Below are 57,671 nucleotides of genomic sequence, written 5' to 3' on the forward strand. Positions count from 1 at the left end.
CGTCGCAACGCCTTGATCGGCATGAAAAAGCAGCTGGGAACACGCAAGGACCAGCTCGCCGACGAGGCACGTGGCCTCGAGGTGCAGGTGAAGGCGACGGACAACGAACTAGCCATTGTGAAGGAAGATGTTTCCAAAACGGACGAGCTCTTCAAAAAAGGGCTTGTCACGCTTCAGCGCCTCAATCTCCTCAAGCGCCAGCTTTCCAATCTCGAAGGCCAGCAGGGCCAGTATATTGCCGCTCGTGCGCAGACGGTGGGCAAGCTGAGCGAGCTGGATCTGCAATTGCTCCAGCTCGATGAAGACCGGAAATCGGAAGTCACGAAAGATCTGACATCGATCGAAGCGACCGTCGCGGAATATGAAGAGCGACTGGCGGCAACGCGCGACCAGCTGGATCGCCTCGACATCCGCTCGCCGATTGCCGGTCGCATCTACCAGCTCTCGGTGCACAATATAAACGGCGTCATTCAACCGGGTGAAGTACTGATGCTGGTGGTGCCGGAGCAGGAAGAGCTTGCCATCGAGGCCAATATAACCCCGCGAGACATCGATCAGATTTACGTCGGGCAGCCGGTAACCATTCGTTTCACGGCATTCAATCAAAGCACGACGCCGGATTTGGGCGCGCAAGTTGCTGTCGTCGCCCCCGATCTGCAGACAGATTCCCGAACTGGCACATCTTATTACGCGCTGCGCATCAAACCCGACAAGGCCGGAATGGGTCATCTGCCCGGCGGGAAATTATATCCCGGCATGCCGGCCGAAGTATTCATACAAACCAGCGAAAGGAGTGTTCTTTCTTATTTTGTGAAGCCGTTCCAGGACAGGCTTAAAAAGACCTTCGTGCAGGAATAAACAATTTCCATTGCATAATTTTGCGAAAGGATTTCCGCAACACGTTAAAGACGCACCTTATTCAAAAAAACAATTTCTTATATTGTATTATCATTTTTTACGGATTAAATATCACCCGCAATATTTATTATAAATTTAATTTCAATTCATCGATTTCTCAAAAATTTATGGGAGTGTAAAATGGCGTTAAAAGTAACTTTTGGTAATGGTGGCGCTGCTTCGGTCTCTTCGCTCACCAACCTGGTCGATCAGGAAGCTTATAAGCTCCTCACCGAATCCACAGCACAGGTCAAAAACGGTTCTTCGCTCGACTCCGGCGTGGTCAATGTCGGCGCGGTATCGGTTCCCGGCACCGGCGCGGGCGGCACGGTCGATGTTGGCTATGACCCCAGCTCGAACGGCTTCAAATTTGACGTGTCGTCGGCATGGAATTCGGTAAAGAACGCTCTCGCCCAGTCCGACACTTCTGAAAACCTTATCTTCAAGGATTTCGTTCAAGTCGACGTTCATCTCGGCGGCACCGGTTCGTCCACCGTGGAAGTTCTCAATGCCAAGCGTGGCAACATCTCGACCGGTGCAGGCAACGACACGGTCACTGTCTCTGTCGTATCGAACGACAAGGCTTGGGTAAACGCCTTCAACATCGACACGGGTGCCGGCAACGACACCATCGTGGTCAAGGCGGGCACGGCGTTCGACGGCGGCGTTGCTGCCGGTACCAACGTCGTGAACGGTGGCGCTGGCGTCACCGACGGCAGCTTCACCTCCGTCAAGATCGATGCCGGTGCAGGTAACGACTCTATCGACCTGAGCGGCGTGAACCTCGCTTCATCGCTCGTCACTGGCGGCAAGGGCATCGACCACATCAAGGCAAGCGGTGGCGCCGATACCTTCGTCTTCAATCTCGGCGACATGGCCAAGAGCTCCGCCACCGACAGCATCGAAGGCTTCAACGCCTCCATGGACAAGCTGAAACTGGTTGGTACCACCATCGACAACTGGGCGGTGAGGATAGACGATAGCGACACCATCCTCACCTACAACGTCACTGGCGAGCACAAGGGCGAAAAGATCGTTGTCGCCGGTGTTCACCTGACCGGTAGCGACTGGTTCACCGCGTAATTCTCTCGAAGAGAATTCATTATTTGCCGCTTAAAATGATCGTGGCCCGGAAACATCCGGGCCACGATTTTTTTCATATGCGACCGCCGACACTCATGGCAGCCGTCGCTATTTTCCAAAGTCAGGCAGGCTTGACCTGATTGCCCATTCTACGCGTTGCGACGATGACCAGCACGCCAGCAAGCGCCAGGCAGAAGGCAAGGAAGAACATCGGCGCAATGGTGCTGCCGGTCTGATCCTTGATCCAGGGCACCACGTTCTGCGCCACGAAGCCACCCAGATTGCCGACGGAATTGATCGCGGCGATGCCCGCAGCCGCACCTGCTCCCTTGAGGAAGCGGCCGGGCAGGCTCCAGAACACCGGCTGGCCGGCAAAAATGCCCGCGGCGGCGATGCAAAGGAAGGCGAACTGCAAGACCGGATCGCTCAGCAATGCCGACATCAACAGGCAAAAGGCGCCGATGAAGGCAGGACCGACGATATAGGGCGTCTTGTTCTTTGCCTTGTCGGCGGCCAGGGGCACAACGAACAGGGCGATGGCCACGATCACCCAGGGGATGATGTTGATGAAGCCATTGGCGGTATTGGAAACGCCGAAGCTCTTCACGATGGTCGGAAGCCAGTAGCTGAGACCATAGGCCGCCAGCGGAAAGCCGACATAGCAGAGCGCCATGAACAGAACGCGCGGATTGACCAGCGCCTTGAAGCCGTCCTCTGCATGCTCTTCCATGCCCTTGTTTTCTTCAGCCAACCGGTTCTTCAACCAGGTTTTCTCATCCTGCGTCAGAAACTTCGCCTTTTCCGGCGTATCATCGAGATAGAAGAAGGTGACGATACCGGCGATAACGGCCGGGATACCCGTGGCGAGGAACACCCATTCCCATCCGGCATAACCCAGGAAACCATCCAGATCGAGCAGCATGCCGCCGAGCGGCGCGCCGATGGCATTGGCAAGCGCGCTGAAGATCATGAAGAGGCCGATCATGCGGCCGCGATAATCGCGCGGGAACCAGAGCGTCATGAGGAACAATACGCCGGGGAAGAAACCCGCTTCGCAAAGCCCGAGCAGGAAGCGCAGGATGTAAAACATCGTGGCGTTCTGCGTATAGGCAAGCGCGATGGTGACGGCGCCCCAGGAAACCAGAATGCGGGCAAACCATTTGCTGGCGCCGAAACGGTTGAGGAACAGGTTGCTCGGCACTTCGAAGATGAAGTAACCGATGAAGAACAGCGAAGCGCCAAGGCCATAAGCATATTCGCTGAGGCTCAGCGCATCCACCATCTGCAGCTTGGCATAGCTGACATTCTGGCGGTCGATATAGGCGATGAGATAGAGAAGGCCAAGAAACGGCATCAGCCGCCAGGTGATCTTCGAGATAAGGGCTTTTTCGGATACCATATGCTTTTCCCTCCCTTCGATTTCTCGTCGAAACGCAAATGATAAGGGAACCCATCTATATGTGCATCGCAAAATACGCAAGTTGCATTGCATCATAACCATTGGAGAACGCCAGCAGGACAGGGCCGTTACGGGCCTTCAGCCGTGATGCAGTGCATATAGAAAATGCCAAGCCGTTGCGTTCCGGGCTATGCGCATTCATATTGCCGTAAAACCGGCGATCTGCTATGAAGGCTGCCATGGGATCTAAATTCGGATGTCTCGCGCAGAATGTTTATGTGCTGCAGGACCACAAGCGTCTGCCGGCACGGTTCTTTGCGCGTGTTTCCGGGGCGCTCACCAGCCGACTTAGGCTCGCCTGACAGCACCGCTGTCCACGCCTTTCTGAACCCTGATTACCCTTTTCCATGACAAGGCATAGAGCCATGAGCGCACCCCGCACCTTATATGACAAGATCTGGGACGACCACGTCGTCAATCGTGACCCAGACGGAACCTGTCTTCTCTACATCGACCGTCACCTCGTCCATGAGGTGACGAGCCCGCAGGCCTTCGAAGGCCTGCGCATGGCCGGTCGCCCTGTGCACTCGCCTGCCCGCACGCTGGCCGTCGTCGACCATAACGTTCCGACCACGGCCGACCGGCTGGAAGGCATCAAGAACGAGGAAAGCCGCATTCAGGTGGAAGCGCTTGCGCAGAACGCCAAGGATTTCGGCGTCGAATATTATTCCGAGCGCGACAAGCGCCAGGGAATCGTTCACATCGTCGGCCCCGAACAGGGCTTCACCCTGCCGGGCATGACGATCGTGTGCGGTGACAGCCACACCTCGACCCACGGCGCCTTTGGCGCACTGGCGCATGGCATCGGCACCTCGGAAGTTGAGCACGTTCTGGCGACCCAGACGCTGATCCAGAAGAAAGCCAAGAACATGCTGGTGCGTGTCGACGGCAAAATTCCTGATGGCGTTACCGCCAAGGATATCATCCTCGCCATTATCGGCGAGATCGGCACGGCTGGCGGCACCGGCCACGTCATCGAATTTGCCGGCGAGGCGATCCGTTCGCTCTCCATGGAAGGCCGCATGACGGTCTGCAACATGACCATTGAGGGCGGCGCCCGTGCGGGTCTTATCGCACCTGACGAAACCACCTTCGATTACATCAAGGACAAGCCGCGCTCGCCGAAGGGCGAAACGCTGGAACAGGCTATCGCCTATTGGAAAACGCTGAAATCCGACGAAGGCGCCCATTACGACAAGGTCGTGGTACTGAACGCGGCCAACCTGCCGCCCATCGTCTCCTGGGGCTCGTCTCCGGAAGACGTGACTTCCGTTGAAGGCATTGTTCCCAATCCCGATGATATCGAGGAAGAAAACAAGCGCGCTTCCAAGTGGCGTGCGCTTGACTACATGGGCCTGAAGCCCGGCACGCGCATCACCGATATCGCCATCGACCGTGTCTTCATCGGCTCCTGCACTAACGGCCGCATCGAGGATTTGCGCGCGGCGGCGAAGATCGTCGACGGCCGTAAAGTCGCTCCCACCGTTTCGGCCATGATCGTGCCCGGCTCCGGTCTCGTGAAGGAACAGGCGGAAAAGGAAGGTCTGGACAAGATTTTCCTCGAAGCCGGTTTCGAATGGCGCGAGCCGGGCTGCTCCATGTGCCTTGCCATGAATGACGACCGCCTGAAACCCGGCGAACGCTGCGCCTCCACCTCGAACCGCAATTTCGAGGGCCGTCAGGGCTATAAGAGCCGCACCCACCTCGTCTCCCCCGCCATGGCGGCGGCGGCGGCGATTGCCGGTCATTTCGTCGACGTACGTGAGTGGCAATGATTGCCGGATGATGGCTTGAACATAGAACCTCGGAGCGATCCGAGGTTTTTGTTTATTCCGAAATGATCTTCACCCGCTGACCCGGCTGAATGGTGGCTGTGGCGCTCATGGCATTGATCATGCGGAACATGTCGAGCTTCCGGTCGGTTCCCATCATCCGCGCCGCCATCGTCGCCACGGTTTCACCGGGCTTCACCGTCACCACCCGTACCCTGAGCGGCTTCAGCGAGGCGATTTCCTGCGGTGTCATCTTGCGGAAGCTGGTGCGCAATGTATTGGCGATGGAATCGAGCTGCGTATTGCCCTTCGGCACGGCGGTCAGGAAACGGAATATCTGCTGGCCGACACGAATGACGGTCACGTCGAAGTCCCATTTATCCGCGCTTGCCCGGGCTGTCGCGGCCTCCAGACCATTGATCTGGGTTTCCTTGACGGTTTCCGGCAACAGGCCGGCAACCCAGCCGCTGGTCAGGTAATTGGCAAGGCTCGTCTGTTTCGGATCGGCGACGCCGTCGAAACGGATCGCCATATCGCCCGGTCCCGTCGCCAGAACGGCTTCGACCTTGTTGTCGATGACGAAACCTTCCGGCACATCGAAACGAATGCCGAGCGTTCCGTGCAGGAATGTCTGGCCGCGGACATAACCTTCCTGCGGGCTATCGCCATAAAGCAGGCCGTCTATGCCATCCAGAAACCAGTCGCGACCACGATCCCCGACCTGACCGTCCTGACCGAAGGCGCGGGCATGACGGCGCGCAAGCTCGATGCGCTGCGGCGTGTTGGGGTGGCTGGAAAGGAAGTCGAGGCTCTGGTCGTTTTCGGGATCAGCCGAAGAGAACCGCGCATAGGCCGCCATGGAATCCAGAAAACGCGGCGAGGCAAAGGGGTCGTAACCGGCCTCGCCCAGCATCCGCACGCCGATCACATCCGCCTGCAATTCCTGCTGGCGCGAAAAGGCCGCAAGCCGCAGCTTGCCGCGCGCAAGCGCCTGCTTGCCGGCAAGATCGCTCGACAGCACTTCGGCAACCACGCGGCTGGCAATCACCTCCGCCTCTTCGCGGCGCTGGCGTTCGATGCCGTGATTGGCGGTGACATGGCCCATCTCATGCGAAAGCACGGCGGCCACTTCCGAAGCATCGTTGGCAAGAGCCAGAAGCCCGCGCGTCACGTAAAGATATCCGCCCGGTAGCGCAAAGGCGTTGATGGCCGGCGAGTTAAGGATAGTGATGCGGTAAGACTGTTGCGGATTCTCCGAAACGGCGGTCAGAGCGCCGGCGATACGGGCGACAAGCCGTTCCGTCTTGGCGTCACGATATTCACCGCCATAACTCGCCACGATGCGCGGATGCTCGCGCGCGCCCATCTGGGCGCGGGGATCATTCTTCTGCACCTCTTCCACGGTCTGCGGATTATCCGACGGGCGCAGGGTGGACTGGTAGGCCGGGCTGAAGAGAGACTGGCACGACGACAGGAACACCGCAGACGCGGTCAGCACGGAACAGGCTGCAGCCATCCTGCCCGAACGGCGAAGGCCTGAACGGGAGAAGAGCCTCCACTGTGCAGTCATGCTATTTCTCATTCTCTATGCCTGCCCCTAACGTTCCTGATCATCCGTTAATTGCAGACCAGAATAACAGATTCGCCCCAACGGGCGATGAATGCCGAAACGGTAAAAACGATCCATCAAGTCCGGATTATTCCTGAAGAACGCAATAATTCCCATCTTTTCTCGGGCAACAACTTGAAACTGGCAAGTGCAAATTAGCGCCATTGAAGTCATCTAAAGCGATTGCCAGCGGCACACGTCGAAAATAAGGCGATCACCCGTTCAGAAAACTGTCCACCGCCTTCACATTTTGTGTGGCGAAGAAATCTGCGGTCGAGCCGACATAGACAACCCGGCCGCGATCAAGAAAAACCACCTGCTGCGCCAGCTTCTTTATGTCTTCGGGATGATGGGTGACAATAATCACCGTGTTTTTTGTTTCTCCATGCAAGTCGAGAAGCAGGGAGGTCATACCCGCCCGCAGTCCCGGATCGAGTGCGGCAAAGGGCTCATCGAGCAGCATGACCGGTTTTTTCCTGACCAGCGCCCGCGCCAGCGCCGCTCTCTGCCTTTCTCCGCCGGAAAGCGTGCCCGGCAAACGTTTGTCGAAACCCGCCAGACCGACACGTGCAAGCGCCATCTCAATCCGTTCCCGGTTTTCCAGCCGCAATTTCAGCCCGGGGCTGACACCGAGAGCGACATTGGTGAAGATATCGAGATGCGCAAACAGATTATTATCCTGAAAGATCGATGAGACCGGTCTTTCCGAAGGATCGAGCGCCGTCATGTCCTGCCCGCCAATCATCACGCGGCCGGAATCCGGCGCCTCGAAACCGGCGACGAGGTTGAGAAGCGTCGACTTGCCCGAACCGGACGCGCCGACGACGGCGGTTATCCGGCTCTGCGGGAATGTGCAATCGAGGTCGAAATCCTGTGTTCCAAGCCGCAGCCTGACCTTGTCCAGTTCAACGGCAAAATCATCGCCTGTCATATGCTCGCCCTTGCTGATTGGGATTGCCGTGCAACACCGCCTGCGGCAAGCAGCAGGCAGATGACACCGAGAAGGAAGGCATACCCGGCGGCATCATTGGTACGATAGCTGCCCATATTGCTGTAAACCAGCCATGGCAGGGTGACGAAACTTTCCGACCCGAACAGGGCAACCGCGCCTAAATCGCCGAGAGACAGAGCCATGGCGAAGGAAAGCGCCATGGCCAGCGGCCTCCACAGAACCGGAAGATCGGCGAACCGCAGCCGCGTCAGGCCCTGAAGCCCGAGACTGGCGGAAAGCCGGCCGGTGCGCAGGAAATGACTGGTGCAGGCCGGCTCCAGAACCCGCATGGCAAGCGGCAAAGCCATCAGCATGTTGATCAGCGCCACGAGGACCGGCGCATAAAAGCTGACATCGCCGAAAACCCGCAATAACAGGAACCATCCGCTTCCCAATACGACTGGCGGCACCAAAAGCACCAGCGAAGACCCTGCCCCCAGCATGGCGGAGAGGAAGTGCAGGGGTTGCCCCGCCTGCCGTCTGGAGCCTATCGCCTGGCGCGCGCCGATGATCGCCATGCAGCAAAGCACGACAAGGGCTGCGGAGAGTGCGGCGATTGCAAGACTGGTCGCCGCCGCGCGCAGGAAAATCGGCGCGGACAGAAGACGCGGCAAATCGGCCCTCAAACCCGAGACAGCGATGGCGACAAGCGGCAGGCCGATCAGCAGAACAGCGAACACGATTGCCGCGCCATCCCAAAGGCGGGCACCCATGCCCTTTCCGTCGAAACGGCGAAGGGAACGACCAAGCGAGGGAATTTCCGCTTCGGGCGACGGCAAAAAGGCAAGAAGGCCGAGCAGGATTGCGGTGAGGCCAATCTGCAAAACCGAAAGCGCAATCGCCCGCTGCGGATCGAAATCGAACCGCAGCGCCTGATAAATCGCCACCTCCAGCGTCGTTGCCGCTGGCCCGCCACCCAACAGAAGAACGAGCGTGAAGCTGGTGGCGCACAGCATGAAGACAAGCCCGGCAATGCCGGGAACGAGACGCGCGACCGCCGGCCATTCGATAAACCGAAAAATCGAAACCGGCCCCATGCCGAGGCTCGCCGCCATGCGCCAATATTCGCCCGGAATGCGCTCCAGCCCTGCCAGCATCAGCCGTACCGAAAGCGGAAGATTGAAAAACACATGGGCAATGAGGATGCCGGACAGGCCGTAAATGCTGAAAGGCTCATCCGCCCCGGCAAAAACGAGGGCCGAATTCAAAACGCCCTGCCTGCCCCAGATGGTGATGATACCGAAGGCGCCGACGATCACCGGCAGACCCATCGGCACCGCCATCAGCCTGACGATCCAGATCCTTCCCGGAAACTCGCGCCGCCGGCAAAGCGCCAGCGCCACCGGCAGGCCGAGAACAATGGAAAGAAGGGTGGAAAGCGTTGCCTGATAAAGCGTGAAACGCAGGATGCGCAGCGTATAGGCATCCATGATGCCGGCAGCGGACACGCCGGCATCAAAGGATAGGAGAGCCGCAACCGCGAGCGCCATGAACAGGAAAACGGCGGCAAAAGCCGCCGTTCCGAAAATGATCGACCGCCGGTAATCGCGACGCAGCATCATGCGCGGGTGTGCCTCTTCCTCAATTCATGCTCATGGCGGCAAACCATTCATCGATCCATGCCTTGCGGTTCTTCGCCACCTCTTCCGGATCCATCAGGAAAGTCTTCTGCGGCACCACGAGTTTCGAAAACGCCTCCGGCAAGGGCTTCGAGGTCGCCGCAACCGGCATCATCCAGTTGTTTTCCGGAATGGCATCCTGAAAACCGGATGTCAGCGTGAAAGCGAGAAATTGCTTTGCCAGCTCCTTGTGCGGCGCGCTTTTAAGGAGACCGGAAACCTCGATCTGGATGTAATGCCCTTCGGAAAAGGCGGCGGCCTGATAACGATCCGTTTTTTCAGCGACCATGTGATAGGCGGGCGAGGTGGTATAGGAGAGCACCATCGGCACCTCACCCTTGGTGAAGAGGCCATAGGATTCCGACCAGCCCGGCGTAACGGTGAGAATGCGCTTCCTGAGCTTTTCCCAGGCCTCCGGGGCCTTGTCGCCGTAAACCGATTTCACCCATAGCAGCAGGCCAAGCCCTGGCGTGGAGGTGCGCGGATCCTGAATGACGATTTTCTGCGAGGGGTCGCCTTCCACGAGGTCTTTCAGGCTCGTCGGCGGGCTTTTCACCGCCTGCGTATCATAAATGACAGCGAAATGACCGTAATCATAGGGAACGAAAACATCGTCCGTATAGCCGCCCGGCACCTTGGCCGCCGATGCATCGATGCCGCTGACATCGAATAGGCCGGTCTGTTTTGCTTCCGCGACAAGATTGGTGTCGAGACCGACGACGACATCCGCCTTGGACCCCGCCCCTTCAAGCTTCAGACGATTGAGCAGCGCCACGCCATCGGCCACGCCGACGAAATTGACCGTGCAATTACAAACCTTCTCGAAGGCCTCCTTCACCTTGGGACCGGGACCCCATTCGGAAACGAAGCTCTCATAGGTGTAGACGGTCAGTTCCTGTCTATCCTGTGCAACGGCAAGACCGGGCAAAAACAGCGAGGCGGCAAAGAGGGAATTCAGGAAAAGACGACGGTGCACGGGTATCTCCTCAAAAAAACGATAGGGAAATAGCCGCCTGCGTTAAAGCCGTCTAATCCCTCCGCCGGTATGAACCGGATCAGGTTCTTCGGGTTGGCAAGCCTCTCAGCCTTTTGCACCCAAGCGCAAAAGACACCCCGTTAGATCAAGATGATGGTGTAGTCCCGCCGTCCCTGATTGGCAAGATGGCCGAGGTCAGCCCTGTTCCGTCATATGCACCAGTTCCCAGACGTGCCCGTCGGGATCCTGAAAGCTGCCGGCATACATGAAGCCATGGTCCTGAACAGGCTTCCAGCCGCTGCCGCCGGAGGCGAGCGCCGTGGCGATCATCCGGTCGATTTCCTCCCTGCTTCCGGCGGAAAGACAGGTCAGAACCTCGGTGGTTCGCGTCGCGTCGGCAATGTCGCCGTTGATGAAATCGCGGAAACGTCCCTCCTGGAGAAGCATCACGAAGATATTCTCTTCCACGATCATGCAGAGCGTGCGGTCATCCGAATATTCCGGGTTGAAGCTGAAACCGAGAGCAGTGAAGAAGTTTCTTGATGTCTCGATATTCTTGACCGGCAGATTGACGAAAATCATGCGCATTTTCACAACTCCTCCAAACGAACGCCGGCATAGAACGGCAATTCTGCTTTTCTGTCAAAGGCCGAAGGAGGGCCGGCCAAACGGGGGCTGATTGCCTTCAGCCCTCCAGTTCCTCGCGCAACATCTCCAGTTCCAGCCATTCTTCTTCCATGGCCTCCAGCTTGTCGCGCAGCTTCGACATTTCCTGCGCCAGCGTGTTGAAGGCCGCCGGGTCCTTTGTGAAAAGCTCCGGATCGGCCATGCGCTGCTCGTGTTTTGCGATTTCGCCTTGCGCCTTTTCCATCTCCTTCGGAAGATTTTCGAGCGCGAATTTCTGCTTGAAGGAAAGCTTGCCCTTGGCCTTTGAAGGATCCTGCGATGCAGAGGCCGAAGGTGCGGCCTTCGCCTTTTCCTGTTTCTCAGCCTTGCGTTTTTCTTCCGCCGCGCCCTTGCGCTGCGCCATCATGTCCGAATAGCCACCGGCATATTCGATCCATCGTCCGTCCGGTTCATCCGGATTGACGGGCGCGATGGTGGAGGTGACGGTGCGGTCGAGAAAATCGCGGTCGTGGCTGACGAGGATAACGGTGCCGGAAAAGCCCGCAACGATTTCCTGCAGCAAATCGAGCGTTTCGATATCGAGATCGTTGGTCGGCTCGTCGAGGATCAGAAGATTGGTCGGCCGCGCCAGAATGCGTGCTAGAATAAGGCGCGCGCGCTCGCCGCCGGAAAGGTTACGGATCGGCGTGCGGGCCTGTTCCGGCTGGAACAGAAAGTCTTTCATATAGCCCGTCACATGCTTCAATTCGCCGTTGACCAGCAGATTTTCACCGCGACCATCGGTCAGATAATGCGCGAGCGTATCGTTGGGATTGAGATCCTCGCGTTTCTGGTCGAGCGTCGCAATCTCCAGATTGGTGCCGAGCTTCACCGAGCCGCTATCGGGCTCCAGCTGCCCGGTGAGCATCTTCAGAAGCGTGGTTTTACCGGCGCCATTCGGGCCGACGAAACCGATGCAATCGCCGCGATGGACGCGCAGCGAAAACGGCGCGACGATCACGCGCTCGCCATAAGCCTTGGTGATGCTGTCTGCCTCGATAACCAGCTTGCCGGATTCCCGCCCTTCCGTGACGGTCGCCTGCACCGTGCCCTGCGGCCCCTTATGGCCGCGATATTCCGCCCGCATGGCCTGAAGCTCGCCGACGCGGCGCATGTTGCGCTTGCGCCTTGCGGTCACGCCATAACGCATCCAGTGCTCTTCACGCTCGATGGCCTTGCCTAGCTTGTGCTGTTCCAGTTCTTCCTCTTCCAGCACCTTGTCGCGCCATTCCTCGAAATGGGCGAAACCGCGATTGAGACGCCGGGACTGGCCACGATCCAGCCAGACGGTCGAGGTCGAGACCTTTTCGAGAAAACGCCTGTCATGCGAAATCAGCACCAGCGCGCTGCGCGTCTGCTGCAGCTCGCTTTCAAGCCATTCGATGGTGGGCAGATCGAGATGGTTGGTCGGTTCGTCCAGCATCAGGATATCGGGTTCCGGCGCCATGACGCGGGCAAGGGCCGCACGTCGCGCTTCACCGCCGGAAAGGCTCGCCGGATGTTCCTGCCCGGTGAGACCGAGATGCTCCAGAAGATAGGTGACGCGATAGGGGTCGTCACCGGGTCCGAGCCCCGCTTCGGCATAGGCCTGAACCGTGTCGTAACCGGCAAAATCCGGGGCCTGCTCCAGATAACGGATGGTGGCGGCCGGATGCCGGAAAACCTCGCCCGATTGCGCCTCGACCAGACCCGCGGCGATCTTCATCAGGGTGGACTTGCCGGAACCGTTGCGCCCGACGAGGCAGATGCGGTCGCCCGGTTCCACCTGGAGATTGGCGCCATCGAGCAGCGGGGTCACGCCGAAGGTCAGCTTGATGTCATCGAGTTTCAAAATTGGGGGTGCCAAGGCGTCAGGCTCCGGTCAGATCATAAGGGCGGGCGAGCACGATGGCTTTTCCGCTTTTCAGCGAGAAATGCACGTGGCCGCCATTCGCGACATTGGAAATAGTGCGGGACGAACCGAAAGCAAGCGCGAAATCCTTCAGCGGATAACGCACATTGCCGATATCGAGCCCCTCAAGGGCGGTAAATCCGGCAACCGAAAACAGCGAGGCGGGCGGCAGATCGATATCCAGCGAACCGGCAAGCAGCGGCCGCGCCTCTTCTTCACCGGAGGTCAGCGTAACGTCGATACCACGTTCGGCGAGCGCCACCGCGTAAAGGAGGTGCTGAAGCGCATGGTCGCTTCTCGCGCCGCCAAGCGCACCGACAAGCACCAGCGAATGCGCGCCACGGGAGAGAGCTTCCGATACCGCGATCTCACCATCCGTCACCGCCTTTGCGGCCGGGTATGGCTGCCGCGCTACATCGGGCCAGGCCTCCAGCAACTCTTTGCTGGCGGAATCGAAATCCCCGACCCACAACTCCGGCGCAAGGCCAAGCGGCCCGGCATGGCGCATGCCGCCGTCGGCCGCAATCACACGGCTATCCGCGACCGCCTCTTTGAGACGATCGGTCACCGTGACATCGCCGCCAAGCAGAATGGTGAAGCGCTCTTTATCCATGCCCTGCCTTATCGCACCTCGGCCAAAAATGGAAAGCGGAAACCCGATGAAATCGGCCTATATTGATTTTCGCCGGCTTCGGGATTATGAAACGCCTCAGTGGTGATTTGCCGACCGGCTTGCAGCCACTTTAAAGAAGTCGCTAAAGGGTCGAGGAAAAAGGCAATTTCCTGGGACCGGTCGCGATTTCGCTGCCGGTTTTTTTGTTTTCGCAACGTTCTTTACGTGATCCGGAAAAGAGAGTTCGACATGCCGATCAAGATTCCCGATACGCTTCCCGCTTTTGAGACCCTCGTTCATGAGGGCGTGCGGGTCATGACCGAAACGGCGGCCATCCGGCAGGATATCCGCCCGCTCCAGATCGGGCTTCTCAACCTCATGCCGAACAAGATCAAGACGGAAATCCAGATGGCGCGCCTTGTCGGCGCATCGCCGCTGCAGGTAGAGCTGTCGCTGGTGCGGATCGGCGGCCATCGCGCCAAGAACACGCCGGAAGAACATCTTCTATCCTTTTACGAGACGTGGGAGGAAGTGCGCCACCGCAAGTTTGACGGTTTCATCATTACCGGCGCGCCCGTGGAAACGCTGGCCTATGAAGACGTGACCTACTGGAACGAAATGCGACAAATTTTCGAATGGACGCAGACCAACGTTCATTCGACGCTGAATGTCTGCTGGGGCGCGATGGCCGCCATCTATCATTTCCATGGCGTGCCGAAACACGAGTTGAAGGAAAAGGCTTTCGGGGTCTATCGTCACCGCAATCTCTGCCCCTCATCGATCTATCTGAACGGCTTTTCGGATGATTTCCAGGTTCCGGTCTCGCGCTGGACGGAAGTACGCCGCGCCGATATCGAAAAACATCCGAAACTCGAAATCCTGATGGAATCCGAGGAAATGGGCGTTTGTCTGGTGCATGAGAAAGAGGGCAACCGGCTCTATATGTTCAACCATGTCGAATATGATTCGACATCGCTTTCGGACGAATATTTCCGTGACGCGAATGCCGGCGTGCCCATCAAGCTGCCGCATGATTATTTTCCGCACAACGACCCGGAGCTCGCCCCGCTCAACCGCTGGCGCAGCCATGCCCATCTGTTTTTCGGAAACTGGATCAACGAGATATACCAGACGACACCCTATGATCTCGAAGCCATCGGGCAACTGGCCGCGTAAAGCGCGTCGCGTTTTATCGAACAGCATGCGACGCGCTTTCGTTTTTGTTTTAAGCATGTCTTTGTCCCAAAACCGCGGCGCACTTTTGGGAGACATGCTTTGAATTGCGGGATTGCGAATTGCCGGAAAATGACGCAACGTCCGCCCGGCAATTCGCAACATCAGGGAGAATGACGAGATGAGCGACGCGGCGGCGCGGGAGAATTTCGGTTTCACGGCGACCGGCGAAAAAGTCGAACGCGTCACCATCTCGAAAGGCGGGCTGACGGCCAAGGTCATCACCTGGGGCGCCGTCATTCAGGATCTGCGCCTTGAAGGCCACCAGCCGCCGCTCGTCCTCGGCTTCGACAAGTTCGAGGACTACAAATATTCCTCCTATTTCGGCGCCACGCCCGGCCGCAACGCCAACCGCATCGGCGACGGGCGGTTCTCGATCGACGGGCACGACTACCAGCTGGAGCTCAATGAAAAGGGCGTAACCCACCTGCATGGCGGCAGCGACGGCATGGGCAAGCGCAACTGGATGCTGATGGAACATGGCGAAAGCCACGCGGTTCTGCAGATCATCGATCCCGATGGCCGCGCCGGTTATCCCGGCAATTGCACGGTCACGGCCACCTATACGATTCTCGACGACGGCGTGCTTTCGGTGGTCTATGAAACGGTGACCGACAAGCCGACCATCGCCAATGTCTGCCAGCATTCCTATTTCAATCTCGATGGCGCAGACACCGCGCTTGGGCATGAGATCAGCATCGCGGCTGATTTTTACCTGCCCACCAATGACAAGCAGATACCGACGGGCGAAATCCGCTCCGTCGAAGGCACCGTCTTCGACCTGCGCCACCCGACGCCGATGCGGCGCAAGGAGAATGGCAAGCAGGTTCTCTACGACCATAATTTCTGCCTGTCGCCCGAGCGCCGCGCAAAACGCAAGGTCGCCCGCGCCTATTCGCCGGCATCCGATATCGCCCTTGAGGTTCACACCACCGAACCCGGTGTGCAGTTTTATTCGGCCTTCAAACTGGACGTTCCGGTTCCCGGCCTCGATGGCCGTCACTACGGCCCCTTTGCCGGTTTCTGCCTGGAAACGCAGATTTGGCCGGACGCCGTCAACCACCCGGATTTTCCGCACGCCATCCTGCGGCCGGGTGAAACCCTGCGTCAGGAAACCGACTATATTTTCAAGAAAGGCTGACGCGGCGCGCCGGGGTCAATCCAGCACGCAGCCGACATAGCCGCCGGAGGCACGCGCGCGCCGTTCGATAAGGCCGGCAAGCCGTTGCAGCCCGCGTCCCGGCTTGCTGGCGACGCGGTCTATGGGATTAGGCAGCGAAACCGCCAGCAGCGCCGCCTGACGGGAGCTCAGTTTTGCGGCCGGCACCTTGAAATGGTGCTGGGCGGCAGCCTCGATTCCATAAATGCCCGGTCCCCATTCAGCAACGTTGAGATAAATCTCCATCATCCGTTTTTTCGACCAGACGAAATCAGCCGCGATCGCCAGCGGCAGTTCCAATCCCTTGCGCAGGAAAGAACGGCCATTCCATAAAAACAGGTTCTTGGCCGTCTGCATCGGAATGGTGCTTGCGCCGCGGGTGGAAGCCCCATCGAGCGCATTGCTGACCACGGACTGCATCTGGTTCCAGTCCACGCCGCCATGGAAACAGAATTGCCCATCCTCGGACATCATCACGGATTGCACGAGGCGCGGCGAAATATCCTCAAGCGGCACCCAGCGCCGGTCATATCCCTGCAGGGTCACCAGATCGGCGAGCATCAGCGTCGAGACCGGCCGGATAAACGGCAGCGCATAAACCGGAATCAGCAGATAGGGCAGGATCAGCAAAGCCAGCAAGGTCATGACGATACGCTTTGCCAACGTGCGAAAATCCACCTTCGGACTGCTCCGGTCTTCCGCCAGCACGGCGTAATCTGCGTCGCTTTCAGGCGTACTGCTCAATATTCGTCAAAGCCCCGCACCAATTGAAGCCTTTCATAGTCCATTGCCGCCTTCAAGGCGAGTCCGCTCAAATAGTTGCACCTCTGGAATCACGAAAAGGTTTGCCTGCATTCGCGCGGCATGCCAAAGAGCGCGGCATGGACGCTGCGATGACAAATTTCGAAACGAAGCTGCGCGAAAACGCGGCAAAAACCGAAGCCCTGCTTGGTCGCCTGCTTTCCGGCGAAGCCCGCGCGGATGAGATTACGCGCCCGCAAAACCTGCTCGACGCCATGCGCCATGGCGTGCTGAACGGCGGTAAACGCCTGCGGCCCTTCCTCGTCATCGAAAGTGCCGCCCTTGCGGGCGGGAATGCCGAAGCCGCCCTTTATGTCGGCGCGGCACTGGAATGCCTCCATTGTTATTCGCTTGTTCATGACGATCTGCCGGCCATGGACGATGACGACCTGCGCCGCGGCCAGCCGACCGTGCATCGCAAATTCGATGAGGCGACCGCTATTCTCGCCGGCGACAGCCTGCTGACGCTTGCCTTCGATATAATCGCCTCGGACGAAAATCCGCTTGCGGCCGAGCGCAAGGCCGCGCTCGTACTCTCGCTTGCCCGCGCGGCGGGCATCGGCGGCATGGCCGGCGGCCAGGCGCTCGATCTCGCTGCGGAAAAGAAAGCACCCGATGAAGCCGGCGTCATTACATTGCAGGCTATGAAAACCGGTGCACTGCTGCGTTTTGCCTGCGAAGCAGGCGCAATCATCGCCGGCAGCGATATTTCCGAGAGGCAAAGGCTGCGTCTCTTCGGCGAAAAGATCGGCCTCGCCTTCCAGCTTGCCGACGACCTTCTGGATTTGACGGCCGATGCCGCCACCATGGGCAAGGCAACCGGCAAGGACGCCGCGCGCGGCAAGGGAACGCTTGTGGCGCTACGCGGCGAGGACTGGGCGCGCAGCCAGCTGCGGGAGCAAGTGGCGGAAGCCAGCGAACTGCTGGCCCCTTATGGCGAAAAGGCCGCGATTCTCATCGCGGCCGCCAGATTCATCGCTGAACGAAAAAGCTGAGCGGCTTCCACTCAGCTTTTCATCATCCAATCAGCCCTTGAGCGGCGAGATCAGCACTTCGACGCGACGGTTCTGGGCGCGGCCATCCGGCGTTGCATTCGAAGCGATCGGCTGCGACGGGCCGAAGCCAAGCGTCGAAATACGGCGCTGATCGACGCCGCGCGCGCCGAGATAATTGGCGACCGATGCGGCACGACGCTCCGAAAGACCCTGATTGTAACCGGCGCTGCCGGTGGAATCGGTATGGCCGTTGATGTCGATGAGCGTGCGGTTGAACTTGTTCAGCACGATGGCGACGGAATCGAGCGTCTGATAGAATGGCGGGATGACCTGATCCTGGTCCGTCGCGAAGGTGATGTTCGACGGCATGTTGAGAACGATGCTGTCGCCACGGCGGGTAACCGAAACGCCGGTTCCCTGAAGCTGGGCGCGAAGCTCGGCTTCCTGGCCATCCATGTAATTGCCGATAGCGCCGCCGGCGAGCGCGCCGATGCCCGCACCGATAAGCGCGGCATTACGGCGACCGGTCGGCGAACCGCCGACAGCCAGACCACCCAGAGCACCGACCACGGCGCCGATGCCGGCGCCGCCGGCCGTGTTCGACATCTTCTGCTCACCCGTATAGGGATCGGTGGTGGTGCAGGCGGAAAGAAAGGTCCCGCAAAGGGCGACGATCGCGATTTTTTTGATCATGTGTTTTGATGCTCCGAGAGGTTCAGGAGGTATGACAGTGGAATTCCGGCCTTTTCACGGTACTCTTTACTCCGCCGCATCTTTCCGGCCAAAACGCTTTTCGATGTAATCGATCACAAGCGCTTCAAAATCGGCGGCGATATTGGGACCACGCAGGGTCAGCGCTTTTTCACCGTCGATAAAGACGGGCGCTGCCGGGCTTTCGCCGGTTCCGGGCAGGGAGATGCCGATATCGGCATGTTTGCTTTCACCGGGGCCATTAACAATGCAGCCCATGACGGCGACATTGAGCGCCTCGACACCCGGATATTTCTCACGCCAGATCGGCATGTTCTTGCGAATATCGTTCTGGATGTTCTGGGCAAGTTCCTGAAAAACGGTGGACGTGGTGCGCCCGCAGCCGGGACATGCCGCAACGACCGGAATGAACTGGCGGAAACCCATGACCTGCAGCAATTCCTGCGCCACCTGCACTTCGCGGGTGCGGTCGCCATTCGGCTCAGGCGTCAGCGAGACGCGGATCGTATCGCCGATGCCGTGCTGCAGCACATAACCCATGGCGGCGGACGAGGCGACGATGCCCTTGGAGCCCATGCCCGCTTCGGTGAGGCCGAGATGCAGGGCGTGGTCGGAACGCTCCGACAGCATGGAATAAACGGCGATCAGGTCCTGCACCTGGCTGACCTTGGCCGACAGGATGATGCGGTTGCGCGGCAGGCCGATCTCTTCGGCAAGCTCGGCGGAAATCAGCGCCGACTGAACGATAGCCTCACGCGTGACCTGACGGGCGGAGAGAGGGAAGCCCTGCTCCTTGTTCTTGTCCATCAGCGTCGTCAGAAGTTCCTGATCGAGCGACCCCCAGTTGACGCCGATTCGCACCGGCTTGTCGTAGCGGATCGCCATTTCGACGATCTCGCCGAACTGCTTGTCCTTCTTGTCCTTGAAGCCGACATTGCCCGGATTGATGCGGTATTTCGCCAGAGCTTCGGCGCAGGCCGGATGATCGGCCAGAAGCTTGTGGCCGATATAATGAAAATCGCCGACAAGCGGCACATCAAGCCCAAGCCGCAGCAACCGCTCACGGATTTTCGGCACGGCGGCCGCACTCTCGTCGCGGTCGACGGTGATGCGCACGATTTCCGAACCGGCCCGGGAGAGCGCCGCGACTTGGCTGACGGTGGCGTCGATATCCGCCGTATCGGTGTTGGTCATCGACTGCACGACGACGGGCGCGCCGCCACCGACGATGACACCGCCCACGTCTACGGCGACGGATGCGCGGCGGGGCTTGGGATCGTAATCGGCATGTGACGTCATGGCGGTCTCTGGAGCTTGCGGCAAGGTCTGGCAATTGAGGTGAAACAGGCAAGCCTGCTTGTCAACACCCAACGCATGAGAGCTTCTACTTTACCGCAATCATGGCAAAATTCGAGATGCCTATTCCTTGCCCGCGCCATCCGCATGGCGGGCGAGCCGCGAAAGCAGCAGAACCACCACATGCAAGAGCGGCAGGGCGATGAAGACGCTCGCAAGGCCGGTATGCTCGGCAATAAAGCCGATGGCCGATGGCGCCACCAGAATACCGGAATAGCCCATGGTGGTGACCACCGAGAGACCAATGCCGGGCGCCAGTCCCGGCATGTTGCCGGCGGCGGAAAAGGCAATGGGAACCATGTTGGAAATGCCGATGCCGGCAATCGCGAAGCCTATGATCGCGATAGTGGAATTTCCCGCAAGACCGGCAATGAGAAGACCGATAATCGACATGGCCGAACAAAAGCGCAGGGTCGTCACGGCGCCGAAGCGGTCACGCACCAGATCGCCGGCAAAACGCATGGCCGCCATGGTCATGGAGAAGGCCGCGAAGGCGAAACCGGACTGCGATACCGAAGCACCGAGTTCATTGCGCAGATAAAGAGCGCCCCAGTCGAGGATAGCGCCTTCAGGAATCATCGAGAACAGCGCCATCAGGCCGATGATCCATGGCAGCGGCGTCAGCGGCAGGCCGCCTTTCGGACGTTCTTCCTCCGGATGCGGACGATCCGCAAGGACGCGCGGCCACGCGATGACCAACAGCACGAGCGCGATGACGGTTAGCGCAATGGCATGTCCCTGCACACCGATGGCCGTGATGAGATAACCGCCAAGACCGGCGCCGATCAGGCCGCCGAGGCTCCAGAAGGCGTGGCAAGACGACATGATAGCGCGGCGCATATCCCGTTCCACCGCTACCGCATTGGCGTTCATGGCGACATCCATCGCCCCCGTCAGCCCGCCGAACAGAAACACCGCAATCACCCCGGCCCACACCGTGCCCGCCCAGGAAATGAAAAGCAGAGTCGGCAAAAAGATCGCCGCAGTGACGAGGCTCACCGTACGTGAGCCGAAACGGGCGATCTGCGAACCGGCAATCGGCATGAAAACCAGCGAACCGATGCCGAAGACCAGAATGATCAGGCCGAGCGCGCTCTCACTGAGGGACAGGCGCGCCGCAAATTCCGGAATCTTGGGCGCCCATGACCCCATCATGAAACCGTTCATCAAGAACAGCAGGGAAACGCCCAGCCTGTGCCGCGTCAGATAGGACGAGCGTATGCCTGTCGGCGAAAATGTCGTGGGGCCATTCATCGGCAATATCCTTCAGACTTGACCATGAGAAAACTGAGCGACGTCATCATCGCCGCAATAAATCTGTACGCCCTTGGCCGACAGCGCCTCGACGAATGCGCGGTCGGCATCCTGTTCCAGCACGAGGGAGAGAGGTGGAGAAAAATCATGCACATGGAAAGCTGCCCTATGGCCAAGCTTCTCCGTGGTGATGGCGGCGACAATCCGCTGGCTGGCGCTGCAGGCAAGCCGCTTGAACACCGCATCCTCGAAAACATCCGCCGACAGACCCGTCTCGGCCGCAACGCCGCAGACACCGAGAATGCAGAGATCGGGCCGCATCAGTTCGAGCTGCCGAAGCGCCATGGCGTCGATCGCAGCACCTACGGCCGGATCGACCTTGCCGCCGATCAGCACCAGATCGATATCGGCCCGCCCCGTCAGTTCAGCGGCAATGGCGGGCGTATTCGTCACTACCGTCAGGTTGAGCCCGGCGGGAAGCGCCCTTGCAATGGCGAGATTGGTGGAACCGGCATCGATGAAGACGACCATGCCCGGCTCGAGAAGCGGGACAACGGCCCGCGCCAGCAGGGCCTTGCGGTCGGCATCCTCGGCAATGCGCGTCTTCAGCGGCACCGTTTTGCTGTCGGAAAGCAACGCCCCGCCATAAACCCGCAGGCATTCTCCCCGGGCTGCCATCTCACGCAGGTCGCGGCGCACGGTATCTTCGGAAACGCCGAAATTCTGCGCGAGATCCTGCGCCAGCACCCGGCCGCTTTGCCGCAACTGCGCAAGGATGAGCGCCTGCCGCTCGCTGACAAAATGATCGCTCATCGGAACTCATGCATAAACAGGAATAAACGTGCACGAACATGCATATTTGATTTTTTACGGCTGCGCAACAAAAAACGCCCGCCGGAGAGGCGGGCGCCTGACGCTGCATCAATGATTTGATACGGCTTTATTCCCCGTAAGCGATCAACAGATCCTTCGCATCGATCTGATCGCCGGGACGCACCAGAACTTCTGCGATCTTGCCGTCGCGTTCGGCGTGAAGCGCGGTTTCCATCTTCATCGCCTCGATGGAAAGCAGCACGTCGCCGGCCTTGACCTCCTGACCCTGGTTGACGAAGACGCGGCTGATCACACCCGGCATCGGCGCGCCGATATGGACGGCATTGCCGGGTTCGGCCTTGCGGCGCACGGCGGAGCCGGAAGCGCCATGGGCACGATCCGGCACCTTGATGCGGCGCGGCTGACCGTTGATCTCGAAGAACACCGTCACCATGCCCTTGTCATCCGTGCCGGACGAGGCCTGATTGACGATGACAAGCGTCTTGCCGCGTTCGATATCGGCAAACAGTTCTTCGCCATCCTCCATGCCGTAGAAATAGGCATGGGTGGCCAGCACCGAAACCGGGCCATAGGTCTCGGCTGTCAGCGCAAAATCCGTAAACACCTTCGGATACATCAGATAGGACGCGAACTCGAAATCGTCGACCTTGCGCTCCAGCTTGGTCTCGATCACCTTCCGTTCGGCATCGAGATCTGCATCTTCCAGCAACGAACCCGGACGAACCGTATAGGGCGCTTCGCCCTTCAGCGCCTTTTTCTGTAGGGCTGCCGGCCAGCCGCCGGGCGACTGTCCAAGATCGCCCTTCAGCATCGACACCACCGATTCCGGGAAAGACACTTCACGATCGGGGTTTTCAACGTCGGCCACCGTCAGATCCTGGCTGACCATCATCAGCGCCATATCACCGACGACCTTGGAGGACGGCGTCACCTTGACGATATCGCCGAACATGCGGTTGGCGTCGGCATAGGCCTGCGCCACCTCGTGCCAGCGGCTTTCGAGACCCAGCGAACGCGCCTGTTCCTTGAGGTTGGTGAACTGGCCGCCCGGCATTTCGTGCAGATAAACTTCCGAGGCCGGTCCCTTGAGATCGCTCTCGAAGGCGGCATACTGGTTGCGCACAGCCTCCCAATAGAAGGAAATGCGGCGGATCCATTCGGTATCGAGACCCGTATCGCGTTCCGACCCCGCCAGCGCCTCCACGATCGAGCCGAGGCATGGCTGCGACGTATTGCCGGAGAAGGCATCCATTGCAGCATCCACCGCGTCGACACCGGCATCCACGGCCGCAAGAACGGTCGCGGCGGAGATGCCCGAGGTATCGTGGGTGTGGAAGTGGATCGGCAGACCGGTCGCCTCACGCAGCGCCTTGAACAGAACCCTGGCGGCGGCCGGTTTCAACAGGCCCGCCATGTCCTTGACGGCGATGATATGAGCGCCGGCCTTTTCAAGCTCGGCGGCAAGGTTGGTATAATATTTGAGATCGTATTTCGGACGAGCCGAATTCAACAGATCGCCGGTATAGCAGATGGTCGCCTCGCAGAGCTTGTTCTCCTCGGCAATCGCATCCATCGAGACGCGCATATTCTCCACCCAGTTCAGGCAGTCGAAGACGCGGAAGAGATCGACCCCGCCCCTTGCGGCCTGACGGACGAAGTATTTCACGACGTTGTCGGGATAGTTCTTGTATCCGACGCCGTTCGCGCCGCGCAGAAGCATCTGCAGCAGCAGGTTCGGCGCGCCTTCGCGGATCAGCGCAAGACGCTCCCATGGGTCTTCTGTCAGGAAGCGCATGGAAACGTCGAACGTCGCCCCGCCCCAGCATTCCAGCGAGAGAAGCTGCGGCAGCGCCTTGGCGTAAACGCTGGCGACGCGGGCAATATCATGGGTGCGAACGCGGGTGGCCAGAAGCGACTGGTGCCCATCGCGCATGGTCGTATCGGTAACCAGAACGCGTTTTTCATTGCGCATCCAGTCCGCAAAGCCCTTCGGGCCAAGCTTGTCAAGCAACTGCTTGGTGCCATCGGGCGTCGGCGCATCGATATAAGGCACGACGGGCTTTGCCGCCTTTTCGGACGGCCTGGCGCGACCCTTGGTTTCCGGGTGGCCGTTGACGGTCACGTCAGCAAGATAGGTCAGGAGCTTGGTGGCGCGGTCCTGACGCTTGACCTGCGCAAACAGTTCCGGCGTCGAATCGATGAAGCGGGTCGTATAGGTATTGTTGCGGAAACTGTCGTGACCGATGATGGCTTCGAGGAAGGTGAGGTTCGTTGCCACGCCGCGAATACGGAATTCGCGCAGCGCGCGATCCATGCGGTTGATCGCCTCATCCGGTTGCGGCGCCCAGGCCGTTACCTTGACGAGCAGCGGATCGTAATAGCGGGTGATGACAGCGCCGGTATAGGAAGTACCGCCATCCAGACGGATACCGAAGCCAGAGGCGGAACGGTAGGCGGTGATACGGCCATAGTCCGGAATGAAGTTATGTTCTGGGTCTTCCGTCGTGATACGGCACTGCAGCGCATGGCCGTTGAGACGGATATCCTCCTGGCGAGGCACGCCGGATTCCGCCGTGCCGATGGCGGCGCCTTCGAGAATATGGATCTGCGCCTTGACGATATCGATACCGGTCACGACTTCGGTGACGGTATGCTCCACCTGGATGCGCGGATTGACCTCGATGAAGTAGAATTTGCCGGTATCGGCATCCATCAGATATTCGACCGTGCCGGCGCCGATATAGCTGGTGGCGGCGGCGATCTTCAGGGAGTAGGCAGCCAGTTCCTGACGCTGCGCTTCGGTGAGATAGGGCGCAGGCGCACGCTCGACCACCTTTTGATTGCGGCGCTGGATCGAACAATCACGCTCGAACAGATGCACGACATTGCCATGCGTATCGCCGAGAATCTGGCTTTCGACGTGGCGAGCACGCTCGACCAGCTTTTCCAGATAGACCTCATCCTTGCCGAAAGCGGCTTTCGCCTCGCGCTTGGCTTCCGTCACCTCACGGGCCAGATCTTCTCGTCTGCGAATGGCGCGCATGCCGCGTCCGCCGCCGCCCCAGGAAGCTTTCAGCATGACCGGATAGCCGATTTCCTCGGCCATGCGCTCCACTTCCGCCATATCGTCGGGCAGCGGATCGGTAGCGGGAACAACGGGGACATTGACCGAGATCGCCAGATTGCGCGCAGCCACCTTGTTGCCGAGCTGGCGCATCGTATCCGCCGTCGGTCCGATGAAGGTGATGCCGGCCTTGTTGCAGGCCTCCACGAATTCGGGGCTTTCAGATAGAAGACCGTAACCGGGATGGATCGCGTCCGCTCCGGAGAGTTTGGCTACGCGAATAACCTCCTCGATCGAAAGATAGCTCTCGATCGGTCCCATATCCTTGGCGAGATGCGGACCCCTGCCAACCTGATAGGATTCGTCCGCCTTGAAGCGGTGCAAAGACAGCTTGTCCTCTTCCGCCCAAATCGCAACGGTTTTAATCCCAAGCTCGTTCGCTGCCCGGAAAACGCGGATCGCAATTTCGGATCGGTTGGCAACAAGTATTTTCGATATTTTCAAGACGGTCTCCCCACACGCCAAAACAAAATTTCTGCTGCACTGCGGAATTAAGCAGCAAAACCCGGTCTTGGAAAGGGCAATTCCGGCGAGAACTGTCCTGTTTGCGCTAGCTCAGCAAACCATGACGAAAAGCAAGTGCTACTGTATGCTGCCGGTTCTTTGCGCTGAAACGGCGCTGAATTCCGTTGATATACCAATCGACCGTGTGGTTGGAGATCGATAGTTGGCGTCCAATTTCGGTGGAGGTCATGCCGTCCGCCATCAGCGTCAGCACCTCCATTTCGCGCCTTGTAAGTTCGAGAGCGGAAACGTCAGGGGCATTGCTGAAGCCATGGGCCTGCCCGGAAAGATCGAGCAGGCGCCAGAACACGGCACGCGTGGCCGCATCGAGCAGTTCCACCTGCAAAGAGGGCAATTGCCGATCCTGGCCACCAATGAAGACCGCACCGATGAAGCCCGCACGGCCGTGAACGGGAAAGGCGTAACCACCCTGCAGACCGTACCGACCGGCATCGTGGAAAAAGACGCTCGCCCTTTTGCGATGCATCGCACGTGGCAGGCCCTCCAGCGCTTCCTTCCACTGAAACGGCTTATGCACCATGCCGATCACCTTGCGGACGGGATCGACGAGATTGTATTTCTTGGCCCTGTAGACCTCCAGCCAGCCTTCGGGCAGATGTTGCGCAAGAATGTGTCCGGTGGAGGCGAGCTCCCCGGTCATCCGCCTGCTGACAAGAAAATATTCGAAACCGTATTCGCGAATGAGCGTTGCAAATTCGGAACGAACGCGGTCGGCGCTTCCCGCCTGGTAACACGCAGAGATGAAGTGAAGAATATCATGCATAAAGACACGTGGTCCGGAGCTTGGCTTGAAGGGAATGACACGAAGGACGTGGTCCCGCGATGACGTCATGTTACTCGGGCGCCGGTCGGTTGAGATTGAACATATCGTCGTTAGCAATCCCTGAAACGAAGATGCGAAATCTTGTGACGGCAGGCGCCGGGAAACATCGGGTTCGGTTTTTTTCGGTTCGCACGCGCGGTCAATCTGTTAAGCCGCCATTCAGACAGAAAGAGCGATAATTACACAAATTTCGCCGTCTCATGCAACCTTGCTAAAATAACTTGCCTTGAGGCCGAACAAACAACCGCTCGAAAAAGACGCTCGGACTGGATTGAAAATTTGACCTTGTTTCAGGTTTACACACGCGCTCTGCGCTATCTGACCGTACATAAATGGCGGGTGACGGTGGTCGTCATCGCCAACGTCATTCTTGCAGCCATCACCATCGCCGAACCGGTGCTGTTCGGCCGGATCATCGACGCCATCTCTTCCGGCACCAACGTCACGCCCATTCTCATTCTTTGGGCGGGTTTCGGTGTCTTCAACACTGTCGCTTATGTGGCTGTCGCCCGCGAGGCGGACCGGCTGGCCCATGGCCGGCGCGCTTCGCTGCTGACGGAAGCCTTCGGGCGCATCATCTCGATGCCTCTTTCCTGGCACCATCAGCGCGGCACGTCCAATGCCCTGCACACGCTGCTGCGCGCCAGCGAAACGCTGTTCGGCCTGTGGCTCGAATTCATGCGCACGCATCTGGCCACCTTCGTCGCACTGGTGCTGCTCGTGCCGACCGCCATGTCCATGGACCTGCGCCTCAGCTTCGTGCTGATCGGCCTCGGTATCGTCTACTGGTTCATCGGCAAGTGGGTGATGGGCCGCACCAAGGACGGCCAGGCTTCGGTTGAAGAACACTATCACAGCGTTTTTGCCCATGTCAGCGATTCCATCAGCAACGTCTCGGTGCTGCACAGCTACAACCGCATCGAGGCCGAAACGAAGGCGCTGAAATCTTTCACCGAAAAGCTGCTGAGCGCGCAATATCCGGTGCTCGACTGGTGGGCCTTCGCCAGTGCTCTGAACCGCACGGCCTCCACCGTTTCGATGATGATCATCCTCGTCATCGGCACCGTGCTGGTGAAGAACGGCGAGTTGCGCGTTGGCGATGTCATCGCCTTCATCGGCTTCGCCAATCTCCTGATCGGCCGTCTGGACCAGATGCGCCAATTCGTGACGCAGATTTTCGAAGCCCGCGCCAAGCTCGAGGACTTCTTCGTACTGGAAGATTCCGTCAAGGAACGGGAAGAGCCGGGCGATGCGCGCGAATTGTCGAATGTCTCCGGCACCGTGGAGTTCCGCAACATCAATTTCGGTTTCGCCAACACCAAGCAGGGCGTTCACGACGTTTCGTTCACGGCCAAGGCTGGCGAGACAGTCGCGATCGTCGGACCCACGGGTGCCGGCAAGACCACGCTCATCAATCTCCTGCAGCGGGTCTACGATCCTGATTCCGGCCAGATTCTGATCGATGGGACCGATATTTCGACGGTGACGAAAAATTCGCTCCGCAACTCCATCGCCACGGTGTTTCAGGATGCCGGCCTGCTGAACCGCTCCATTCGCGAAAACATCCGCCTCGGCCGTGAATCGGCCACCGATGCGGAAGTTGTGGAAGCAGCGGCAGCCGCAGCGGCGACGGATTTCATCGATAGCCGTATCAACGGCTATCTGACCCAGGTGGGTGAACGCGGCAACCGCCTGTCCGGCGGCGAGCGCCAGCGCATCGCCATTGCCCGCGCCATCCTGAAGAACGCTCCCATTCTGGTTCTCGACGAAGCGACCAGTGCGCTGGATGTGGAAACGGAAGCTCGGGTGAAGGCCGCTGTCGACGCGCTGAGAAAGAACCGCACGACCTTCATCATCGCCCACCGCCTTTCCACGGTCCGTGATGCCGATCTCGTCCTCTTCCTCGATCAGGGCCGGATCATCGAAAAGGGCACCTTCGATGAGCTGAGCCAGCGCGGCGGACGCTTTACCTCGCTGCTGCGCACCAGCGGCCTGCTGACGGAAGACGAAAACCAGCAGCCCCGGCCAAAGGCCATTGCCTCCTGACGGCTTGGCTGACGGAATGAAGACAGGGCGGACAGCATGTTGTCCGCCCTTTTTCTTTGCCCGTTTCCCGACAGCCATACCAGATCACAGGTTGCCTATCGAAGAATTCCAGTCAGGGAACTTGCCAGCCAGAAATCGATCTGCCCGAAGGGGAGGACATTTCCCAGAAAGGCGACAATACCTGCTGCGAGATTGGTCAGGAAAACTCCAAGCAACACGCCAAGCATTATTCCGACGCTCGTTTTCCGAGGGTAGCGCGCCAACCAGCAGGACAACGCCAGGGAAAGAATGGCGAGCAACGCCAACAGTGCAAGTTCTGTGAAAGATGCGCTGAATTGCAAGATAACTCCCTTCCGGTCGACCGACTATTCGCGACTACTGCTTTTCTCGAAAAGATTGACGAGACAGTCGGCACCGGACGATCCGGCACCGCGCCATCAAAACCTTCGCCAATATGACCCTATCTCGGTGCTGCGGGAGCTTCCAGCCGACGCTGCGAAGGAGCCCGGTCCGTGCCATGATCCGACCCATAAACTGAGTCGGAGGCCAGGGTGGCTCACAAAAATTCAGGCCCCCGCGTTACCACGGGAGCCTGAGTTTAAAGGCGAACGGAGACCTGATCGTCTCAGTCGAAGGGGATCACCCGATCACCTGCCGACAGGGCCTTGCCATCGACGGAAACGGAGACTTCCGCCGTATCGGCCTTGCGGCTTACGACGATATCCCTGGCCTTACCATCGAGCGTGATCTTCACCGAGAAACCGCTCCAGTCCTCCGGCAGCGACGGCGAAATATGCAGCTTGCCGTCGGTGCGGGTGATGCCGAGAATACCCTCGACGGCGGCGCGGTAGAGCCAGCCGGCGGAACCCGTGTACCAGCTCCAGCCGCCACGGCCCGCATAAGCGCCTTCACCGTAGACATCCGCAGTCACCACATAGGGTTCGACCCGATAGGTTTCTGACGCCGCCGCATCGAGCGCGTGATTGACGGGGTTGAGCAGCTTGAAGCAGTTCCATGCCTCCTGTGCCCTACCCTGCTTCGCAAGGGCAAGAACCACCCAGGTCGCCGCATGGGTATATTGTCCGCCGTTTTCGCGCACACCCGGCGGATATCCCTTGATGTAACCCGGATCATGCGGCGCACGCGAGAAGGGCGGCGTGAACAGCCGGATAATGCCGGTCTTTTCATCGACCAGATGCTCCATGACGGCATCCATTGCCTGCCGCGACCGAGCCTCTTCGCCTTCGCCGGAGAGAACGCTCCAGCTCTGGCCGAGCGAATCGATCCGGCACTCCTCGCTTTCGGCGGAACCGAGCGGCGTGCCGTCATCGAAATAACCACGCCGGTAATAGCTGCCATCCCAACCCGCTGTTTCCAGCGCATTGCGCAGCCTTTCCCGGTGCGCCGCCCATTTGCCGACGCGCTCGGTATCGCCACGCTTTTCCGCAATCTCGATGAAATCGCGCAACGCTCCAGACAGGAACCAGCCGAGCCAGACGCTCGTGCCCTTGCCGCCGACACCGACACGGTTCATGCCGTCGTTCCAGTCGCCGCCGAGGATCAGCGGCAGGCCATTTTCGCCAGTGCGATGAATGGCAAGATCGAGCGCCAGCGCCGCATGCTCGTAAAGCGTGGCGGATCTGTCACTGGTTTCCGGCTGGAAGAAAGCGTCATGCTGGCCGGGCATCAACGCCGCACCCTTCAGGAAGGGGATGCTTTCATCGAGGATGGCGGCATCACCCGTGGCCGAGACATATTGGTTGATCGCATAAGCGAGCCAGACGACGTCGTCGGAAATGGTGGTGCGAACACCGGCGCCCGTCAGCGGCAGCCACCAGTGCTGCACATCGCCTTCCGGGAACTGGCGGCCTGCCGCACGCAGGATCTGCTTGCGGGCGAGATCCGGCTGGTAGAGCAGGAAGGCCAACGTGTCCTGAAGCTGGTCGCGGAAGCCGAAGGCGCCGCTCGACTGGTAAAAGGCGGTGCGCGCCAGAATGCGGCATGCCAGCGCCTGATAGGGCAGCCAGTTGTTGACCATGTGGTTGAAACCGGAATCGGGCGTGGAAACCTGCAACTGGCCGGTAAAGCCCGTCCAGAACGCCTTGCTCTCATCCAGCACCGTCTGGAAGTCCGCCTGGCGAACATCCTTCACCAGCGCTTCGGCCTCTTCCGCATTGTCGGCATCGCCGAGAATGAAGGTCATGTGCCGTTCTTCGCCGGGCTTCAGGTGGATTTCCTGCATCAGCGCAGCACAGGGATCGCCGTCGACATCGGTGCTGCCGCTGAGTGCGGCGCCGGACACGATGCCCTGCGGCGCCTGCGCCGACCCGAAGCGGCCGATGAATTCCCGGCGGCTGGTCGTGAAGCCGCTCGCTTCGCTGTCGAGCGTCAGGAAAGCGGTGCGGGCGCTATAGTCGATGCTGTAGGGGTTCGACGCGAAGATCGCATTGTTGCCGGCATCGTGCCTGCTCAGAATGAACGGCGCAGATTTCTGGCCGTTATTACCGAGCACCCATTCCACATAGGCATAGACCTTCAGGCGGCGGCTTTTCGAACCCCTGTTGCGAACGATGACCTGCGAGAGCTTGACCGGTTTTTCACGATCTACGGTCTGCGTCAGCTCCACCTCCAGCGTATCGGCCACGCCGGTCAGCACGGAGTAACCGAGACCATGGCGGGTTTCGAACATGGCTTCGGGATCGCGCGAAAGCGCGGCGCAGGGCGTATAGAGCTTTCCTGTCTCCACATCGGCGACATAGAAAGCCTCACCCGGCCGGTTGATGACTGGATCGTTGCTCCATGGCGTCAGCTGATAGTCGCGCGAATTGCGGCTCCAGCTGAAGCCGGCGCCTTCGGCCGAAATATGGAAGCCGAAATTCTCGTTCGAGATGACGTTGATCCATGGATGCGGCGTGGACTGCCCGCCATTGAGGCGCACGACATATTCCTGACCGCTTCTGGCAAAACCGCCGAAACCGTTCCAGAAATCGAGATCGCCCGCATCCTCCACCGGCTCCGCCACAGGGAAGACCGGAACAGGCAGACGGGCCTGTGCCGCATCGCTCGTGCCGTCGGGGCCGCGATGGGCCGCAAACAGCGATACCGCGCGGTTGATCTGGTCGACGATCTTGCCGTTGCGCACGTGGAGGACGACGCGGGAAGCAGCGAGAAGCGCGCTCCAGGTCTCTTCATCCATCAGGTCGCGGCGCACGGAGAAGACGTGCGGACGACCGCCATCGGCGGGATTGATGCGGCGCTGCGCCTCGGAAATATGATCCAGCGCATGCTGCATGTCCTGCGCATAGGACGCAGCCCGCTCGTTGACGATGACGAGATCGAAGATCACGCCGCGTGAACGCAGATATTCATGGGCGCTCAGCGCCTCACGGGCGATATCCATATCCATATCGTCGTTGATGCGCAGGCTGAAGATCGGGAAATCGCCCGAAATCGCCAGCGGCCACAAAGCGCGCTGCGAAGCGAGACCCGTTTTCAGCGTTTCCGAATCCGCCCGCAGATGCATGTCGGGATAGGTCAGATAACGGCCGAGATGCTGGAAGGCGGCCGCCTGCTGCGAGGTGACGCCCACATGGCGCATCTGCACCTGCGTACGCGTCCAGGCATGCACGAGTTCATGCGCGAAGGCGTCCGGATGACGATAACGGTCGATTGCCTTGTCGACTTCCTCGCGGCTTGGCGCGGCAATCGTCCAGAAGATCACGCTCACCTTCTTGCCCGCCGGCACGCGCACGGTGCGGCGCAGCGACAGGATCGGATCAAGCGTGAAGCCGTCGGTGCTGGAAAGCGTCGCACCGGCATCGAAAGCCGCCGCTTCGCGCAGCGAGCGTCCGCGGCCGATGAACTTGGCGCGATCCGTCTCGAATTCCGTCGGGCGCGACGGGCCGGCATTGTCGGCGGCCAGATGCGCAATGACGGTGCCCGGCTCATTCGGGCTGCGACGGTTGCGCCACGCACGGATGACGTCGCCGCGGCGGCCAATCTCCGTCTGCACGAACATGCGCGAGAAGAGCGGATGGGCGTTGTCGTCATCTTCAGACGCGATGACTGGCTCCATATAGGAGGTCACTTCGATATAGCGATCCTCGGAACCGACATTGAGCAGTGTGACGCGGCGGCCTTCGGCATCGTGCTCGGTGGCGACGATGCATTCGACCACGCTCTGCAGGTCGCCGGTGGTCTTGTGGAACTCGGCCTTGTCATCGGTGAAGATCGTCTTGGTCTTTTCGCCTTCGATGACGCGCGGCTCGGCCGTTGCGCTCCACCATTGTCCATTGGTGGTGTCGCGCAGGAAGATGAAGGTGCCCCAGCGATCTTCGGTCGGATCGGCCTTCCAGCGGGAAATGGCCTGCCCGTTCCACTTCGAATAACCGGCACCCGTGGAGGTGAGCATGGTCGAGTAGTGGCCATTCGACAGGAACACCACTTCGCGATCTCGCACAGCCGGATCGGCAATGGAGCGCACTTCCGCACGCAGCAGGTCGGCCTGTTCCTTGCCGGGGGTTTCCGGCTCGTATTTGGCGCTCATGACCGGCACTTCGCGCGGCGCCTTTTCCTGCAGGAGCAGTTCGGCCGCCTCGATCACCGGATCGGAATGGAAGAGTTCGCGCAGCACGCCATCGAAAGCGACGTTGGCGACGGCCGCAATCGACATGCCGTGATGGTGGGCATAATAGTTGTAGACCACCGCACAGACCTTGCCATCAGGCACACGCGTCGGCGTGAAGTCCACCGCATCGTGGAAACCGTATTGGCCAAGCGCACCAAGCTTGCGCAGCTTGTCGAGGTTTTCGAGCGCACCGTCAGGATCATACTGGCTGGCGAGGATCGACGCATAAGGCGCGATCACCGCATTCTGGCCAAGGCCACGCTTGAGGCCGAGCGTCGGCACACCGAAGTTGGTGTACTGATAGTTCATGTTGTGGTCGCGGGCGTTGAACGCCGCTTCGGAAATGCCCCATGGCGTGCCGAGACGGCGGCCGTGGTTCATCTGTTCCTTAACGATCAGATTATTGGTCTGATTGAGAATACCCCCCTGACGCTCCTGCATGACGAGCGGCGGCATCAGATATTCGAACATCGAGCCGGACCAGGAGACCAGTGCGCCCTGCGCACCGATCGGCACGACCTGGCGGCCGAGACGGTACCAGTGTTCGGTCGGCAGATCGCCCTTGGCGATGGCGAAGAGGCTGGTCAAGCGGCATTCGGAAGCCAGAAGGTCGTAGCAGGCCTCATCCAGCTCCTTGCTTTCGACGCGGTAACCGATCGACAGAAGACGGCGATCCTTGCGATAAAGGAAGGTGAAATCCATCGAGAAGGCGAGGTTGCGGCTGCGGTCACGCAGCGATGCAAGACGCTGGCGCAGCGGCTCCATGTTGGTGAGGTCGATGGCGCTGTCGGAAATATGCGCCTCGCAGCAATCAACGAGCAATTGCGCCCAGCGTGTCACTTCCGCGCTCTGCGCGGACTTCACCTCATGATCGACATTGGTGGCGAGCTTCTGGATGTCGCGCGCCAGCACCGCGAGATTGATAACGCGGATCGAGGCGAATTCATGCTCGCGTTTGACGGAGGCGAGAGCGTTCGAGAAGCCGATGATGCGCTCCTCGAGGCGGCGATGCAGCGGTCGCAGGTTCTTGCGGTCGTCGGGCAGCGCCTTCAGCGTTTCACGCAGAATGCCGGCGAGATCGCCGATACCGTCCAGATTGCCCTGAAGATGCGCGGACGGCGCTTCCGCCCAATCACGGCAGGCGGACGAGACCGCGATCAGGTGACCGGCGAGATTGCCGCTGTCCACCGCCGAAACATAGCGCGGTCCAAGCGTCTGCAAGGTGTCAGTATGATACCAGTTGTAGAGATGGCCACGATGCTTTTCCATCTTTTCGACGGTCTGGATCGTGTTCTCGATCCGCTCCAACGTATCGGCAAAGCTGATCCAGCCGAACTGGCGCGCCGAAATGATGGAAAGCAGATAGACGCCGATATTGGTCGGAGAGGTACGCGAAGCGACAATCGGCTCCGGCGTTTCCTGGAAGTTGTCCGGCGGCAGGTGGTTTTCCTGCGGCGTCACGAAGGCCTCGTAATAACGCCAGGTGCGACGCGCGATCTTGCGAAGCTCGAAGGAGACGTGTTCCGAAACGAACAGCCGGTCTTCGGTTTCAGCGGACTGGCTGACATACCAGGCAACGGCGGGGGACAGAACCCAGAGCAGCGTGAATGGAATGCCGATCAGGAAAGCGTTGTCGCCCGGCAGCGCCGCAAAGAGCAGGCCAAGCATCGCCACCACGGGCGCATGCCACATCTGGCGATAATAATCGACGATGCTGCCCTGCGCGCTCGACTGCATGCTGGCGGCGGTACGCCATTCCAGCATCAGCTTGTGGCTGACGAGCAGACGGTAAAGCGAACGGGCAATCGCATCCGTCATCATGCAGGCGGCATCGGCGATGAAGACGATGCGCAACGCAACCTGTGCATTGGTGGCGCGGATTTCCGACCAGATGGTATGGAAATGCGCCTGCGGCACGATATCGGTGGAGCGCGGCACGAGACCGGACAGCAGGGAAAGCGTGGGCGCGACGAACAGCGAGAAGATCAGCAGGATCTGCCAGATCAACGCACCGAGCGGATCCATGAAATACCAACCGAGGATCGAGGCGAAGAACCAGGCGATCGGCGTCAGCGAACGACGCAGATTGTCGACCATCTTCCAGCGGCCGATGGCGGTAACGCCGCGGGCACGATCGAGGATAAAGGGTAGAAGCTGCCAGTCGCCACGCGCCCAGCGATGCTGGCGCGACACTTCCACCTCATAACGGGTCGGAAAGTCCTCCACCAGTTCCACATCGGTCACCAGCGCACAGCGCGCAAAGGAGCCTTCGAGCAGATCGTGACTGAGGATGGAGTTTTCCTCGATACGACCCTTCAGCGCCGCCTCGAAGGCATCCACATCGTAAAGGCCCTTGCCGGTAAAGGTACCTTCGGAGGTCAGGTCCTGATAGACGTCGGAAACGGTAAAGACGTAAGGATCGATACCGCGGTTGATCGAGAAGACGCGCTGGAAGACGGAAGCGTCCTTGCCGGTCGTCAGCGAGGGCGTTACCCGCGGCTGCAGCAGACCGTAGCCTTCGACAACCCGTCCGGATACCGGATCGATCACCGGACGGTTGATCGGGTGGTGCATCTTGCCGACGAGCTTGGTCACCGCATCGCGCATCAGGCGCGTATCGGCATCCAGCGTCATGACGTATTTCACGCCCTCCGGCACGATGTTCGCGCCGCCGAGGAAGGTCGTATCCTTGTCGCCGCGCAGCAGCATGTTCAGCTCATGCAGCTTGCCGCGCTTGCGCTCCCAGCCCATCCAGCAGCCTTCGGCCGGATTGTAGAGGCGGCGGCGATGCAGCAGGTAAAAGCGCGTCTTGCCGTCAAAGGCATAACGGCTGTTCAGCGCCGCAAGCTCGCGCTTGGCATAGTCGAGAATTTCGAGGTCGTCGTCGGACTGCTCGTATTGCGCATCGCGCCAGTCGCTCACCAGCGAGAAGTAGATCTCGCCATGCGGATTGGCAAGATAATGCACCTCGATATTGCGCATCATCTCGTCGACGCTGTCGCGGCTGGTCAGCATGCAGGGCACGGCGACCAATGTGCGGGCATCCTGCGGAATGCCGTTCTTGAATTCGTATCCGACCAGCCGGAACGGTTTCACGAAGAAGGTGACGAGGGTGTTGAAGAGGCCGGTCGCGCCTTCGGATGCCGGCAATGCGAACATCAGCAGGAAGGCGGTCACAACATACCAGGGCATGCCGGCCTGCGCCAGGAACCAGCCGACAGCGAGCATTGCGAGCGCGGTGATGAGAAGGACCGGCGCGGCGATTGCCAGCCAGTTGAACTTGCGCATCGAGCGCACGATGCGCTGCGACACCAGCGGCCGGTAACCCAAAGCCTTTTCAAGCTCGAAGCGGCGCTGGCCGACAAGCACGGAGCCGACATTGACGCGATGGGTTTCATCGGCACCCGCCGGCGTCTCCGAACGCGCCATTTCGACGGCAGCGCGCGCAACCTCGACTTCGGTCTTGGGAGAACGGCGCGCCAGAAGTTCGATCGTGTTGCGATAGGTGTTGCGCGAACCGAAATCGAGAACCTCGTAGTCGGTCTCTTCGCGCAGAACCTTGTCGATATGGCTGACTTCCTCGAACCACACCGACCATTCCGTATCGTCGATCTCGCGCAGGCTCTTGACGATGTTGCCCATCGTCACATTCCCGGATGCCAGGCGGTTATGTTCCGACATCATGACATTTTCAGCGTCGGTGCCGGCAGCGTGAAGACGCTCTTCGAGCCAGGCAACGGCAAAACCGGAGGTCTGCGAACCGTTCCTCAGACGATAAAGGAACTGCGTCGCGAAAGTCGGGTCGTCGACCAGCGAATCGACCTGCTTGAGAAGCGCTGCGGAGGCTTCCGCATCGTTCAGGCGGATGATTTCATCGACGACCTCATTCGCCTTCTGGCGCATGCGGCGCGAACGCTCCACACGGATGGAGATGCGGCGGAGATTTTCGATGAGGACGAAACGGATGATCGACGGCAAAGCCCACAATTCGCCGATCTGCAGCGTTTTCGACGTCTGGTAGCCATCCACCAGCGCCGTCATGTTTTCGCGCGAAACCGTGCTGTGGGTATGGGCGACATAAAGCCAGCCGAGCGCCATGACCCGCGGGATCGTCACGCCGCCCACCGTCATCGTCGGTAGCTGGCGGTAGAACTTGCGCGGAAAATCGCGGCGGACTTCCTGGATCGCCTCTTCGATGACGTAGTGATTGTCGAGCAGCCATTCCGCCGCCGGCGTTATCGTCGCGCCATTTTCCGCATCGACGGCCGTGGTACGATAGACCCTGAGGATTTCCTTCTCGTTCTCGCGATGACGCTCGAAGAAATCGAACTCCATGAAGCCGGGAAGACTGTCGGCGCCATCGCGCGAAAGCGCGGCGCCCGCATCATGCAGTTCCTCCACCGTCATATAGGACGCGCGGATCGAATCATTATGATCGATCTGCTTCGTCTCGGAATCACGGGCGGCGGCGGTCGGGGTAATATGAAATGACATCGGGCTCGTATTCTGAACTTTATGGAAACCTGTTCGACTTGACCGGCATTTCGTCCGTGGCGGGAACACACACGAAAATCGGGCCACGCTATATTTATGACTTATCCTGAACCTTCGGTGAACCGGACGGGACGCTGTGCGGAACGGATCGTCAAGTGCAGAATATCCGCAGGCGCGTCAGGCTGCAGCGTCATTATTCCGGAATATCTGCGAAGCTGGAGATCGGCGCGGACAGGGCGTTTTCGATGACGGGAAGAAAATGGCGTCGTTCGGCCCGGCAATGCCGTTCCGACCGGATTTCGCACCCTCCCCGATGGCGAAAATTGTTCGCGCAACGTCCGATAATCCCCCGTTGACAACCTGAAGGGCAACACGAACCGAGAGGCCCGCGCTACATCCGAAAGAAGCTAATGCCCCAGGACGTCAATAGTTCCATGCCACCTGTCGCGGCACGATGCAAGCGCTGAATTTCGGGGCATTTCCGGGCAGGCTACGCCCCTTACGCATGGCTGCATATGCTGCTATGTCATTTACAAAAGACGCCGGAAAAAACGGCCGAACCCGGGACTTTAAAAATGACCAGACAGACCGCAAATCTCGCATCCTTTGCCAACCATATGCCTGATGTGGTGGCCATTCGCCGCCACCTGCACCGAAACCCCGAAATCGGCCTTTCGGAGTTCAAGACGTCGGATTTTATTGCCGAACAATTGGCGGCAATGGGCTATGAGGTCACGCGGGGGCTGGCCGGAACCGGTGTCGTCGCCACGCTCAGCAATGGCGACAGCACCCGCACGCTCGGCATCCGCGCCGATATCGACGCCCTGCCGATCCATGAGGAAACTGGGGCGGATTATGCGAGCGCCAATCAGGGCGTGATGCATGCCTGCGGTCATGACGGCCACACCGCCATGCTGCTCGGTGCGGCAAAGATCATTGCCGAGCGCAAAAATTTCGACGGAACACTGCATCTGATCTTCCAGCCGGCGGAAGAGAATTTCGGCGGCGCCCGCATCATGATCGAGGACGGGCTGTTCGACCGTTTTCCCTGCGATGCGGTTTTTGCACTTCACAACGATCCCGGCGTGCCCTTCGGGCAATTCGTGCTACGCGACGGGCCGATCCTTGCCGCCGTCGACGAGTGCAAAATCACAGTCAACGGATATGGCGGCCACGGCGCCGAACCGCAGGATGCGGCCGACCCCATCGTTGCCGGCGCAAGCATCGTCATGGCGCTGCAAACCGTGGTGTCCCGCAACATCCATCCGCAATTATCGGCGGTCGTCACCGTTGGCGCGTTCCATGCCGGTGCTGCCAGCAATGTCATTCCCGAAACGGCGGAAATGCTGCTGACCATCCGCTCCTTTGATCCGGACGTGCGCGACGAGCTGGAAAAGCGCATCCGGGCGATAGCCGAAGGCCAGGCGGCCAGCTATGGCATGAGCGTCACCATCGATTACGAGCGCGGTTACAATGCAACCGTCAACCACAAGGCGGAAACGGATTATGTCGCCGATCTCGCCCGGCGTTTTGCCGGGCCTGAAAAGGTAGCAGAGATGCAGCGTCCATCGATGGGTGCGGAAGACTTTGCCTATATGCTGGAGAAACGGCCCGGCTGTTATTTCTTCCTCGGCACCGCGCGCACGGATAACGATCCGCCGCTGCACCATCCGAAATTCGATTTCAACGACGATATTCTGCCGATCGGAACCGCTTTCTGGGTCGATCTGGCGGAAGATTACCTGAGGGTGTGAATGGGCATGAAAAAGGCCGGTCGGAGGAGCGACCGGCCTTTTATTCTCAAATTACCTGATGAGAAAATCGGGAGGATCAGGGAACGAGACCGAAGATGACGGCGGCGACAAAAGCCACGCAGACGCCGACAAGAGCCGCATGAACCGAATCTTTCCAGTTGCGCGGCGACTGGGGCTGCGAGACAAAGTCTTTTACTTTTCCTGCCTTGGAATAAGACATTGTACACTCCCTTCCTGCTCGGCCCTTCAAAGCGGGCATTGCTTATTTCACTTATAGAATAGCTTTATTCCCCACTGTTTCAGTAGAGATAAAATTCCATAAGATTGGCGCATCGGGAAAAATACCGATTGCGACTTGCCCACCGGCAAGCATCAATCTACCCATTGCGCAGGATCAACGCGGTGGAGGGCATTTCCGTTCAAAACCGGTGGCGGCACGGAAAAGACCATGACGGATATCGACGCCATCATCATCGGAGCCGGGGTGATAGGGCTCGCGACAGCGCGTGAACTGGCGAGGCGCGGCCTCTCCGTCATCATCCTCGAAAGCGGAAAGGAATTCGGCTCTGCCACCTCCTCCCGCAACAGCGAAGTCATCCACGCCGGGCTTTACTATCCGTCCGGAAGCCTCAAGGCCCGACTTTGCGTGGAGGGCAAGAAGCGGCTCTATGCCTTCTGCCAAAGCCATGGCGTGGCACATCGCCGCTGCGGCAAGCTCATCGTCGCTACGAGCGATGAAGAGACGGCCATGCTCGCCACCCTGCGCGAAAAAGGCAAAGCTCACGGCTGCAACGACCTTGAGCTGATCGATGCGCGACAGGCGCTCCTGCTCGAACCCGCGCTCGCCTGCGTCGCAGCCCTGATATCGCCCTCGACCGGTATCATCGATAGCCACGGCTATATGCTGGCGCTGCTTGGTGATGCGCAGGATCATGGCGCGGTCCTTGCCCTGAACGCACCCTTCGAAAAGGCAGAGGCGATGGGCAATGGTTTCCGCGTTCATGTCGGCGGAACGGAGCCCACCAGCCTGACATGCCGGCTGCTCGTCAATTCCGCCGGGCTTGTTGCACCCATGGTGGCGAGAAAGATCGAAGGATTGCCGGAGGATGGGATCCCGCAGGCGCGTTTCGCCAAGGGCAGCTATTTTTCGCTGGCCGGCAAGTCGCCCTTTTCACGGCTGATCTACCCCGCACCGCACACCCATGGCCTCGGCGTGCATCTCACGCTCGATCTCGCCGGCCAGGCCCGTTTCGGGCCGGATGTGGAGTGGGTGGACACCATCGACTATGCCGTCGATCCCCGCCGCATGGAGGGTTTTGGCGATGCGATACGTCGCTATTGGCCGGGCCTTCCCGATAACGCGCTGATCCCGGCCTATTCCGGTATCCGGCCGAAGATTTCCGGTCCGGACGAACCGGCCATGGACTTCCGCATCGATGGGCCGGAAACGCATGGCCTTGCCGGCCTCGTCAATCTTTTCGGTATAGAAAGCCCCGGCCTCACCGCCTCGCTGGCGATTGCCGGCGAGGTCGCGGCACGACTCGAGGCCTAACCTCAGCCGAAACGGGACAGGGCGCTGGTCATGATCTCCAGATCGACGTTGCCGCCGGAAGCGACCGCGATCACCGTTTCGCTTTCCAGTTCATCGCCGTGGAAGAGGGCCGCCGCCAGCGCCACCGCACCACCGGGTTCGACAACGATCTTCAGCCGGTTGAAGGCAAGAACCATCGCCCGCAGCGCTTCCTCCTCAGTCACGGCAATGCCTTTTCCGCAGAGCCCGGCCATGATGGGGAAAGTAATGTTGCCGGGCTGCGGCGTGACGATCGCGTCGCAGATCGAGCCCGAGGTCGTGGCGTTACGCTCGATCTTGCCCGCAGCAAGGGAGCGCGCCACATCGTCGAACCGCTCCGGTTCCGACGTCCTGACCTTGTAGTTCGGTGCTTTCGCTGCGAGTGCCAGGGAGATGCCGGAGGTGAGGCCACCACCGCCGCAGGGCACCAGAACCTCGGCCGCACCGATGCCCAGCGCCGCGCCCTGTTCGGCAATCTCCAGCCCCGCTGTCCCCTGCCCGGCAATGACCAGCGGTTCGTCATAGGGCCTGATCAGCGTCAGCCCACGCTCGCGAGAAATGCGATCTCCGATGGCGTCGCGATCTTCGTTAGCACGGTCATAGAGCACCACCTCCGCACCAAAGGCCCGGGTATTGTCGATTTTGATCTTCGGCGCATCGGACGGCATGATAATGACTGCAGGGACATTGTGCAGGCGGGCAGCAAGCGCCACGCCCTGCGCGTGGTTGCCGGAGGAAAAGGCGATCACGCCCTTGGCGCGCACCTGCGCCGGCAGGCCGGAGACGGCCGACCAGCCGCCGCGAAACTTGAAGGAACCCGTCCTTTGCAAGCATTCGGCCTTTACGAACAGCTTTCGCCCGGCAATCTCATCCAGAAAAGGTGACGACAGCAATGGCGTCCGCACCGCATGGTTGCCGATACGCTTGCGCGCGGCCTCTATCATCGAAATATCTGTCATGCCCTGCCCCCGATAATGCGGATGTAACGCGGATTCGCGGATACATTAGGAGGTCGCAATCAAATGCGAAACCGTCCGAAAGGAAAAATCCCCGGACGTGGCCGGGGATTTTTGTCAGATGGGATCAATGATTGTGCCGGGGCATCTTCTCGGCAATCCGGCGGAAATCCGCAGCTCCCTCCAGAACCGCGCCGTCCGAAAGCTGGGTCACCGATTGACGATAAATGCGCTGCCAGGGCGTCGCATCCGCGGGTACAGCGGGAATGCCGTCAGCCTTGCGGGCCGCAAGCTCCTCAGCCGGCACCAGCGCATTGCACTCGCCTTTATTGAAGTCGATGCGGATCACATCGCCCGTGCGGAGCCATGCCAGTCCGCCGCCTGCGGCACTTTCCGGCGAGGCATTGAGGATCGACGGGCTGTCCGCCGTTCCCGATTGCCGGCCATCGCCGATCGTCGGCAGACTGGTAATGCCCCTTTTCAGCAGCGCATCCGGCGGCTGCATATTGACGACCTCGGCCGAACCCGGCCAGCCGAGTGGTCCCGCACCGCGAATGACGAGAATAGTGCGCTCGTCAATATCGAGAGACGGATCGTTGATATGGGCGTGATAGTCTTCCGAACCATCGAACACCACACACTTGCCTTCGAAAATACCCTCACGGCCCGGCTCGCTCAGATAACGCTGACGGAATTCCGCCGAGATAACGCTCGTCTTCATGATGGCGAAATCAAACAGATTGCCCTTGAGGACGAGGAAACCGGCTCGTTCCTTGAGCGGCTTATCGTAAGGCAGGATCACGTCGCGGTCGGTGGATTCCCGCCCGTCCAGATTTTCCGCCATGGTCTTACCGGTCACGGTCGGACAGTTTCCATCAAGCTTGCCCGCCTTCAGAAGCTCCCACATGATCGCGGGTGTGCCGCCGGCGCGGTGATATTTCTCACCCAGCCATTTGCCGGCAGGCTGGACATTGGCGATAAGCGGAATGTCGTAACCGTGGACCTGCCAGTCTTCCTCGCGAAGCTCCACGCCCGCATGTTTGGCCATGGCTGCCAGATGCGGCTGGGCGTTGGTGGAACCGCCGATTGCCGAGTTGACGCGGATCGCGTTCAAAAATGCCTCTCGGGTCATGATGTCGGAGGGCTTGATGTTCTCGACAACCAGCTCGACGGCACGGCGGCCGGTGCGATAGGCCATCTGGCCACGCTCGCGGTAAGCGGCAGGGATCGCGCCGCAGCCCGTGAGCGACATGCCGAGCGCTTCCGCCATGGCATTCATGGTGGACGCAGTGCCCATGGTGTTGCAATGGCCGACGGAAGGCGCAGATTCCAGCGCCGCCTGCAAGAATTCCTCGCGGGTGATTTCGCCAGCGCCGTATTTGCGGCGCATGCGCCAGATGACAGTACCGGAACCGACCAGATCGCCGTCATGGTAGCCGTCGAGCATCGGCCCGCCGGATAGAACGATAGCCGGAATATCCACCGTGCTTGCCGCCATCAGCGCCGAAGGCGTGGTCTTGTCGCAGCCCGTGGTCAGAACGACACCGTCGAGCGGATAACCGTAAAGCACTTCCACGAGGCTGAGATAGGCAAGATTACGGTCGAGCGCCGCCGTCGGGCGCTTGCAGTTTTCGAACATCGGATGGGTCGGAAACTCGATGGGAATGCCGCCCGCATCGCGGATGCCGTCCCGCACCCGCTTGACCAGTTCCACATGGACGCGGTTACAAGGCGTCAGGTCGCTGCCGCTCTGGGCGATGCCGATGACCGGCTTGCCGGAACGCAGCTCTTCCGGCGTCACGCCGTAATTCATGAAGCGCTCCAGATAGAGCGCCGTCATGTCGAGATGGTCGGGATTGTCGAACCAGTCCTGCGACCGCAGGCGGCGCATCGGTGTCTTCTCGTCGCTCATGAACCTGCCTCAGCCCTGTTCCCGGTTGTTCAGTTTTTCGAGGTAAAGCAGGATGCCGCTATGGTCGATATCGGCACCGCCGTCACCGACGAAGTCGTCGAATTCCCGCGTCACCTGCTGGGTAAGCGGCAGGTTGAGAGACAGATCCTTCGCCGTCGCCAGCACGCCGTTCAGATCCTTGAGCTGGAACTTGGAGGGACCGCCCGGCACGAAATTGCGCTTCACCATGCGGTCGCCATGCAGTTCCAGGATCCGGCTTTCGGCAAAACCGCCGCGAATGGCGTTGCGGAACCCTTCGCGGGATGCACCACCCGCTTCCACCAGCATCATCGCCTCGGCAACCGCGCCGATGGTGATGGCGACGATTTGCTGGTTGGCGAGCTTGCAGAGCTGGCCAGCACCCGAGGGACCGACATAGGTAAGCCGGCCCATCGGCGCGAAAACATCCGCAAGACCCGCGATCAGCGTCTCGTCCCCACCGGCCATGATGGCGAGCGTACCGGCAGTCGCGCCCGGTACACCGCCGGAAACCGGCGCGTCAACGTGATGAATACCGAGCGCCTGAAGCCGGGAGGAATGTTCGCGCGCAATCGGCGGCGCAATCGAACTGCTGTCGATGACGACCGCACCCTTTTTCAGCGCTTCGGCCACGCCGGCCGCAAACAGCACCTCGCCCACAACCTTGCCGTCGCTTAGCATGGTGATGACGATATCGGCCCCCCTGGCGGCCTCCGCCGGCGATGCCGCGACGACCGCGCCATCGGCAACAAGCGCCTCGGCCTTATCGACGCTACGGTTCCAGACGGTGACCGAAAAGCCGGCGCGCAGCAGGCACCGGGCCATCGGCCCGCCCATCAGGCCTGTGCCGATAAAGGCAACCGACCGCTTCTTCTCCTCCCCGCCAACACTCATTTCAGTGAACCTCCCAGTTCGTCCTCGATATGAACCTGAATGATCTCTTCGAACGAGCTTTCAGCCGTAAAGCCCAGTTCGCGGGCGCGCTTGGCTTCGAAACCGGGGGCCCAGCCTTCGCACATGCGCATGATCATCTCGTTCGGCTCGCGGCGAATGAGGGCAACGGCCTTTTCGCCAGCGACCTTGCGCAACGCTTCGATCTGTTCGCCGACGGTGGCGCTGAGGCCGGGCATCGACAGGTTGCGGCGCGGGCCGACCTTTTCCACGTCAATCGTTGCGCCATGGATGAGGAAGCCGACGGCGGAACGCGGCGAAGCGTGCCAATGGCGAATGCTTTCCGGCACCGGCAGAACCGCTTCCTGGCCGACCAGCGGCTCGCGCAGGATATTGGAGAAGAAGCCGGAAGCGGCCGCATTAGGCTTTCCGGGACGAATGCAGATGGTCGGCAGGCGAATACCGATGCCGTCAAAGAAACCGCGACGGCTGTAATCGGACAGCAGCAATTCGCAGATTGCCTTTTGCGTGCCGTAGCTGGTCAACGGTGTGGTGTGGAATTCATCCGGGATCGGATAGGGAAGCGGCGCACCGAAGACGGCGATCGACGAGGTGAAGACCACGCGCGGCTTGTAACCATCCTTGCCATTGGCGATGCGGATGGCATCGAAGAGATAACGCGTACCGTCGAGATTGATGCGGTAGCCCTTGTCGAAATCGAGTTCGGCTTCGCCGGAGACGATGGCGGCGAGGTGAAAAATGGCATCGGGACGGGCTTCGACCAGCTTTTCGGCCTCACCCGGCGCGGAGAGATCGGCGGCACGCGCATCGACCGCACCGGAAAAACCGGCAGGCGCTTCGGGCTGGAACACGTCGATAAGCGTGAACTTGTCGATCGGCTTGCCGCCCAGCGATCCATCCTTGACGAGACGCTGCGTCAGCTTGCGGCCAACCATGCCTGCGGCGCCGATGATTGCGATATGCATGTCTTCCTCCTCTTTGTCCCGGCCATTCTCCCGGGACCGAAAAAACATCATCGGCCAGTCGACCGATAAATTAGCTTGTAAGGTTGTCTGATAACCTTATATGATCGGATTGAAAATAGTATTTTTTCACAAACCGGCAAAAGCAAGGGCGAAAGAGCCCTGTCCGGAAACTTAGGGCGGATTGGACGGAGAGGGTGGAATGACGATCGTGAGCGAAACCGATATCGAGGAATTGCGGTTCTCGTTGAAGAATAGGCTAGGCGAGGCTTTGATGCTGACATCGCAGGAAGACATGCTGCGCTATTGCCGCGACTGGCACGGCGATGTCACCAGCTCGGCCGTGGCCGTCATCCGTCCCCGGTCGACCAAGGAAGTCTCCGACACTGTCCGCGCCTGCGCGGAACTCAGCCTTGCCATCATCCCCCAGGGCGGCAACACCGGACTGGTGCTCGGCGGCATTCCCGATGCCCCCAAGCATCAGGTCGTATTGAGCCTCGAGCGCATGAACGCCATCCGCACCATAGATAGCGACGATTTTTCCGCCGTCGTGGAAGCCGGCTGCATTCTCTCGGAATTCAAGGATGCGGTTGAGGACAAGGGCATGTTTTTCCCGCTGTCGCTCGGTGCACAGGGCAGCTGCCGCATCGGCGGCAACGTCTCCACCAATGCCGGCGGCATCAATGTCCTGCGCTACGGCATGACCCGCGAACTGGTGCTGGGTCTGGAAGTCGTATTGCCTGACGGCACCATCTGGAACGGGCTATCCACGCTGCGCAAGGACAATCGCGGCATCGATCTGAAGCAGCTCTTCATCGGCGCGGAAGGAACGCTCGGCATCATAACCGCCGTTGCCGTCAAGCTTTATCCCAATCCCGAACATGTCGAGACGGCGCTGCTCGGCCTCAATTCGCTTGACGATGCCATCAAGCTTTACCGCCGCGCCCGCCGCGAATGCTGCGACCTGATGTCCGCCTTCGAATTCATGCCGCCTGTCGCCTTCACACTCGCAATTGAAGCAATTCCCGACCTCAAAATGCCCATCGCCGGCGATTATCCTGCCTATGTGCTGATGGAAATTTCCGGCTCGGGGTTGGTCGATACCGCTGACCTGATGGGACGCTTCCTTGAGGGCGTGATGGAAGACGGGCTGGTGCTGGACGGCGTGATCGCTTCTTCACGGGCACAGGCCCAATCGCTCTGGTTGTTCCGCGAAGGCATGAACGAAGGCCAGGCGCTGCGCGGCGCGCATATGCGTACCGACATTTCCGTACCTTTGTCGAAACTCGCCGCTTTCGTGGCCGAAGCCGAGGCGGAACTTGCGGAAAAACTGCCGGAATGCCTGGCGGTTTCCTACGGCCATGTCGGAGACGGCAACGTCCACCTCAACGTGCTGCCGCCGAACGGTTCGACGCCACAAGAGCGCGACGCCTTCATCTACAAGTCAAAGACACTCGTTAACGAGGTCCTTGACCGTTACGTCGGCAGCATCAGCGCCGAACACGGCATCGGCCGCCTGAAACGCTCCGATTTCGAAAGCCGGCTATCCGACGTACAGCGCCGGATGATCACCGGCCTGAAAAACACCTTCGACCCTGATTTGCGGATGAATCCCGGTTGCCAGATAACCCTGCAACCGGATAGCTAATCCAGGAACGGCAAAGGCGGCCGAAAACGCCGCCTTTGAAAAACCCCGCTGACGGCGAAGGAGGAAGTCGCCTGCCGCGGGAAAACGAACCAATCGTTTCTGTGGAACGGGAGCAACCATGACGCTGGAGTTCAATCAGATACATCGCAACGACCATCTGCCCGGCCGGATCGCCGCGGAGATTGCGCGCGAAATCAATGATTCGAAGCTCGGACCGGGTGACAGGCTTCCGACCGAACATGTTCTGGCGAAAACCTTCGGCGTCAGCCGTTCGGTCATCCGCGAAGCGATCGCACAATTGCGCAACGAGGGCTTTGTCGAAACCCGGCAAGGCGTGGGCGCATTCGTCACAGATCCCCGGCAAAGACTGTCCATCCGCATCGAGCGGTCGCGGCTGAACGATCCGGAAAATTTCCGCGATCTTTTCCAGCTTCGCATGCCGCTGGAAATAGAGGCGGCGGGGCTGGCCGCACTGCACCGCAGCCCGCAGCAGCTGACGCGGCTGGCGGCAGCCTTGGAAAAGATGAAAACCGCCGATGATTGGTCGACGGAAGGCGTTGCCGCCGATCTCGACTTCCACCGCATTCTGGCGGAAGCGACTGAGAACGAATATTTCCTGATGTTCCTCGGCTTCATCGCAGAACGCATCAGCTCCGCCATCAACATTGCTTTTTCGCGTGCGGTTTTTGGTGAAATTCTCGAGGTGACGATCGCCGAACATGTGGCAATCTACGAAGCCGTCGAGAAGGCCGATGCCACTGCCGCCAAGAACGCCATGCGCAAGCACCTGATCGGCGCAGCCAGCCGGGTCAATCTCGAACTGGATATCTTCTGAGCAGCAAATGAGCATGCCGGCAAAGCTATAGGACAGGTTTACGGCTTTCCGGGAATTGAGACGCGAAACACGATAATTTTGTCGGCAAGGCCGCTAGACTCGTAACAAAAGTCATACTAAGAAGAATGGGATTAAGTTGTCAGACATCCAGACAATAAGACCGCAGGAGGCGGCCTGTCGGGTGCTGAAGGGGAGGACTACATGACCGGTACAAGGTCCATCGACGCTACCGCAATTTTGCCTGAAGATTTCGAAAACGCGCTGCTCGTCGGCCGCGTCTGGTCGAAAAGCGAAGGCGGCCCCTGCCCCGTCCTGCTGAAGGGCGGCGTGCTTTATGACCTCACTTCGATTTCCCCTACCATGTCCGAACTTCTGGAGAAGACCGATCTGCTGGAGCGGCTCGCCGACACCGGCACTTTCGTCGCACTCGGCGCACTGGAAGCTTTTCTGGACGGTTCCGCCGGCGAACTCCTTGCCCCCAACGACATTCAGGCCGTGAAGGCCGCCGGCGTCACCTTCGCCGACAGCATGCTGGAACGCGTGATCGAAGAGCAGGCCAAGGGCGACCCGCTTCGGGCGCAGGAAATTCGCGGACGGCTTGCGCCGGTTCTCGGCGACAATCTCAAGGGACTTGAGGCCGGCTCCGAAAAAGCTGCCGAAGTGAAGAAACTGCTGCAGGAAATGGGCCTCTGGTCGCAATATCTGGAAGTAGGCATCGGACCGGATGCGGAGATATTCTCCAAGGCGCAGGCTATGGCTTCCGTCGGCTGCGGCGCGCTGATCGGCGTTCACCCGAAATCGCAGTGGAACAACCCGGAGCCGGAAGTGGTGCTTGCCATCGCTTCCGACGGCCGCATCGTTGGCGCAACGCTCGGCAACGACGTCAACCTGCGCGACTTTGAAGGCCGCTCTGCCCTGCTGCTCAGCAAGGCGAAGGACAATAACGCTTCCTGCGCCATCGGCCCTTTCATCCGCCTGTTCGACGGCAACTTCACCATTGAAGACGTGAAGAAGTCGCAGATATCGCTTCTGGTCGAGGGCGAAGACGGTTTCACCATGACGGGCGTCAGTCCCATGGAAGCGATCAGCCGCACACCGGAAAACCTCGCTTCGCAGCTCTTGAACCGTAACCACCAATATCCTGACGGCGCCGTCTTTTTCCTTGGCACGATGTTCGCGCCGGTGAAGGATCGCCATGGCCCAGGCCTCGGTTTCACCCATTCAAAGGGTGACCGGGTCGAAATCTCCACGCCCAAGCTCGGTAAGCTGATCAATTGGGTCACCACGACCGACGAATGCCCGGAATGGACATTCGGTACCGCGGCCCTGATGCGCAACCTGGCGAAACGAGGGCTGCTCTAGATATTTCTTCGGGAGGGGAAAATGCAAAAGACCATCAATCTCTTTTACCGGATTCTCGAAATCATTCTCGTCCTGCTGCTCGCCGGCATGTCGATCATGGTCTTCGTCAACGTCGTCATGCGTTATACGATGAACTCCGGCATCAACGTCTCGGAAGAACTGTCGCGTTATTTCTTCGTGTGGCTGACCTTCATCGGCGCCGTACTGACCTTCCGCGAAAACAGCCATATGGGCATCGAAACGCTCGTGATGTTCCTGTCCCGTCGCGCCCGCATCGTCTGCATGATCGTGTCGAACATCATCATTCTGGCCTGTTCCGCCATCTTCTTCTGGGGCACCTGGAAGCAGTCCGGCATCAATGCCAGCATGCATGCGCCTGTCACCAAGCTTTCGATGATCTGGGTCTATGGCGTCGGCATGTTCACCGGCGGCCTGATGTTCATCATCGCACTGGAACGCCTGTACCGTTACTTGACGGGCGGCGTGACAGAAGACGAAATCGCCCAGTTCGCGGGCGAGAATCTGACGATCGAACAGCTTTCGGAGCGCTGATACCATGACACTTCTCGTTTTTGTCGGCTCTCTGCTGGGAGCCATGGCGATTGGCGTTCCCGTCGCGTTCTCTCTGATGTTCTGCGGCGTCGTGCTCATGTGGTACATGGGCATGTTCAACACCGCTATCATCGCCCAGAACATGATCTCGGGCGCGGACACCTTCACGCTGCTCGCCATCCCCTTCTTCATTCTGGCTGGCGAACTGATGAATTCCGGCGGTCTGTCTCGCCGAATCATCGACTTTGCAATCGCACTCGTCGGTCATATCCGTGGCGGTCTCGGCATCGTGGCCATTGTTGCGGCCATCATCATGGCCAGCATTTCCGGTTCGGCCGCTGCCGATACCGCAGCCCTTGCCGCAATCCTCATCCCGATGATGGCGAAGGCCGGCTACAATATTCCGCGCTCCGGCGGCCTCATCGCCGCAGGCGGCATCATCGCCCCGGTCATCCCGCCATCCATGGCCTTCATCGTTTTCGGTGTTGCCGCCAACGTCTCGATCACCCAGCTTTTCCTTGCGGGTATCGTTCCCGGCATTCTGATGGGTGCATCGCTCATCATCGCCTGGCTGATCGTGGTCCGTAAGGATAACGTCAAGCCGCTACCGAAGACCTCCGCCAAGGAACGTCTGACCGCCACTGCTCGCGCCGGCTGGGCGCTCGGCATGCCTGTCATCATTCTCGGCGGCATCAAGGCAGGCATCATGACGCCGACGGAAGCTGCCGTCGTTGCGGCTGTCTACGCGCTTTTCGTCGGCATGGTGATCTACCGCGAACTGAAACCGGCCGATCTGTTCCACGTGCTTCTGCGCGCCGCCAAGAGCACGTCCATCATCATGTTCCTGGTTTGCGCGGCACTCGTCTCCGCATGGCTCATCACGGCAGCGAACATTCCGAATGAAGTTGCAGGTTATATCGAGCCGCTGATCGACCGCCCGATGCTTCTGATGGCCGCGATGATGGTACTGGTCTTCATTGTCGGAACCGCACTCGACCTGACGCCGACCATCCTGATCCTGACGCCTGTTCTGATGCCTATCGTCAAACAGGCGGGCATCGACCCGGTCTATTTCGGCGTTCTCTTCATCATCAACAACGCCATCGGCCTGATTACCCCTCCGGTTGGCGTGGTGCTGAACGTCGTCAGCGGCGTCGGCCGCATCCCGCTCGGCAAGGTCACGGTTGGCGTCTGGCCGTTCCTCGTTGCTGAAACCATCGTACTGGCGCTGCTGGTGATTTTCCCGGACATCGTCCTCGTACCGCTGCAGTATCTCCGTTAATTCAACCTGCTTCTCGCAAACAATCCAAGGGAGGATATTATGAGAAAGCTTCTTCTGACCACCACGGCCATCGCTTTCGCAGTTGGCGCCGCCGCTCCGGCAATGGCCGAATTCAACAGCCGCAATATCCGCGTTTCGAACGGCATCAACCAGGATCATCCGGTCGGCAACGGCATCAAGGCGATGCAGGCCTGCCTTGACGACAAGTCGGGCGGCAAGCTGAAGCTGACGGCATTCTGGGGCGGCGCTCTCGGCGGTGACCTTCAGGCAACGCAGGCCCTGCGCTCCGGCGTTCAGGAAGCAGTCGTGACGTCCTCGTCGCCGCTCGTCGGTCTCATCCCGTCGCTCGGCGTCTTCGACCTGCCGTTCCTCTTCGCCAACGCCAAGGAAGCCGATGCCGTCATGGACGGCGCCTTCGGCGACATGATGAACAAGAAGCTGGAAGAACAGGGCCTCGTAAACCTCGCCTACTGGGAAAACGGCTTCCGCAACCTGTCGAACTCCAAGCATGCCGTTAACAAGTGGGAAGATTTCTCGGGCCTCAAAGTCCGCGTGATGCAGAACAACATCTTCCTCGACACCTTCCAGAACCTCGGCGCCAATGCAACGCCGATGGCCTTCGGCGAAGTCTTCTCGGCGCTGGAAACCAACGCGATCGACGCGCAGGAAAACCCCTATGTGACGATCGACACCTCGAAGTTCTACGAAGTGCAGAAATACATCACCGAGACGAACCACGCCTACACGCCGTTCCTCTTCCTCTTCTCCAAGCCGATCTTCGACAGCTACACGCCCGAAGAACAGGCCGCCCTGCGTGAATGCGCAGTCGTCGGCCGCGACGAAGAGCGCAAGGTCATCCGCGAACTGAACCAGAAGTCGCTGGAGAAGATCAAGGCTGCCGGCCTCGAAGTGAACACGCTGTCTGCCGAAGAACAGACCCGTATCCGCGAAAAGTCGATGGTCGTCTACGAAAAGCACAAGACTGAGATCGGCGCAGACGTCGTCGACGCCGTTCTAGCGGACCTGAAGAAGATCCGCGGCCAGTAATCCTTACCGGATACAATTGAAAACACCCGGAGGTTCCGCCTCCGGGTGTTTTTGTTTGTGAAATTCGCAGATGGAAAAAGGCTGCCGAGGCAGCCTTTCCAGAAGATCAGGACGCGGTGCGGTTCTGCCGGTTGGCGATGAGGTCTTCCACCACCGCCGGATCGGCGAGCGTCGACGTATCCCCCAGCGCACCAAAGTCGTCCTCGGCGATCTTGCGCAGGATGCGCCGCATGATCTTGCCCGAGCGGGTCTTGGGCAGACCCGGCGCGAACTGGATCTTGTCAGGTGTCGCAACCGGCCCGATCTCGTTGCGCACGTGCTTCACCAGCTCCTCGCGCAGCGCATAGTCGCCATTCTGGCCCGCCATCAGCGTGACATAACAATAAATGCCCTGGCCCTTGATGGCATGCGGGTAACCCACCACGGCTGCTTCCGAAACAAGGTGGTGCGACACCAGCGCCGATTCCACCTCGGCCGTGCCGAGGCGATGACCGGAAACGTTCAGCACGTCATCGACGCGGCCGGTGATCCAGTAATAACCGTCCTCGTCACGCCGGCAACCGTCGCCGGTGAAGTACTTGCCCTTGTAGGTCGAGAAATATGTATCGACAAAGCGCTGATGATCGCCATAGACGGAGCGTGACTGGCCCGGCCAGCTATCGATGATGCAAAGATTGCCGTCAGCGGGTCCTTCCAGCACATTGCCCTCGGCATCGACAAGCTGCGGCTGCACACCGAAGAACGGCCTTGTGGCCGAACCGGGTTTCAGATCGGTCGCGCCCGGCAGAGGCGAAATGAGAATGCCGCCGGTTTCCGTCTGCCACCAGGTGTCGACGATCGGGCTCTTGTCCTCACCGACCACATGGTAATACCACTCCCAGGCTTCCGGATTGATCGGCTCGCCGACTGTCCCGAGAAGCCGCAGGCTCTCGCGCGAGGAGCGCTGGACAAACTGGTCGCCCGCCCCCATCAGCGATCTGAGCGCCGTCGGCGCGGTGTAGAAGATATTGACCTTGTGCTTGTCGATGACTTCCCAGAAACGGCCCTGATCCGGGAAATTGGGAACACCTTCGAACATCAGCGTCGTCGCGCAGTTCGCAAGCGGCCCGTAGACGATATAGGAATGGCCGGTGACCCAGCCGACATCGGCCGTACACCAGAAAACCTCACCATCCTTGTAGTCGAAGACATATTCATGCGTCATCGACGTATAGACGAGGTAGCCGCCCGTCGTGTGCAACACGCCCTTCGGCTTGCCGGTGGAGCCGGACGTATAGAGGATGAATAGCGGGTCTTCCGCACGCATCTTCACCGGCGGGCAATCCGGCTTCACGGTGGCGATTTCCTGATGGTACCAGATATCGCGGCCGGGCGCCCAGCCGGTCTTGCCGCCGGTGCGGCGCACCACCAGAACCTTGTTGACGATGACATATTGTTTGGCGGCGATATCGATCGCCTTATCGGTATTTTCCTTGAGCGGGATCGGCTTGCCGCCGCGCACGCCCTCATCGCAGGTGATGACGAAGGTGGACTGGCAATCGACGATGCGGCCTGCCAGCGCTTCCGGGGAGAACCCGCCGAACACGACGGAATGGATGGCGCCGATGCGGGCGCAGGCGAGCATCGCATAAGCCGCCTCGGGTATCATCGGCATATAGATGGTGACGCGATCGCCCTTCTTGACACCGTGCTTCTTCAGCACATTCGCCAGACGGCAGACATAGTCATAGAGCTGGTTATAAGTGATCTTCTTGTCGATATAGGGGTTGTCGCCTTCCCAGATGATCGCCGTGCGCTCGCCATGCGTCTTCAGATGCCGGTCGATACAGTTATAGGAAACGTTCGTCAGGCCATCCTCGAACCACTTGATCGGCACCCTGCCCTTGAAAGACGTGTTCTTGACCTTGGTATAGGGCTTGAACCAGTCGATCCGCCGGCCGTGCTTGTCCCAGAACTTTTCCGGATCCTCGACGCTCTCCTGATACCATTTCTGGTAACGCTCATTGTCGATGAGCGTGCGGGCCTTCGCCGATTTGAGAACCGGGTAGATTTTGGCAGACATGAACTCCTCCTGGAACCGATATGGCTTATGACGTGGCCCGAGACTCCCACCTCAGGCATGTGTTGAATTCATAGCAGTTCAAATCCGCACGGCAATTAGACAAAGGTCATTTGTTTCGCAAAGAATTGCAATTCTGATGCAATGCGGCTATAGAGCCCCCATATCCCGGAAATTAGTGGTTGATACCCACGGCCCGCGACACCGGCGCGGACGGACAGAAGGACTGTATCTATGGCTCAACAATTGCTCATGCCAAAGGCTACGGCTGTATGGCTGGTTGACAACACCGCGCTGTCGTTCGATCAGATCGCCACGTTCTGCAAACTGCATCCGCTTGAAGTCAAGGCGATTGCTGACGGTGAAGCCGCACAGGGCATCAAGGGTCTCGATCCGATTGCAACCGGGCAGCTCTCCCGCGACGAGATCGCCCGCGCCGAAGCCAATCCCAACCACAAGCTCAAGCTTTCCGAGCCGAAGGTCCGCGTGCCGGAATCCAAGCGCCGCGGCCCGCGCTACACCCCGGTTTCCAAGCGTCAGGACCGTCCGAACGCCATTCTCTGGCTCGTTCGCAACCATCCGGAACTGAAGGATGCGCAGATCTCGCGTCTCGTCGGCACCACGAAGTCGACGATCGAGCAGATTCGCGACCGTACCCACTGGAACTCGGCCAACCTGACGCCGATGGACCCGGTGACGCTCGGCCTCTGCAGCCAGATCGATCTCGACCTCGAAGTCGAACGCGCCTCGCGCGGCCGTCCGCTGCCGACCGCCGAAGAACTCGACAACACGCTGCAGCCGGCAACGGCGACGGAAGGTCTGGACTACAGCTTCCAGCGCGAGGAAGACGAGCAGATCGACGCCGATGCGGTCTTCAAGAAGCTCAGCTCGCTGAAATCCACACACAAGGACGAAGACGAAGACGATCACTACTGATCGGACGTCTTTTAGAGTTTGAAAACCCGGCCTCAGCGCCGGGTTTTTTATTTGCAGCCTTATCGCGTACCGAAGATCGCCGAGCCTACACGGACACTCGTCGCACCGAATTCCACGGCGGTTTCGAAATCGCCCGACATGCCCATGGAAAGCTTCTCAAGCCCACATTGTTTGGCAAGCTTCGCCAGAAGCGCAAAATGCGGACCCGGATTTTCATCCGCCGGCGGAATGCACATCAGTCCTTCGACCTGCAATTTCAGCTCATGCCGACAAAAGGCGACGAAAGCCACGGTCTCACGCGGATCGATGCCCGCCTTTTGCGGCTCAAGCCCTGTATTGACCTGCACATAAAAACGAAGGCTGCGCCCCTGTTTACCGCATTCCTCGGCAAGCGCGCGGGCGATCTTTTCGCGGTCGACGCTCTGCACCACATCAAACAGCGCCACCGCATCCGCCGCCTTGTTGGACTGTAGCGGGCCAATCAGATGCAACTCGATATCAGGCGTCTTCTCTTTAAGCGCCGGCCACTTGCCCTGCGCCTCCTGCACGCGGTTCTCGCCGAACACGCGCTGCCCCGCATCTATGACCGGCTGGATTGTCTCCGCCTCGAAGGTCTTCGAGACCGCGACGAGGGCAACATCCGCCGCCTTGCGTCCGGATTTTTCCGCAACATCGGCAATGCGCTGCCTGACATCCTCAAGACGTGCTTCGATTTCCATCACAAGACCTTCATTTGAACCATTCGCAACGCTAACTAGACGCCGATTGCCTTGATGCCAAGCGGGTTTAGCACCATTTGAGGCACGCTGGCCAAGATTGAACGCCCGAATGCCCCGCCAAACTTGACGCCCCGGTCGTTTCATGGTGAAGGTCAGCGCAAATTTTTCCCCTCGATACCCGGAATTCTAAACAATGGCCATCGAACGTTACAATCCTCGCGACGCCGAGCCGCGCTGGCAGCAGAAATGGAACGAAGACAAGGTTTTCGTCACCGACAACAGCGATCCGCGCGAGAAATATTACGTTCTGGAGATGTTTCCCTATCCGTCGGGACGCATTCACATGGGCCATGTCCGCAACTATGCCATGGGCGACGTGGTCGCCCGCTACAAGCGCGCCCGCGGTTTCAACGTCCTGCACCCGATGGGCTGGGACGCCTTCGGAATGCCTGCCGAAAACGCCGCCATGCAGAACAAGGTTCACCCGAAGGACTGGACCTATCAGAACATCGCCACCATGCGCGGCCAGCTGAAATCCATGGGCCTGTCGCTGGACTGGACCCGCGAATTCGCCACCTGCGACGTGGAATATTACCACCGCCAGCAGGCGCTGTTCGTCGATTTCATGGAAAAGGGTCTGGTCTACCGCAAGCAGTCCAAAGTGAACTGGGACCCGGTCGACCATACGGTTCTCGCCAACGAGCAGGTGATCGACGGCCGTGGCTGGCGCTCCGGCGCGCTGGTCGAACAGCGCGAGCTGACGCAATGGTTCTTCCGCATCACCGATTTCAGCCAGGACCTGCTGGACGAGCTGGATACGCTCGACCAATGGCCGGAAAAAGTGCGCCTGATGCAGAAGAACTGGATCGGCCGCTCGGAAGGCCTGTCGCTGCGCTGGCAGACGGTCGCCGACACGGCGCCGGAAGGTTTCTCCGACATCACCGTCTATACGACACGCCCGGACACCCTGTTCGGCGCCTCCTTCCTGGCAATCGCCGCCGACCACCCGCTGGCGAGAGAACTGTCCGCGAACAACCCGGTGATTGCCGAGTTCTGCGACGAATGCCGCCGCCATGGCACCTCGCTTGCAGCGCTCGAAACGGCTGAAAAGAAGGGCATCGATACCGGCGTCAAGGTCGTGCACCCGCTGGACCCCAGCTGGGAACTGCCGGTCTACGTCGCCAACTTCGTGCTGATGGATTACGGCACCGGCGCGATCTTCGGCTGCCCGTCGGGTGACCAGCGCGATCTGGATTTCGCCCGCAAATACGGCCTGCCGGTCGTGGCCGTCGTCGCCCCTGAAGGCCCTGATGCTGCAAACTTCACCATTGATGATACCGCCTTCACCGATGATGGCGTGATGATCAATTCCGGCTTCCTGAACGGCATGAATACGACGGACGCTTTTGAGGCGGTCGTGCAGAAGCTTTCTGCGCAGACGCTGGGCAACACGCCGCAGGCCGAGCGCAAGGTCAATTTCCGCCTGCGCGACTGGGGCATTTCCCGCCAGCGTTATTGGGGTTGCCCAATCCCGGTCATCCATTGCGAAGTCTGCGGCGTCGTGCCGGTTCCGAAAAAAGACCTGCCGG

At 59.7% G+C, this 57,671-nt stretch carries 41 protein-coding genes and 2 riboswitches (2 of these 43 cut by a window edge); of the genes, 17 read left to right on the forward strand and 24 right to left on the reverse strand.

Features of this window, described 5'->3' with window-relative positions:
• Both ACQZ5K_RS11015 and ACQZ5K_RS11020 read left to right on the forward strand, forming a co-directional pair.
• Positions 1-858, forward strand: the 3' portion of a protein-coding gene (locus ACQZ5K_RS11015; RefSeq protein ID WP_448740365.1) for an HlyD family type I secretion periplasmic adaptor subunit. 456 nt of this gene lie to the left of the window's left edge; only the last 858 of its 1,314 coding nucleotides appear in the window; the start codon falls outside the window, past its left edge; its stop codon occupies positions 856-858.
• A 180-nt stretch (positions 859-1,038) separates the two neighbouring features.
• Positions 1,039-1,980, forward strand: a complete 942-nt coding sequence (locus ACQZ5K_RS11020; RefSeq protein ID WP_448737984.1) for a rhizobiocin — start codon at positions 1,039-1,041, stop codon at positions 1,978-1,980.
• 121 nt (positions 1,981-2,101) lie between these two features.
• On the opposite strand, the gene ACQZ5K_RS11025 is transcribed toward ACQZ5K_RS11020, so the two are convergent.
• Positions 2,102-3,379 carry an MFS transporter gene (locus ACQZ5K_RS11025; RefSeq protein ID WP_448740366.1) on the reverse strand — a complete coding sequence of 426 codons (1,278 nt, stop codon included), beginning with the start codon at positions 3,377-3,379 and terminating at the stop codon, positions 2,102-2,104.
• 425 nt (positions 3,380-3,804) lie between these two features.
• Here ACQZ5K_RS11025 and leuC point away from each other — a divergent pair, with 425 nt between their 5' ends.
• On the forward strand, positions 3,805-5,214 hold the full coding sequence (leuC, locus tag ACQZ5K_RS11030; RefSeq protein ID WP_448740367.1) for a 3-isopropylmalate dehydratase large subunit: 1,410 nt from the start codon (positions 3,805-3,807) through the stop codon (positions 5,212-5,214).
• Positions 5,215-5,266: 52 nt separating this feature from the next.
• On the opposite strand, the gene ACQZ5K_RS11035 is transcribed toward leuC, so the two are convergent.
• The 7 genes from ACQZ5K_RS11035 to ACQZ5K_RS11065 all read right to left on the reverse strand — a co-directional run bounded on the left by ACQZ5K_RS11035 (position 5,267) and on the right by ACQZ5K_RS11065 (position 13,576).
• Complete coding sequence (locus tag ACQZ5K_RS11035; RefSeq protein ID WP_020010815.1) at positions 5,267-6,727, reverse strand: M48 family metalloprotease; 1,461 nt, start codon at positions 6,725-6,727, stop codon at positions 5,267-5,269.
• 307 nt (positions 6,728-7,034) lie between these two features.
• Positions 7,035-7,751: a thiamine ABC transporter ATP-binding protein gene (locus ACQZ5K_RS11040; protein WP_448740368.1), complete on the reverse strand. Its 717-nt coding sequence runs from the start codon at positions 7,749-7,751 to the stop codon at positions 7,035-7,037.
• The gene (thiP, locus tag ACQZ5K_RS11045) at positions 7,748-9,373 is read right to left on the reverse strand and encodes a thiamine/thiamine pyrophosphate ABC transporter permease ThiP (RefSeq protein WP_448740369.1); all 1,626 of its coding nucleotides are present in this window, start codon (positions 9,371-9,373) and stop codon (positions 7,748-7,750) included. The genes ACQZ5K_RS11040 and thiP overlap by 4 nt, the downstream gene beginning before the upstream one ends.
• A gap of 19 nt (positions 9,374-9,392) precedes the next feature.
• On the reverse strand, positions 9,393-10,406 hold the full coding sequence (gene thiB, locus ACQZ5K_RS11050; RefSeq protein ID WP_448740370.1) for a thiamine ABC transporter substrate binding subunit: 1,014 nt from the start codon (positions 10,404-10,406) through the stop codon (positions 9,393-9,395).
• A gap of 39 nt (positions 10,407-10,445) precedes the next feature.
• Positions 10,446-10,556, reverse strand: a riboswitch (TPP riboswitch).
• A 45-nt stretch (positions 10,557-10,601) separates the two neighbouring features.
• Positions 10,602-10,994, reverse strand: coding sequence for a VOC family protein (locus ACQZ5K_RS11055; RefSeq protein WP_003520331.1), 393 nt, complete (start codon positions 10,992-10,994; stop codon positions 10,602-10,604).
• Between the two features lie 97 nt (positions 10,995-11,091).
• Positions 11,092-12,918, reverse strand: coding sequence for an ABC-F family ATP-binding cassette domain-containing protein (locus ACQZ5K_RS11060; RefSeq protein ID WP_448740371.1), 1,827 nt, complete (start codon positions 12,916-12,918; stop codon positions 11,092-11,094).
• A gap of 4 nt (positions 12,919-12,922) precedes the next feature.
• Positions 12,923-13,576 (reverse strand): thiamine diphosphokinase, encoded by a 654-nt coding sequence (locus ACQZ5K_RS11065; protein WP_448740372.1) that lies wholly within the window; start codon positions 13,574-13,576, stop codon positions 12,923-12,925.
• Between the two features lie 89 nt (positions 13,577-13,665).
• Positions 13,666-13,742, forward strand: a riboswitch (SAM riboswitch).
• An 83-nt stretch (positions 13,743-13,825) separates the two neighbouring features.
• Here ACQZ5K_RS11065 and metA point away from each other — a divergent pair.
• Positions 13,826-14,752, forward strand: coding sequence for a homoserine O-acetyltransferase MetA (gene metA, locus ACQZ5K_RS11070; RefSeq protein ID WP_003520328.1), 927 nt, complete (start codon positions 13,826-13,828; stop codon positions 14,750-14,752).
• A 178-nt stretch (positions 14,753-14,930) separates the two neighbouring features.
• Entirely contained in the window at positions 14,931-15,950 is a 1,020-nt protein-coding gene (locus ACQZ5K_RS11075) for an aldose epimerase family protein (protein ID WP_448740373.1), read from the forward strand.
• Between the two features lie 15 nt (positions 15,951-15,965).
• Here ACQZ5K_RS11075 and mtgA read toward each other — a convergent pair whose 3' ends face one another.
• Positions 15,966-16,712, reverse strand: coding sequence for a monofunctional biosynthetic peptidoglycan transglycosylase (gene mtgA / locus ACQZ5K_RS11080; protein ID WP_448737993.1), 747 nt, complete (start codon positions 16,710-16,712; stop codon positions 15,966-15,968).
• A gap of 137 nt (positions 16,713-16,849) precedes the next feature.
• On the opposite strand from mtgA, the gene ACQZ5K_RS11085 reads away from it, so the two are divergent.
• Complete coding sequence (locus ACQZ5K_RS11085) at positions 16,850-17,764, forward strand: polyprenyl synthetase family protein (protein WP_448740374.1); 915 nt, start codon at positions 16,850-16,852, stop codon at positions 17,762-17,764.
• A gap of 30 nt (positions 17,765-17,794) precedes the next feature.
• On the opposite strand, the gene ACQZ5K_RS11090 is transcribed toward ACQZ5K_RS11085, so the two are convergent.
• The 6 genes from ACQZ5K_RS11090 to ACQZ5K_RS11115 form a co-directional block, all read right to left on the reverse strand.
• Positions 17,795-18,457, reverse strand: coding sequence for an OmpA family protein (locus ACQZ5K_RS11090; protein ID WP_448740375.1), 663 nt, complete (start codon positions 18,455-18,457; stop codon positions 17,795-17,797).
• Between the two features lie 66 nt (positions 18,458-18,523).
• A complete protein-coding gene (gene ispG, locus ACQZ5K_RS11095) occupies positions 18,524-19,774 on the reverse strand; it encodes a flavodoxin-dependent (E)-4-hydroxy-3-methylbut-2-enyl-diphosphate synthase (protein ID WP_448737995.1) in 1,251 nt (416 codons plus the stop codon).
• Positions 19,775-19,894: 120 nt separating this feature from the next.
• Positions 19,895-21,085 (reverse strand): MFS transporter, encoded by a 1,191-nt coding sequence (locus ACQZ5K_RS11100; protein WP_137452625.1) that lies wholly within the window; start codon positions 21,083-21,085, stop codon positions 19,895-19,897.
• Between the two features lie 12 nt (positions 21,086-21,097).
• Positions 21,098-21,898 carry a DeoR/GlpR family DNA-binding transcription regulator gene (locus tag ACQZ5K_RS11105; RefSeq protein WP_020810993.1) on the reverse strand — a complete coding sequence of 267 codons (801 nt, stop codon included), beginning with the start codon at positions 21,896-21,898 and terminating at the stop codon, positions 21,098-21,100.
• Positions 21,899-22,025: 127 nt separating this feature from the next.
• The gene (gene pyc / locus ACQZ5K_RS11110) at positions 22,026-25,487 is read right to left on the reverse strand and encodes a pyruvate carboxylase (RefSeq protein ID WP_448740376.1); all 3,462 of its coding nucleotides are present in this window, start codon (positions 25,485-25,487) and stop codon (positions 22,026-22,028) included.
• Between the two features lie 106 nt (positions 25,488-25,593).
• Entirely contained in the window at positions 25,594-26,331 is a 738-nt protein-coding gene (locus ACQZ5K_RS11115; RefSeq protein WP_080815561.1) for a helix-turn-helix transcriptional regulator, read from the reverse strand.
• A 339-nt stretch (positions 26,332-26,670) separates the two neighbouring features.
• On the opposite strand from ACQZ5K_RS11115, the gene ACQZ5K_RS11120 reads away from it, so the two are divergent.
• Complete coding sequence (locus tag ACQZ5K_RS11120; protein WP_003520317.1) at positions 26,671-28,437, forward strand: glucan ABC transporter ATP-binding protein/ permease; 1,767 nt, start codon at positions 26,671-26,673, stop codon at positions 28,435-28,437.
• Positions 28,438-28,532: 95 nt separating this feature from the next.
• Here ACQZ5K_RS11120 and ACQZ5K_RS11125 read toward each other — a convergent pair whose 3' ends face one another.
• Together ACQZ5K_RS11125 and ACQZ5K_RS11130 are read right to left on the reverse strand one after the other, a co-directional pair.
• Positions 28,533-28,778 carry a hypothetical protein gene (locus ACQZ5K_RS11125; protein ID WP_448740377.1) on the reverse strand — a complete coding sequence of 82 codons (246 nt, stop codon included), beginning with the start codon at positions 28,776-28,778 and terminating at the stop codon, positions 28,533-28,535.
• A 284-nt stretch (positions 28,779-29,062) separates the two neighbouring features.
• Entirely contained in the window at positions 29,063-37,558 is an 8,496-nt protein-coding gene (locus tag ACQZ5K_RS11130) for a GH36-type glycosyl hydrolase domain-containing protein (protein WP_448740378.1), read from the reverse strand.
• 575 nt (positions 37,559-38,133) lie between these two features.
• Between ACQZ5K_RS11130 and ACQZ5K_RS11135 the strand changes: the two genes are divergently transcribed.
• Positions 38,134-39,312, forward strand: a complete 1,179-nt coding sequence (locus ACQZ5K_RS11135) for a M20 aminoacylase family protein (protein ID WP_448740379.1) — start codon at positions 38,134-38,136, stop codon at positions 39,310-39,312.
• 76 nt (positions 39,313-39,388) lie between these two features.
• Here the strand turns inward: ACQZ5K_RS11135 and ACQZ5K_RS11140 are convergent, their stop codons facing one another.
• The gene (locus ACQZ5K_RS11140; RefSeq protein ID WP_003505150.1) at positions 39,389-39,532 is read right to left on the reverse strand and encodes a hypothetical protein; all 144 of its coding nucleotides are present in this window, start codon (positions 39,530-39,532) and stop codon (positions 39,389-39,391) included.
• A 228-nt stretch (positions 39,533-39,760) separates the two neighbouring features.
• Here ACQZ5K_RS11140 and ACQZ5K_RS11145 point away from each other — a divergent pair, with 228 nt between their 5' ends.
• The gene (locus ACQZ5K_RS11145; RefSeq protein WP_448740380.1) at positions 39,761-40,864 is read left to right on the forward strand and encodes an NAD(P)/FAD-dependent oxidoreductase; all 1,104 of its coding nucleotides are present in this window, start codon (positions 39,761-39,763) and stop codon (positions 40,862-40,864) included.
• Positions 40,865-40,866: 2 nt separating this feature from the next.
• Here ACQZ5K_RS11145 and ACQZ5K_RS11150 read toward each other — a convergent pair whose 3' ends face one another.
• The 4 genes from ACQZ5K_RS11150 to denD form a co-directional block, all read right to left on the reverse strand.
• A complete protein-coding gene (locus tag ACQZ5K_RS11150; RefSeq protein ID WP_448740381.1) occupies positions 40,867-41,841 on the reverse strand; it encodes a threonine ammonia-lyase in 975 nt (324 codons plus the stop codon).
• A gap of 124 nt (positions 41,842-41,965) precedes the next feature.
• Positions 41,966-43,750: an IlvD/Edd family dehydratase gene (locus ACQZ5K_RS11155; protein WP_448740382.1), complete on the reverse strand. Its 1,785-nt coding sequence runs from the start codon at positions 43,748-43,750 to the stop codon at positions 41,966-41,968.
• 9 nt (positions 43,751-43,759) lie between these two features.
• A complete protein-coding gene (locus ACQZ5K_RS11160) occupies positions 43,760-44,662 on the reverse strand; it encodes an NAD(P)-dependent oxidoreductase (RefSeq protein WP_448740383.1) in 903 nt (300 codons plus the stop codon).
• A complete protein-coding gene (gene denD, locus ACQZ5K_RS11165) occupies positions 44,659-45,645 on the reverse strand; it encodes a D-erythronate dehydrogenase (RefSeq protein ID WP_035222113.1) in 987 nt (328 codons plus the stop codon). The genes ACQZ5K_RS11160 and denD overlap by 4 nt, the downstream gene beginning before the upstream one ends.
• 199 nt (positions 45,646-45,844) lie before the next feature.
• Between denD and ACQZ5K_RS11170 the strand changes: the two genes are divergently transcribed.
• From ACQZ5K_RS11170 to ACQZ5K_RS11195, 6 genes are all read left to right on the forward strand, one after another.
• Positions 45,845-47,290, forward strand: coding sequence for an FAD-binding oxidoreductase (locus ACQZ5K_RS11170; RefSeq protein WP_448740384.1), 1,446 nt, complete (start codon positions 45,845-45,847; stop codon positions 47,288-47,290).
• A gap of 118 nt (positions 47,291-47,408) precedes the next feature.
• Entirely contained in the window at positions 47,409-48,125 is a 717-nt protein-coding gene (locus ACQZ5K_RS11175) for a FadR/GntR family transcriptional regulator (RefSeq protein ID WP_003520305.1), read from the forward strand.
• A gap of 201 nt (positions 48,126-48,326) precedes the next feature.
• Complete coding sequence (locus tag ACQZ5K_RS11180; RefSeq protein WP_196378343.1) at positions 48,327-49,487, forward strand: fumarylacetoacetate hydrolase family protein; 1,161 nt, start codon at positions 48,327-48,329, stop codon at positions 49,485-49,487.
• Between the two features lie 21 nt (positions 49,488-49,508).
• Positions 49,509-50,039: a TRAP transporter small permease gene (locus ACQZ5K_RS11185; protein WP_003520303.1), complete on the forward strand. Its 531-nt coding sequence runs from the start codon at positions 49,509-49,511 to the stop codon at positions 50,037-50,039.
• Positions 50,040-50,043: 4 nt separating this feature from the next.
• A complete protein-coding gene (locus ACQZ5K_RS11190; RefSeq protein ID WP_035265222.1) occupies positions 50,044-51,321 on the forward strand; it encodes a TRAP transporter large permease in 1,278 nt (425 codons plus the stop codon).
• Between the two features lie 39 nt (positions 51,322-51,360).
• Positions 51,361-52,368 carry a TRAP transporter substrate-binding protein gene (locus ACQZ5K_RS11195; RefSeq protein WP_448740385.1) on the forward strand — a complete coding sequence of 336 codons (1,008 nt, stop codon included), beginning with the start codon at positions 51,361-51,363 and terminating at the stop codon, positions 52,366-52,368.
• Between the two features lie 106 nt (positions 52,369-52,474).
• On the opposite strand, the gene acs is transcribed toward ACQZ5K_RS11195, so the two are convergent.
• A complete protein-coding gene (gene acs / locus ACQZ5K_RS11200) occupies positions 52,475-54,430 on the reverse strand; it encodes an acetate--CoA ligase (RefSeq protein ID WP_003520300.1) in 1,956 nt (651 codons plus the stop codon).
• A 231-nt stretch (positions 54,431-54,661) separates the two neighbouring features.
• On the opposite strand from acs, the gene ACQZ5K_RS11205 reads away from it, so the two are divergent.
• Positions 54,662-55,363 (forward strand): DUF1013 domain-containing protein, encoded by a 702-nt coding sequence (locus ACQZ5K_RS11205; protein ID WP_448740386.1) that lies wholly within the window; start codon positions 54,662-54,664, stop codon positions 55,361-55,363.
• Positions 55,364-55,422: 59 nt separating this feature from the next.
• Here the strand turns inward: ACQZ5K_RS11205 and ACQZ5K_RS11210 are convergent, their stop codons facing one another.
• Entirely contained in the window at positions 55,423-56,082 is a 660-nt protein-coding gene (locus ACQZ5K_RS11210; RefSeq protein WP_448740387.1) for a YggS family pyridoxal phosphate-dependent enzyme, read from the reverse strand.
• A gap of 193 nt (positions 56,083-56,275) precedes the next feature.
• Between ACQZ5K_RS11210 and leuS the strand changes: the two genes are divergently transcribed.
• Positions 56,276-57,671 carry the 5' portion of a leucine--tRNA ligase gene (leuS, locus tag ACQZ5K_RS11215; RefSeq protein ID WP_448740388.1) on the forward strand. 1,235 nt of this gene lie beyond the right edge of the window, so only the first 1,396 of its 2,631 coding nucleotides appear in the window; it begins with the start codon at positions 56,276-56,278; its stop codon lies beyond the right edge, outside the window.

Source organism: Agrobacterium sp. 22-226-1 (assembly GCF_053522345.1).

Excerpts from the sequence above, each read along its gene's own strand:
- ACQZ5K_RS11020 (WP_448737984.1), top strand. The coding sequence starts at position 1,039 with ATGGCGTTAAAAGTAACTTTTGGTAATGGTGGCGCTGCTTCGGTCTCT.
- ACQZ5K_RS11025 (WP_448740366.1), bottom strand. The coding sequence starts at position 3,379 with ATGGTATCCGAAAAAGCCCTTATCTCGAAGATCACCTGGCGGCTGATG.
- leuC (WP_448740367.1), top strand. The coding sequence starts at position 3,805 with ATGAGCGCACCCCGCACCTTATATGACAAGATCTGGGACGACCACGTC.
- ACQZ5K_RS11035 (WP_020010815.1), bottom strand. The coding sequence starts at position 6,727 with ATGGCTGCAGCCTGTTCCGTGCTGACCGCGTCTGCGGTGTTCCTGTCG.
- ACQZ5K_RS11040 (WP_448740368.1), bottom strand. The coding sequence starts at position 7,751 with ATGACAGGCGATGATTTTGCCGTTGAACTGGACAAGGTCAGGCTGCGG.
- thiP (WP_448740369.1), bottom strand. The coding sequence starts at position 9,373 with ATGATGCTGCGTCGCGATTACCGGCGGTCGATCATTTTCGGAACGGCG.
- ACQZ5K_RS11055 (WP_003520331.1), bottom strand. The coding sequence starts at position 10,994 with ATGCGCATGATTTTCGTCAATCTGCCGGTCAAGAATATCGAGACATCA.
- ACQZ5K_RS11065 (WP_448740372.1), bottom strand. The coding sequence starts at position 13,576 with ATGGATAAAGAGCGCTTCACCATTCTGCTTGGCGGCGATGTCACGGTG.
- metA (WP_003520328.1), top strand. The coding sequence starts at position 13,826 with ATGCCGATCAAGATTCCCGATACGCTTCCCGCTTTTGAGACCCTCGTT.
- ACQZ5K_RS11075 (WP_448740373.1), top strand. The coding sequence starts at position 14,931 with ATGAGCGACGCGGCGGCGCGGGAGAATTTCGGTTTCACGGCGACCGGC.
- ACQZ5K_RS11085 (WP_448740374.1), top strand. The coding sequence starts at position 16,850 with ATGGACGCTGCGATGACAAATTTCGAAACGAAGCTGCGCGAAAACGCG.
- ACQZ5K_RS11090 (WP_448740375.1), bottom strand. The coding sequence starts at position 18,457 with ATGATCAAAAAAATCGCGATCGTCGCCCTTTGCGGGACCTTTCTTTCC.
- ispG (WP_448737995.1), bottom strand. The coding sequence starts at position 19,774 with ATGACGTCACATGCCGATTACGATCCCAAGCCCCGCCGCGCATCCGTC.
- ACQZ5K_RS11100 (WP_137452625.1), bottom strand. The coding sequence starts at position 21,085 with ATGAATGGCCCCACGACATTTTCGCCGACAGGCATACGCTCGTCCTAT.
- ACQZ5K_RS11105 (WP_020810993.1), bottom strand. The coding sequence starts at position 21,898 with ATGAGCGATCATTTTGTCAGCGAGCGGCAGGCGCTCATCCTTGCGCAG.
- ACQZ5K_RS11115 (WP_080815561.1), bottom strand. The coding sequence starts at position 26,331 with ATGCATGATATTCTTCACTTCATCTCTGCGTGTTACCAGGCGGGAAGC.
- ACQZ5K_RS11130 (WP_448740378.1), bottom strand. The coding sequence starts at position 37,558 with ATGTCATTTCATATTACCCCGACCGCCGCCGCCCGTGATTCCGAGACG.
- ACQZ5K_RS11135 (WP_448740379.1), top strand. The coding sequence starts at position 38,134 with ATGACCAGACAGACCGCAAATCTCGCATCCTTTGCCAACCATATGCCT.
- ACQZ5K_RS11140 (WP_003505150.1), bottom strand. The coding sequence starts at position 39,532 with ATGTCTTATTCCAAGGCAGGAAAAGTAAAAGACTTTGTCTCGCAGCCC.
- ACQZ5K_RS11145 (WP_448740380.1), top strand. The coding sequence starts at position 39,761 with ATGACGGATATCGACGCCATCATCATCGGAGCCGGGGTGATAGGGCTC.
- ACQZ5K_RS11150 (WP_448740381.1), bottom strand. The coding sequence starts at position 41,841 with ATGACAGATATTTCGATGATAGAGGCCGCGCGCAAGCGTATCGGCAAC.
- ACQZ5K_RS11155 (WP_448740382.1), bottom strand. The coding sequence starts at position 43,750 with ATGAGCGACGAGAAGACACCGATGCGCCGCCTGCGGTCGCAGGACTGG.
- ACQZ5K_RS11160 (WP_448740383.1), bottom strand. The coding sequence starts at position 44,662 with ATGAGTGTTGGCGGGGAGGAGAAGAAGCGGTCGGTTGCCTTTATCGGC.
- denD (WP_035222113.1), bottom strand. The coding sequence starts at position 45,645 with ATGCATATCGCAATCATCGGCGCCGCAGGCATGGTTGGCCGCAAGCTG.
- ACQZ5K_RS11170 (WP_448740384.1), top strand. The coding sequence starts at position 45,845 with ATGACGATCGTGAGCGAAACCGATATCGAGGAATTGCGGTTCTCGTTG.
- ACQZ5K_RS11175 (WP_003520305.1), top strand. The coding sequence starts at position 47,409 with ATGACGCTGGAGTTCAATCAGATACATCGCAACGACCATCTGCCCGGC.
- ACQZ5K_RS11180 (WP_196378343.1), top strand. The coding sequence starts at position 48,327 with ATGACCGGTACAAGGTCCATCGACGCTACCGCAATTTTGCCTGAAGAT.
- ACQZ5K_RS11185 (WP_003520303.1), top strand. The coding sequence starts at position 49,509 with ATGCAAAAGACCATCAATCTCTTTTACCGGATTCTCGAAATCATTCTC.
- ACQZ5K_RS11190 (WP_035265222.1), top strand. The coding sequence starts at position 50,044 with ATGACACTTCTCGTTTTTGTCGGCTCTCTGCTGGGAGCCATGGCGATT.
- ACQZ5K_RS11195 (WP_448740385.1), top strand. The coding sequence starts at position 51,361 with ATGAGAAAGCTTCTTCTGACCACCACGGCCATCGCTTTCGCAGTTGGC.
- acs (WP_003520300.1), bottom strand. The coding sequence starts at position 54,430 with ATGTCTGCCAAAATCTACCCGGTTCTCAAATCGGCGAAGGCCCGCACG.
- ACQZ5K_RS11205 (WP_448740386.1), top strand. The coding sequence starts at position 54,662 with ATGGCTCAACAATTGCTCATGCCAAAGGCTACGGCTGTATGGCTGGTT.
- ACQZ5K_RS11210 (WP_448740387.1), bottom strand. The coding sequence starts at position 56,082 with ATGGAAATCGAAGCACGTCTTGAGGATGTCAGGCAGCGCATTGCCGAT.